This window comes from Streptococcus mitis bv. 2 str. SK95 (genome assembly GCF_000222705.1).
Taxonomy (GTDB): Bacteria; Bacillota; Bacilli; order Lactobacillales; family Streptococcaceae; genus Streptococcus; species Streptococcus mitis_AY.
This window is the reverse complement of sequence record NZ_AFUB01000039.1, coordinates 1-56,926: the sequence shown is the minus strand read 5'-3', so window position 1 is coordinate 56,926 and position 56,926 is coordinate 1. Positions and strand designations below refer to the sequence as shown.

At 42.8% G+C, this 56,926-nt stretch carries 57 protein-coding genes, 1 tRNA gene and 1 pseudogene (1 of these 59 cut by a window edge); 50 read left to right on the top strand and 9 right to left on the bottom strand.

Annotation, left to right across the window (positions count from 1 at the left end; all coding sequences use genetic code 11):
* From HMPREF9965_RS07955 to folK, 6 genes are all read left to right on the top strand, one after another.
* Positions 1 to 514, top strand: partial view of an NCS2 family permease gene (locus tag HMPREF9965_RS07955; protein ID WP_000359246.1) — the end only. It extends 905 nt beyond the left edge of the window; only the last 514 of its 1,419 coding nucleotides appear in the window; its start codon lies beyond the left edge, outside the window; its stop codon occupies positions 512 to 514.
* Positions 515 to 568: 54 nt separating this feature from the next.
* On the top strand, positions 569 to 1,276 hold the full coding sequence (locus HMPREF9965_RS07950; protein WP_000730339.1) for a CPBP family intramembrane glutamic endopeptidase: 708 nt from the start codon (positions 569 to 571) through the stop codon (positions 1,274 to 1,276).
* A gap of 103 nt (positions 1,277 to 1,379) precedes the next feature.
* Positions 1,380 to 2,324: a dihydropteroate synthase gene (gene folP / locus HMPREF9965_RS07945; protein ID WP_000066041.1), complete on the top strand. Its 945-nt coding sequence runs from the start codon at positions 1,380 to 1,382 to the stop codon at positions 2,322 to 2,324.
* 1 nt (position 2,325) lies between these two features.
* Positions 2,326 to 3,627, top strand: coding sequence for a bifunctional folylpolyglutamate synthase/dihydrofolate synthase (locus HMPREF9965_RS07940; protein WP_004243648.1), 1,302 nt, complete (start codon positions 2,326 to 2,328; stop codon positions 3,625 to 3,627).
* Between the two features lie 3 nt (positions 3,628 to 3,630).
* Entirely contained in the window at positions 3,631 to 4,185 is a 555-nt protein-coding gene (gene folE, locus HMPREF9965_RS07935) for a GTP cyclohydrolase I FolE (RefSeq protein ID WP_000380916.1), read from the top strand.
* 42 nt (positions 4,186 to 4,227) lie between these two features.
* Positions 4,228 to 5,040: a 2-amino-4-hydroxy-6-hydroxymethyldihydropteridine diphosphokinase gene (gene folK, locus HMPREF9965_RS07930; protein WP_000372550.1), complete on the top strand. Its 813-nt coding sequence runs from the start codon at positions 4,228 to 4,230 to the stop codon at positions 5,038 to 5,040.
* A gap of 46 nt (positions 5,041 to 5,086) precedes the next feature.
* Here the strand turns inward: folK and HMPREF9965_RS07925 are convergent, their stop codons facing one another.
* Entirely contained in the window at positions 5,087 to 5,404 is a 318-nt protein-coding gene (locus HMPREF9965_RS07925) for a DUF960 domain-containing protein (protein WP_025170845.1), read from the bottom strand.
* A 209-nt stretch (positions 5,405 to 5,613) separates the two neighbouring features.
* Between HMPREF9965_RS07925 and ccpA the strand changes: the two genes are divergently transcribed.
* Entirely contained in the window at positions 5,614 to 6,624 is a 1,011-nt protein-coding gene (ccpA, locus tag HMPREF9965_RS07920) for a catabolite control protein A (RefSeq protein WP_001090631.1), read from the top strand.
* 40 nt (positions 6,625 to 6,664) lie between these two features.
* Here ccpA and HMPREF9965_RS07915 read toward each other — a convergent pair whose 3' ends face one another.
* Entirely contained in the window at positions 6,665 to 7,627 is a 963-nt protein-coding gene (locus HMPREF9965_RS07915) for an asparaginase (protein WP_001124795.1), read from the bottom strand.
* 65 nt (positions 7,628 to 7,692) lie between these two features.
* Here HMPREF9965_RS07915 and HMPREF9965_RS07910 point away from each other — a divergent pair, with 65 nt between their 5' ends.
* Positions 7,693 to 9,078 (top strand): Cof-type HAD-IIB family hydrolase, encoded by a 1,386-nt coding sequence (locus HMPREF9965_RS07910; protein WP_000453129.1) that lies wholly within the window; start codon positions 7,693 to 7,695, stop codon positions 9,076 to 9,078.
* Positions 9,079 to 9,113: 35 nt separating this feature from the next.
* Here HMPREF9965_RS07910 and HMPREF9965_RS07905 read toward each other — a convergent pair whose 3' ends face one another.
* Entirely contained in the window at positions 9,114 to 9,566 is a 453-nt protein-coding gene (locus HMPREF9965_RS07905) for a universal stress protein (RefSeq protein WP_000079159.1), read from the bottom strand.
* Between the two features lie 177 nt (positions 9,567 to 9,743).
* Between HMPREF9965_RS07905 and HMPREF9965_RS0102465 the strand changes: the two genes are divergently transcribed.
* The 4 genes from HMPREF9965_RS0102465 to HMPREF9965_RS07890 all read left to right on the top strand — a co-directional run bounded on the left by HMPREF9965_RS0102465 (position 9,744) and on the right by HMPREF9965_RS07890 (position 13,774).
* A complete protein-coding gene (locus HMPREF9965_RS0102465; RefSeq protein ID WP_029745856.1) occupies positions 9,744 to 10,034 on the top strand; it encodes a hypothetical protein in 291 nt (96 codons plus the stop codon).
* A gap of 142 nt (positions 10,035 to 10,176) precedes the next feature.
* Positions 10,177 to 11,391, top strand: a complete 1,215-nt coding sequence (locus HMPREF9965_RS07900; RefSeq protein WP_000666481.1) for a pyridoxal phosphate-dependent aminotransferase — start codon at positions 10,177 to 10,179, stop codon at positions 11,389 to 11,391.
* A 144-nt stretch (positions 11,392 to 11,535) separates the two neighbouring features.
* Positions 11,536 to 11,670: a 50S ribosomal protein L34 gene (rpmH, locus tag HMPREF9965_RS07895; protein WP_000831905.1), complete on the top strand. Its 135-nt coding sequence runs from the start codon at positions 11,536 to 11,538 to the stop codon at positions 11,668 to 11,670.
* Positions 11,671 to 11,812: 142 nt separating this feature from the next.
* Positions 11,813 to 13,774: a peptide ABC transporter substrate-binding protein gene (locus HMPREF9965_RS07890; protein WP_000748551.1), complete on the top strand. Its 1,962-nt coding sequence runs from the start codon at positions 11,813 to 11,815 to the stop codon at positions 13,772 to 13,774.
* Between the two features lie 91 nt (positions 13,775 to 13,865).
* On the opposite strand, the gene HMPREF9965_RS07885 is transcribed toward HMPREF9965_RS07890, so the two are convergent.
* Positions 13,866 to 15,710, bottom strand: coding sequence for an APC family permease (locus tag HMPREF9965_RS07885; protein WP_000488828.1), 1,845 nt, complete (start codon positions 15,708 to 15,710; stop codon positions 13,866 to 13,868).
* Positions 15,711 to 15,861: 151 nt separating this feature from the next.
* Here HMPREF9965_RS07885 and HMPREF9965_RS07880 point away from each other — a divergent pair, with 151 nt between their 5' ends.
* The 13 genes from HMPREF9965_RS07880 (at position 15,862) to pflA (ending at position 27,019) form a co-directional block, all read left to right on the top strand.
* Complete coding sequence (locus HMPREF9965_RS07880) at positions 15,862 to 16,635, top strand: TatD family hydrolase (RefSeq protein WP_000575629.1); 774 nt, start codon at positions 15,862 to 15,864, stop codon at positions 16,633 to 16,635.
* A complete protein-coding gene (gene rnmV / locus HMPREF9965_RS07875) occupies positions 16,635 to 17,198 on the top strand; it encodes a ribonuclease M5 (RefSeq protein WP_000659987.1) in 564 nt (187 codons plus the stop codon). Before HMPREF9965_RS07880 ends, rnmV begins: the two co-directional genes overlap by 1 nt.
* Before the next feature lie 11 nt (positions 17,199 to 17,209).
* Positions 17,210 to 18,064 (top strand): SDR family NAD(P)-dependent oxidoreductase, encoded by an 855-nt coding sequence (locus tag HMPREF9965_RS07870; protein ID WP_000755756.1) that lies wholly within the window; start codon positions 17,210 to 17,212, stop codon positions 18,062 to 18,064.
* Between the two features lie 217 nt (positions 18,065 to 18,281).
* Positions 18,282 to 18,617, top strand: a complete 336-nt coding sequence (locus HMPREF9965_RS07865; RefSeq protein WP_000702741.1) for a hypothetical protein — start codon at positions 18,282 to 18,284, stop codon at positions 18,615 to 18,617.
* Positions 18,614 to 19,486: a 16S rRNA (adenine(1518)-N(6)/adenine(1519)-N(6))-dimethyltransferase RsmA gene (rsmA, locus tag HMPREF9965_RS07860; RefSeq protein ID WP_001216837.1), complete on the top strand. Its 873-nt coding sequence runs from the start codon at positions 18,614 to 18,616 to the stop codon at positions 19,484 to 19,486. The genes HMPREF9965_RS07865 and rsmA overlap by 4 nt, the downstream gene beginning before the upstream one ends.
* Before the next feature lies 1 nt (position 19,487).
* Positions 19,488 to 20,366 (top strand): ribosome small subunit-dependent GTPase A, encoded by an 879-nt coding sequence (gene rsgA / locus HMPREF9965_RS07855; RefSeq protein WP_001161960.1) that lies wholly within the window; start codon positions 19,488 to 19,490, stop codon positions 20,364 to 20,366.
* 10 nt (positions 20,367 to 20,376) lie between these two features.
* On the top strand, positions 20,377 to 21,033 hold the full coding sequence (gene rpe / locus HMPREF9965_RS07850; RefSeq protein ID WP_000085005.1) for a ribulose-phosphate 3-epimerase: 657 nt from the start codon (positions 20,377 to 20,379) through the stop codon (positions 21,031 to 21,033).
* On the top strand, positions 20,996 to 21,658 hold the full coding sequence (locus HMPREF9965_RS07845) for a thiamine diphosphokinase (RefSeq protein ID WP_001001251.1): 663 nt from the start codon (positions 20,996 to 20,998) through the stop codon (positions 21,656 to 21,658). Before rpe ends, HMPREF9965_RS07845 begins: the two co-directional genes overlap by 38 nt.
* A 1-nt stretch (position 21,659) precedes the next feature.
* A complete protein-coding gene (gene rmuC / locus HMPREF9965_RS07840) occupies positions 21,660 to 22,916 on the top strand; it encodes a DNA recombination protein RmuC (RefSeq protein WP_000450912.1) in 1,257 nt (418 codons plus the stop codon).
* A complete protein-coding gene (locus HMPREF9965_RS07835; RefSeq protein WP_000703206.1) occupies positions 22,906 to 23,847 on the top strand; it encodes a 3'-5' exoribonuclease YhaM family protein in 942 nt (313 codons plus the stop codon). The genes rmuC and HMPREF9965_RS07835 overlap by 11 nt, the downstream gene beginning before the upstream one ends.
* Before the next feature lie 105 nt (positions 23,848 to 23,952).
* Positions 23,953 to 24,780: a pur operon repressor gene (purR, locus tag HMPREF9965_RS07830; protein ID WP_002874197.1), complete on the top strand. Its 828-nt coding sequence runs from the start codon at positions 23,953 to 23,955 to the stop codon at positions 24,778 to 24,780.
* A gap of 66 nt (positions 24,781 to 24,846) precedes the next feature.
* The gene (locus HMPREF9965_RS07825; protein WP_000856539.1) at positions 24,847 to 26,103 is read left to right on the top strand and encodes a diaminopimelate decarboxylase; all 1,257 of its coding nucleotides are present in this window, start codon (positions 24,847 to 24,849) and stop codon (positions 26,101 to 26,103) included.
* Between the two features lie 121 nt (positions 26,104 to 26,224).
* A complete protein-coding gene (pflA, locus tag HMPREF9965_RS07820) occupies positions 26,225 to 27,019 on the top strand; it encodes a pyruvate formate-lyase-activating protein (protein ID WP_001288283.1) in 795 nt (264 codons plus the stop codon).
* Between the two features lie 75 nt (positions 27,020 to 27,094).
* On the opposite strand, the gene yidC is transcribed toward pflA, so the two are convergent.
* Positions 27,095 to 28,015 (bottom strand): membrane protein insertase YidC, encoded by a 921-nt coding sequence (yidC, locus tag HMPREF9965_RS07815; RefSeq protein ID WP_025170843.1) that lies wholly within the window; start codon positions 28,013 to 28,015, stop codon positions 27,095 to 27,097.
* Between the two features lie 77 nt (positions 28,016 to 28,092).
* Positions 28,093 to 28,371, bottom strand: coding sequence for an acylphosphatase (locus HMPREF9965_RS07810; RefSeq protein ID WP_001174620.1), 279 nt, complete (start codon positions 28,369 to 28,371; stop codon positions 28,093 to 28,095).
* Positions 28,372 to 28,404: 33 nt separating this feature from the next.
* On the opposite strand from HMPREF9965_RS07810, the pseudogene HMPREF9965_RS07805 reads away from it, so the two are divergent.
* The 11 genes and pseudogenes from HMPREF9965_RS07805 to HMPREF9965_RS07755 all read left to right on the top strand — a co-directional run bounded on the left by HMPREF9965_RS07805 (position 28,405) and on the right by HMPREF9965_RS07755 (position 37,199).
* Positions 28,405 to 29,144: pseudogene (locus HMPREF9965_RS07805) on the top strand (TrmH family RNA methyltransferase).
* 54 nt (positions 29,145 to 29,198) lie between these two features.
* Positions 29,199 to 29,882, top strand: a complete 684-nt coding sequence (locus HMPREF9965_RS07800) for a Bax inhibitor-1/YccA family protein (protein WP_001076868.1) — start codon at positions 29,199 to 29,201, stop codon at positions 29,880 to 29,882.
* A 110-nt stretch (positions 29,883 to 29,992) separates the two neighbouring features.
* Positions 29,993 to 30,985: an aspartate--ammonia ligase gene (gene asnA / locus HMPREF9965_RS07795; protein WP_000748021.1), complete on the top strand. Its 993-nt coding sequence runs from the start codon at positions 29,993 to 29,995 to the stop codon at positions 30,983 to 30,985.
* Positions 30,986 to 31,049: 64 nt separating this feature from the next.
* Positions 31,050 to 31,589, top strand: a complete 540-nt coding sequence (rsmD, locus tag HMPREF9965_RS07790; RefSeq protein WP_000706968.1) for a 16S rRNA (guanine(966)-N(2))-methyltransferase RsmD — start codon at positions 31,050 to 31,052, stop codon at positions 31,587 to 31,589.
* Positions 31,579 to 32,067: a pantetheine-phosphate adenylyltransferase gene (coaD, locus tag HMPREF9965_RS07785; RefSeq protein ID WP_001280708.1), complete on the top strand. Its 489-nt coding sequence runs from the start codon at positions 31,579 to 31,581 to the stop codon at positions 32,065 to 32,067. The genes rsmD and coaD overlap by 11 nt, the downstream gene beginning before the upstream one ends.
* Positions 32,051 to 33,088, top strand: a complete 1,038-nt coding sequence (locus HMPREF9965_RS07780) for a SepM family pheromone-processing serine protease (RefSeq protein ID WP_000730767.1) — start codon at positions 32,051 to 32,053, stop codon at positions 33,086 to 33,088. The genes coaD and HMPREF9965_RS07780 overlap by 17 nt, the downstream gene beginning before the upstream one ends.
* Before the next feature lie 55 nt (positions 33,089 to 33,143).
* Entirely contained in the window at positions 33,144 to 33,374 is a 231-nt protein-coding gene (locus HMPREF9965_RS07775; protein ID WP_009444432.1) for a DUF1146 family protein, read from the top strand.
* Between the two features lie 23 nt (positions 33,375 to 33,397).
* Positions 33,398 to 34,681, top strand: coding sequence for a UDP-N-acetylglucosamine 1-carboxyvinyltransferase (murA, locus tag HMPREF9965_RS07770; RefSeq protein WP_000411897.1), 1,284 nt, complete (start codon positions 33,398 to 33,400; stop codon positions 34,679 to 34,681).
* Positions 34,668 to 34,862 (top strand): DNA-directed RNA polymerase subunit beta, encoded by a 195-nt coding sequence (locus tag HMPREF9965_RS07765; RefSeq protein ID WP_000739701.1) that lies wholly within the window; start codon positions 34,668 to 34,670, stop codon positions 34,860 to 34,862. Before murA ends, HMPREF9965_RS07765 begins: the two co-directional genes overlap by 14 nt.
* 40 nt (positions 34,863 to 34,902) lie before the next feature.
* Positions 34,903 to 35,727, top strand: coding sequence for a DNA/RNA non-specific endonuclease (locus tag HMPREF9965_RS07760; RefSeq protein ID WP_000359009.1), 825 nt, complete (start codon positions 34,903 to 34,905; stop codon positions 35,725 to 35,727).
* A gap of 140 nt (positions 35,728 to 35,867) precedes the next feature.
* Positions 35,868 to 37,199, top strand: coding sequence for a hemolysin family protein (locus HMPREF9965_RS07755; protein WP_000390005.1), 1,332 nt, complete (start codon positions 35,868 to 35,870; stop codon positions 37,197 to 37,199).
* A gap of 136 nt (positions 37,200 to 37,335) precedes the next feature.
* On the opposite strand, the gene HMPREF9965_RS07750 is transcribed toward HMPREF9965_RS07755, so the two are convergent.
* Positions 37,336 to 37,406, bottom strand: a tRNA-Cys gene (locus tag HMPREF9965_RS07750).
* Between the two features lie 304 nt (positions 37,407 to 37,710).
* Here HMPREF9965_RS07750 and HMPREF9965_RS07745 point away from each other — a divergent pair.
* The 5 genes from HMPREF9965_RS07745 to HMPREF9965_RS07725 all read left to right on the top strand — a co-directional run bounded on the left by HMPREF9965_RS07745 (position 37,711) and on the right by HMPREF9965_RS07725 (position 44,195).
* The gene (locus HMPREF9965_RS07745; RefSeq protein WP_000749716.1) at positions 37,711 to 39,690 is read left to right on the top strand and encodes a peptide ABC transporter substrate-binding protein; all 1,980 of its coding nucleotides are present in this window, start codon (positions 37,711 to 37,713) and stop codon (positions 39,688 to 39,690) included.
* Positions 39,691 to 39,756: 66 nt separating this feature from the next.
* Positions 39,757 to 41,253 (top strand): ABC transporter permease, encoded by a 1,497-nt coding sequence (locus HMPREF9965_RS07740; RefSeq protein WP_000759920.1) that lies wholly within the window; start codon positions 39,757 to 39,759, stop codon positions 41,251 to 41,253.
* Positions 41,253 to 42,179 (top strand): oligopeptide ABC transporter permease OppC, encoded by a 927-nt coding sequence (gene oppC, locus HMPREF9965_RS07735; protein WP_000103939.1) that lies wholly within the window; start codon positions 41,253 to 41,255, stop codon positions 42,177 to 42,179. The genes HMPREF9965_RS07740 and oppC overlap by 1 nt, the downstream gene beginning before the upstream one ends.
* 8 nt (positions 42,180 to 42,187) lie before the next feature.
* A complete protein-coding gene (locus HMPREF9965_RS07730) occupies positions 42,188 to 43,255 on the top strand; it encodes an ABC transporter ATP-binding protein (protein ID WP_000159695.1) in 1,068 nt (355 codons plus the stop codon).
* Between the two features lie 10 nt (positions 43,256 to 43,265).
* Entirely contained in the window at positions 43,266 to 44,195 is a 930-nt protein-coding gene (locus HMPREF9965_RS07725) for an ATP-binding cassette domain-containing protein (protein ID WP_001291315.1), read from the top strand.
* A gap of 87 nt (positions 44,196 to 44,282) precedes the next feature.
* Here the strand turns inward: HMPREF9965_RS07725 and HMPREF9965_RS07720 are convergent, their stop codons facing one another.
* Together HMPREF9965_RS07720 and trkA are read right to left on the bottom strand one after the other, a co-directional pair.
* Positions 44,283 to 45,722, bottom strand: a complete 1,440-nt coding sequence (locus tag HMPREF9965_RS07720; protein ID WP_001043434.1) for a TrkH family potassium uptake protein — start codon at positions 45,720 to 45,722, stop codon at positions 44,283 to 44,285.
* 3 nt (positions 45,723 to 45,725) lie between these two features.
* Positions 45,726 to 47,075: a Trk system potassium transporter TrkA gene (trkA, locus tag HMPREF9965_RS07715; protein ID WP_000706816.1), complete on the bottom strand. Its 1,350-nt coding sequence runs from the start codon at positions 47,073 to 47,075 to the stop codon at positions 45,726 to 45,728.
* A 399-nt stretch (positions 47,076 to 47,474) separates the two neighbouring features.
* Here trkA and HMPREF9965_RS07710 point away from each other — a divergent pair, with 399 nt between their 5' ends.
* From HMPREF9965_RS07710 to rpsI, 9 genes are all read left to right on the top strand, one after another.
* Positions 47,475 to 47,978 carry a tRNA (cytidine(34)-2'-O)-methyltransferase gene (locus HMPREF9965_RS07710; protein WP_000181363.1) on the top strand — a complete coding sequence of 168 codons (504 nt, stop codon included), beginning with the start codon at positions 47,475 to 47,477 and terminating at the stop codon, positions 47,976 to 47,978.
* A gap of 533 nt (positions 47,979 to 48,511) precedes the next feature.
* Positions 48,512 to 49,075 (top strand): ECF transporter S component, encoded by a 564-nt coding sequence (locus HMPREF9965_RS07705; protein ID WP_000185846.1) that lies wholly within the window; start codon positions 48,512 to 48,514, stop codon positions 49,073 to 49,075.
* Complete coding sequence (locus HMPREF9965_RS07700) at positions 49,065 to 49,715, top strand: phosphatase PAP2 family protein (protein WP_042898807.1); 651 nt, start codon at positions 49,065 to 49,067, stop codon at positions 49,713 to 49,715. The genes HMPREF9965_RS07705 and HMPREF9965_RS07700 overlap by 11 nt, the downstream gene beginning before the upstream one ends.
* A 271-nt stretch (positions 49,716 to 49,986) precedes the next feature.
* Positions 49,987 to 51,033 (top strand): phenylalanine--tRNA ligase subunit alpha, encoded by a 1,047-nt coding sequence (gene pheS / locus HMPREF9965_RS07695; RefSeq protein WP_000103733.1) that lies wholly within the window; start codon positions 49,987 to 49,989, stop codon positions 51,031 to 51,033.
* A 128-nt stretch (positions 51,034 to 51,161) separates the two neighbouring features.
* Entirely contained in the window at positions 51,162 to 53,567 is a 2,406-nt protein-coding gene (gene pheT, locus HMPREF9965_RS07690; RefSeq protein ID WP_000961556.1) for a phenylalanine--tRNA ligase subunit beta, read from the top strand.
* A gap of 252 nt (positions 53,568 to 53,819) precedes the next feature.
* Entirely contained in the window at positions 53,820 to 54,713 is an 894-nt protein-coding gene (locus tag HMPREF9965_RS07685; RefSeq protein WP_000895269.1) for an ABC transporter ATP-binding protein, read from the top strand.
* Positions 54,710 to 55,909, top strand: coding sequence for an ABC transporter permease (locus HMPREF9965_RS07680; protein WP_001245397.1), 1,200 nt, complete (start codon positions 54,710 to 54,712; stop codon positions 55,907 to 55,909). The genes HMPREF9965_RS07685 and HMPREF9965_RS07680 overlap by 4 nt, the downstream gene beginning before the upstream one ends.
* Positions 55,910 to 56,119: 210 nt before the next feature.
* Positions 56,120 to 56,566 carry a 50S ribosomal protein L13 gene (rplM, locus tag HMPREF9965_RS07675; RefSeq protein ID WP_001044624.1) on the top strand — a complete coding sequence of 149 codons (447 nt, stop codon included), beginning with the start codon at positions 56,120 to 56,122 and terminating at the stop codon, positions 56,564 to 56,566.
* 18 nt (positions 56,567 to 56,584) lie between these two features.
* A partial coding sequence (gene rpsI / locus HMPREF9965_RS0102460) for a 30S ribosomal protein S9 (RefSeq protein WP_000075971.1) occupies positions 56,585 to 56,926 on the top strand: 342 nt, incomplete at its 3' end.

The window sequence follows — 56,926 nt, the reverse complement described above, 5'->3', positions numbered from 1 at the left end:
AAAAGTTGGTATCGTTGCGACAAGTGGAGAAAACCACGAGTCCGCTAAATTGGACAAGGCTCTATATTCTGATTTGGTAGCAACTTCGGTAGGTGCCATTGCAGGTACTTCAAACGTTACGACCTATGTTGAGTCTGCGGCGGGTATCGGTGCTGGTGGACGTACTGGTTTGACAGCCCTAGTTGTTGCAATCTGTTTTGCTCTATCTAGCTTCTTTAGCCCGCTTCTAGCGATTGTTCCTACAGCTGCAACAGCACCAATTTTGATCATCGTCGGAATCATGATGCTTTCTAACTTGAAAAATATTCCTTGGGATGATATGGCCGAAGCAGTTCCCGCCTTCTTCACCTCTATCTTTATGGGATTCAGCTACTCTATCACACAAGGGATTGCTGTTGGTTTCTTGACATACACCTTGACAAAACTTGTCAAAGGTCAAGCCAAGGATGTGCACGTGATGATTTGGATTTTGGATGCCTTGTTTATCCTGAACTATATCAGCATGGCGCTATAAATGGTATAATATAAAAAGGGGGGTCTTCCCCTTTTTATTATAAGGAGGTATATCATGAAGAAAAAAAGTATCTGGCAAGAAATTCTGGATAGAGGAATATGGGTGTTGATTTTTTTAATAGGACTGGTGTTATCTCAACTTCCCTTAATTTTATCTGCCCTTTTATCCGCTAGACAATTCCCACTCCTACAGTCAGGACTCTTGGTGGCTTTGCTGTCGGTCGCTATTCTAACTGTTTTTATCTTTAGTGCGCGAAAAACAGAGATTGCGACCTTCAATCTTTCTTTTTTCAAGGCAAAAGATCTGGCCCGCTTGGTTTTGAGTTATTTGGTTATTTTCACAAGTAACTTATTCGGATCTGCCTTGCTCCGTCTGATGAATGAATCTACGACCAGCAATCAATCAACTATTAATAATCTGGTTCAGAATAGCTCGCTGATTTCCAGTTTTTTCTTACTGGTTCTGATTGCTCCTATTTGTGAGGAAATATTGTGTCGTGGAATTATCCCTAAAAAGATCTTCCGTGGGAAGGAGAAGTTGGGTTATCTTGTAGGTGCAGTCGTCTTTGCCTTGCTCCACACACCGACCAATCTGCCTTCTCTCCTTATCTATGGAGGAATGTCGACAGTTTTAACTTGGACAGCCTACAGAACAGAACGTTTAGAGATGTCGATCTTGCTTCATATGATTGTCAATGGTATTGCCTTTTGTTTGCTGGCTTTACTGGTTTTGATTAGTCGAAATGTAGGCTTGCCTTTCTAGACCATTTCCTTACTTGGAAAAGATGAATGCGGGCGTATCCATCTTTTTCTTTTTATGGTAAAATAGAGAAATAATGTGGTGAAAAATCTTGAGGAGTGACCGTATGTCCAATAAAGCTAGTCAGGCAAAAACAGCCATTTGCGGAATTATCAATGTAACCCCAGATTCCTTTTCGGATGGTGGGCAGTTTTTTGCTGTTGACCAGGCTCTTCAGCAAGCTCGTAAATTGATAGCTGAAGGAGCAAGTATGCTAGATATCGGTGGAGAATCGACTCGTCCTGGAAGTAGCTATGTTGAGATAGAAGAGGAAATCCAGCGTGTTGTTCCAGTCATCAAAGCTATCCGTGAGGAAAGTGATGTCCTCATTTCTATCGATACTTGGAAAAGTCAGGTGGCAGAGACTGCTTTGGCTGCTGGCGCCAATCTGGTCAACGATATCACTGGTCTCATGGGAGATGAGAAAATGGCGGATGTGGTTGCTAAGGCTGGTGCGCAAGTAGTCATCATGTTTAATCCAGTCATGGCTCGACCTCAACACCCTAGTTCGCTCATATTCCCGCATTTTGGATTTGGGGATCCTTTTACAAATGAAGACTTGGCGTACTTTGAACAACTACCAGTAGAAGATTTGATGACCGCGTTCTTTGACCGCGTTCTAGCAAGAGCGGAGAAAGCAGGGATTTCGAAAGGCAAGATCATGCTGGATCCAGGAATCGGCTTTGGTCTGACTAAGAAAGAAAATCTACTCCTTCTACGGGATTTGGATAAACTGCATCAGAAAGGCTATCCAATCTTTCTTGGGGTTTCGCGTAAGCGATTTGTCATCAATATCCTAGAAGAAAATGGTTTTGAAGTCAATCCTGAGACAGAACTTGGTTTCCGCAATCGGGACACGGCCTCTGCTCATGTAACCAGTATCGCTGCGAGACAGGGTGTGGAAGTGGTGCGCGTGCACGATGTAGCCAGTCATAAGATGGCAGTTGAAATTGCGTCAGCCATTCGTTTGGCAGATGATGCGGAAAATCTAGATTTAAAACAATATAAATAAGATGAAAGAAATTGAAAACAATCAGTGGATTGCCCACTATCGGACGGATCAACCGCATTTTGGCTTGGAGCGAATGGTAGAACTCCTAGCCCTGCGAGGTAATCCCCATCTCAAACTCAAGGTTATCCATATCGGAGGGACCAATGGCAAGGGTTCGACCATTGCTTTTTTGAAAAATATGCTGGAAAAGCTAGGTCTGAGAGTTGGTGTTTTCAGCTCGCCCTATCTCATTCATTATACAGACCAGATTAGCATCAATGGTGAATCCATTCCCGAAGTGAGACTAGAAGCCATGATGGCAGTTTATCGCTCTTTGCTTGAGGGGGAGAGGAGCGTTGCATTACAAGGAACGACTGAATTTGAGATTGTCACAGCTCTTGCCTATGATTACTTTGCCACTGAAAAAGTTGATGTGGCCATCATGGAAGTCGGTATGGGTGGCCTTCTGGATAGTACCAATGTTTGCCAGCCAATTTTAACAGGAATTACGACTATTGGACTGGATCATGTAGCCCTACTTGGTGACACCTTGGAAGCCATAGCAGAGCAGAAGGCTGGTATTATCAAGCAAGGCATTCCCTTGGTGACAGGTCGCATTACTCCAGCAGCCTTGACTGTTATCGACCGCATTGCGGAAGGGAAAAATGCGCCGAGACTTGCCTATGGGAGTGATTATCAAGTCAGTCATCAAGAAAGTGTGGTGACAGGAGAGGTCTTTGACTATACAAGTGCTGTCAGACAAGGTCGTTTCCAGACTGGTCTGATTGGTTTACATCAGATAGAGAATGCGGGGATGGCGCTTGCCCTCCTAGACACTTATTGCCAGGAGACTGGACGAGAGTTAGCAAGTAATGACTTGGTTGCTCAAGCTTTGAAAGAAACCAGTTGGCCAGGGCGTTTGGAGGTCGTGTCTAGTGACCCCTTGCTGCTTTTGGATGGGGCCCATAATCCCCATGCTATCAAGGCTTTATTAGCAACCTTGCAAGAACGCTTTGCGGATTATCATAAGGAAATCCTCTTTACCTGCATCAAAACCAAGGCCTTGGATGATATGCTGGACTTGCTAGGGGAAATGCCAGATACCGAGCTTACCCTGACACATTTTGACGATAGTCGGGCGACTGATGAAAACGTGCTGAAAGAGACAGCCAAGTCTAGAAATCTCAATTACCAAAGTTGGCCGGATTTTCTAGAGCAGAAATTGACAGATAAAAATGAAGAGAAACAAACAGTTAGGATTGTCACGGGTTCCTTGTATTTCTTGAACCAAGTGAGAGCCTACCTGATGGAGAGGAATAACTAGAGAATGGATACACAAAAGATTGAAGCGGCTGTAAAAATGATTATCGAGGCCGTTGGTGAGGACGCTAACCGCGAGGGCTTACAGGAAACACCTGCTCGTGTAGCCCGTATGTATCAAGAGATTTTTTCAGGTCTTGGCCAAACTGCTGAGGAACATTTATCAAAATCCTTTGAGATTATTGATGATAATATGGTAGTGGAAAAGGATATCTTTTTCCACACCATGTGTGAACACCACTTTCTACCATTTTATGGGAGAGCGCATATTGCCTATATTCCAGATGGTCGTGTGGCAGGCTTGTCTAAGCTAGCCCGTACGGTTGAAGTTTATTCTAAAAAACCACAGATTCAAGAACGGTTGAATATCGAAGTGGCCGATGCCTTGATGGACTATCTGGGGGCTAAGGGAGCCTTTGTTGTCATTGAGGCAGAGCATATGTGTATGAGCATGCGTGGTGTTCGAAAACCAGGCACGGCAACCTTGACGACAGTAGCTCGTGGTCTATTTGAAACAGATAAGGATCTCCGAGATCAGGCTTATCGTTTAATGGGACTATAAAAAGAATCCGCTATAAGCGGATTTTTCTAGAAAGGAGAAGTTATGGATCAACTGCGGATTAAAGATTTGGAAATATTTGCTTATCACGGACTCTTTCCAAGTGAAAAAGAGCTAGGGCAAAAGTTTGTCATTTCGGCGACCCTATCCTATGATATGACCAAGGCAGCGACAGACTTGGATTTGGCGGCTTCTATCCATTACGGCGAACTTTGTCAGCAGTGGACGACTTGGTTTCAGGAAACAACTGAGGACCTGATTGAAACGGTAGCCTATAAACTGGTAGAACATACCTTTGAGACCTATCCTCTTGTCCAAGAAATTGAGTTGGAACTCAAAAAACCTTGGGCTCCAGTGCATTTGCCACTAGATACCTGCTCGGTGACCATTCACCGTCGTAAGCAGCGGGCCTTTATCGCTCTAGGAAGTAATATGGGAGACAAGAAAGCGAACTTGGAGCATGCCATTGAGAAAATGCGAACTCGAGGTATCCGTATTCTCAAAGAGTCCAGTGTCTTAACGACGGAGCCTTGGGGTGGTGTGGAACAGGATAGCTTTGCCAATCAGGTGGTTGAAGTAGAAACCTGGCTACCCGCTCCAGTCTTGTTAAAAACCTTGTTAGCCATTGAGTCCGAGATGGGACGGGTTCGAGAGGTGCATTGGGGGCCTCGTTTGATTGATTTGGACCTACTCTTTGTAGAAGACCAAGTCATTTATACAGACGACCTCATCTTGCCTCATCCTTATATAGCAGAACGCCTCTTTGTCCTTGAGCCGTTAGTGGAAATAGCTCCCCATTTTATTCATCCAATCTTAAAACAACCGATACGCTACTTGTATCAAGAATTGAACAAATAGAAAAAACTCTAGTTCCTCAGCAGTTTGCGCCGAGAAGCTAGAGTTTTTAAAATAGGTCATTTTCTTCAGGAAGGAGAATGGTTTCTTTCCCGTCCATGTCTAAAACAAGGACTTTAGGAGGGTAAAGAGGATCAAAAGGATGATTAAAATCAAAGTCGATACTAGTCGGCAGGTGCTGGCTAGAAAAATGGAAGGTGATGGTCCCCTCGTTGTTTAGTAGTTGAAATTCTAGTTCCTCTTCTAATTCAAATACGTTTTTCAAAAAATGATCGATAATAAACCATAAAGAATCGATAACATCATCAGGCAAGCTGGTCACAACACCAAAACTGGCCGAACGTCTCTGAGTATTTGTAAAAGCCATAAACATTCCCTCCCTCCTTTTATTTTTCCTTATCATACAGCAAAACATCCCAAAAATCAAGAAATCGTACTCGCTTTTTCAAAATGGGAATAGGTTGTGAAATTTTTTCAAAGTTTCTCTAAAAAATACTTGAAAGTGTTTACAATAAGTGATAAAATGGAGTAAGCAGATGTATGAAAGCGAAATTTTCAATATAGAAAGGAAACAGAATGAACACAGATGATACAGTAACGATTTATGATGTTGCCCGTGAAGCTGGGGTTTCAATGGCAACTGTTAGCCGTGTAGTGAATGGCAATAAGAACGTCAAAGAGAATACTCGTAAAAAAGTTCTAGAGGTGATTGATCGTCTTGACTACCGTCCAAATGCGGTAGCGCGTGGCTTGGCCAGCAAGAAAACCACGACAGTTGGTGTTGTGATTCCAAATATCACCAATGGCTATTTTTCAACCCTAGCCAAGGGGATTGATGATATTGCAGAGATGTATAAGTACAATATCGTCCTAGCCAACAGTGATGAAGACGATGAAAAAGAAGTTTCAGTAGTTAATACTCTCTTTTCAAAACAGGTTGACGGGATCATTTTTATGGGCTATCACTTGACTGAAAAGATTCGTTCAGAATTTTCTCGTTCTCGGACACCAGTTGTCCTTGCAGGAACGGTGGATATAGAACACCAGTTGCCAAGTGTTAATATTGACTACAAACAAGCAACGATTGATGCAGTAACTCATTTGCTTCAGGAAAATGAAAAGATTGCCTTTATCAGTGGACCACTTGTTGATGATATCAACGGCAAAATTCGATTGATTGGTTACAAGGAAGCATTGAAAAAGGCAGGAATCCCTTATAGCGAGGGCTTGGTATTTGAATCTAAATACAGCTATAATGATGGCTATGCCCTGGCGGAGCGCTTGGTTTCTTCACAGGCTACAGCTGCAGTTGTGACAGGTGATGAATTGGCTGCGGGTGTGTTAAATGGCTTGGCAGATCACGGTATTTCTGTACCGGAAGAGTTTGAAATCATTACGACAGATGATTCTCAAATTGCACGATTCACTCGTCCAAACTTAACGACAATTGCTCAACCTCTATACGACCTTGGTGCTATCAGTATGCGTATGTTGACCAAGATTATGCATAAGGAAGAGTTAGAAGAACGTGAAGTTCTTCTACCTCACGGCTTGACAGAACGTCGTTCGACACGAAAACGTAAATAGAAAAAATCAGGGAATCAAGAAGATTTCCTGATTTTCAATTTTAACCTTCCATGTAATTGCGAAGTTCTTGTCCTTTTAGTCCAGCATTAAGGGCAATTAATAATTTGAGGCGAGCTTTTTGAGCATTGAGTTCTTTGACAAAGAGAACACCAGAATTTTGTAATTGAACTCCTCCCCCTTGGTAGGCATAAACAGGTTCAGCAATTCCGTTAAAACAACGTGAGACCAAGGCGACTGGGATTCCTTTTTGGAGGAGACTTTCTAATTTTTGAGCTGTTTCTTTGGGTACATTACCTGCTCCAAAAGCTTGAATGACTAATCCATCTAGGTGATCTAGGTCAAGCATATCAATCAGCTCGTCTGTCATACCGGCATAGGCAGAGATGATGGGAACCAGACCTTGAATATGTTCGAGATCAAAACGGACACGAGGCTCAGCTGTTTTGAAGTAGAGGATTTCTTGCTTCATGATAAGACCGAGAGGCCCGTGAGTAGGAGTTTGAAAGGTACCGACGTTGGTGGTATGGGTTTTGGTAACATACTTGGCCGCGTGGATTTCATCATTCATGACGACCAGCACACCCTTTTCGGCTGCTTTGTCATCGCTGGCAACTCGTAAAGCACTCAGATAGTTGTATACACCGTCGCTACCGAGTTCGTTGGAACTACGCATAGCTCCAGTTAGAACGATGGGCATGTGTGGGATTTCCATGGTATCAAGGAAGTAGGCAGTTTCCTCTAGCGTATCTGTTCCATGTGTGATGACAACTCCATCGTAGTGGTCTGCTTCCTCTTTGATTTTATGATAGAGCGCAAGCATATGCTTGGGTTTGATATGGGGACTTGGCAGGTTAAAAAAGTCTAGGGCATGAACCTCAATCCCTTCAAGTGGATTGGATACATGGTTCATGGGATTGTCCTGACTAGTTACAACGGCACCAGTGGCGTCTGCTTGCATGGAAATAGTCCCACCTGTATGTAAAACAAGGATTTTCTTAGGCATGAATTACTCACTCTTTCTGAAATGTGGTATAATCATTGTAACACAAAAGGGGAGAATGGGATAGGATGGAAGTCAAGGCTGTTTTTTTTGATATCGATGGAACGCTAGTCAACGATCGTAAGAGTGTTTTGAAATCCACTAAGGACGCGATTAGGATTGTGAAAGAGCAAGGGGTGCTTGTCGGAGTGGCGACAGGACGAGGACCGTTTTTTGTCAAGGAATTGATGGAAGATTTAGATCTGGATTTTGCAATAACTTATAACGGACAATATATCTTTAATAAAGAAAAAGTCTTATTTGCTAGCCCGATTGCTAAGTCAAGCCTGCGTCAATTGATTGCCTATGCTAAAAAAGAGCGAAAAGAAATCGCTCTTGGAACCGAGCATGCTGTTGTTGGTTCGAAAATTATGTCATTTGGTCTTGGGTCCTTTTCACAGCTGGTTAGCCGTTTCATTCCAACTGGCTTAACAAGAACCGTTAGCCGTTCCTTTAATCGAATGGTTAGTAAGGCAGTTCCTCAAAAGGAAGATGACCTACTTCGTTTGATCAATGAGCCAATCTATCAAGTGTTAATGCTGATGACTCCTGAAGAATCTGAGAAAGCTGCAAGTGATTTTGAAGATTTGAAATTGACTCGAAGCAATCCTTTTGCAGCAGATATCATCAACCAAGGAAATTCCAAACTAGAAGGCATTCGCCGAGTCGGGAAAGAATATGGTTTTGATCTCAACCAAGTCATGGCTTTCGGTGATTCAGACAATGACCTGGAAATGTTGGCAGGTGTTGGTATGTCTGTAGCTATGGGAAATGGCAGTAGCAGCGTCAAAGAAGTTGCCAAGCACATTACAGCAAGTAACCAGCAAGATGGTATCCACAAGGCGCTCGAGCACTTTGGTGTTTTGGCTTCAGAAAAAGTGTTTGTCAGTCGAGACTACCACTTTAATAAGGTCAAGACCTTCCACCACATGATGGATGAACGAACTCAAGAAGAGCCACAGGCATGGGATGCTGAAGGTGCAACCCACCGCGCAGATTTTAAAATTGAAGAATTAGTAGAGTTTGTTCGCGCGGCAAGTTCTTCGGAGGAAGAATTCCAGCAGTCACTTGCAAGCATGCATGCGGCACTTGATAAGGCGGCCGAAAAGGTGAGGCAAAAAACGCCTGCCCAAAAAGATCTAATCGGGCAGGTTGATGCCTTAATCGATACACTGTATTTTACTTACGGCAGTTTTGCCTTGATGGGAGTGGATCCAGAACGCATATTTGATATTGTGCATGAGGCAAACATGGGGAAGGTTTTTCCTGATGGAAAAGCTCATTTTGATCCAGTTACACATAAAATCTTAAAACCGGATGACTGGGACGAAAAATATGCTCCAGAACCTGCTATCAGAAAGGAACTGCAGCGTCAGCTCAAGGCTTATGAGCGACATAAAGAGAGAAATAAGTAAGAAAAAAGGGAGCCTAGCAGGCTCCTTTTGTGTTCCTATAATGTTTTTTCTTGTTCTCTCACGACGAGCAAATCAACTTTTGCGTGGCGGAGGATGTATTCAGATGAAGAGCCAACCAAGAGGCGTTCAAAGGCATTAAGACCTGTTGCACCGACGAGAATCAGGTCAACATTTTCTGCGTCTGGAATGGTACGGGCAAGGAGAGTTTTTGGATTTCCCATTTCGATGACGGTATGAATATCGGTCACGCCCGCATCTTTTGCACGTTTTTCGTACTCTTTCATCAAACTTTCAGCGTCAACTTGGAGTTCTTCGTAAACTTCAGCATCAAAGGTAGACACGCTTTGAAGAGCGCGTGTGTCAATAACATGGGCAATGGTGAGCTTGGAATCATTGCGTAGAGCAGTGTAAACACCTTTAACAAAAGCCAAGTCTGCCTCTTTAGAACCATCAATTGCAACCATAACATTTTGGTAACGTTGTGCCATAATGAAACCTCCTGAAATTTTCTTACTTTTATTGTAATCCTTTTCACTAAAGAAGTAAAGTAAAAATCATATTTTAAATAAATATTATTGGAGATTCGATTTGGGGGAGATATGTTAAAATAAAAGAAAACGGGATAGTAGGAAACACAGCGAGGGGATGAGAAAGTATGAAAGGATCTGTTCAAGCTTCTAAAAAAAATAAGTCTTCTTTATCATGGAATTATCCTTGCGTCACTTGTAGGAGAAGTAGTGATGCTTTGGCAGCTGGAAAGAGTCGTGCCTGTTCTCTATCCAGGTTTTGTTGGCTTTCTTCTCTTTCACTTAGTCTACCACATCATTTTATTTGTGATTGCAAAGAGAAGTGGTCGCTTGGACTATTTGGTCACGTGGGGGCTCTTTCTCATGTTTAATCTTTTGTATGATTCCTTTTTAGCATTAGTCTTTCTAGGTTTGTCTTTTGGTATGTGAGAAATGGTTCTTCCTTCTAGTTATTTAGACGGTAAGAACCTAATCGTTGTGAGTTTTTTCTTGGCTCCCTCATTTCAGGAAACTTGTCGCAATCCCTTTCTAGTGGTATAATGTTACTATCTCGATGAATTGAGGAAACAAGATGAAAGAATATAACAAGTCTAGTAAGCTAGAGCATGTTGCCTATGATATCCGTGGCCCTGTTTTGGAAGAAGCTATGCGGATGCGAGCAAACGGAGAAAAGATTTTACGTCTGAATACAGGGAATCCAGCAGAATTTGGCTTTACAGCACCAGATGAGGTCATTCATGACTTGATTATGAATGCGCGTGATAGCGAAGGGTATTCTGACTCTAAAGGGATTTTCTCAGCCCGTAAGGCCATCATGCAGTATTGCCAACTGAAGAACTTCCCCAATGTGGACATTGATGATATCTACCTTGGAAATGGTGTCAGTGAGCTGATTGTCATGTCTATGCAGGGGCTTTTGGATAATGGCGATGAGGTCTTGGTGCCTATGCCAGACTATCCTCTCTGGACAGCTGCTGTCAGCCTAGCTGGGGGAAATGCGGTTCACTATATCTGTGACGAAGCTGCAGAATGGTATCCTGATATTGACGATATCAAGTCAAAAATCACTTCCAATACCAAGGCTATCGTCCTTATCAATCCGAACAATCCAACAGGAGCCCTTTATCCTAAAGAACTCCTGTTGGAGATTATTGAAATCGCTCGTCAAAACGATTTGATCATCTTTGCGGACGAAATCTATGACCGCATGGTGATGGATGGGCATGTGCATACGCCTGTGGCGAGCTTGGCACCAGATGTCTTCTGTGTCAGCATGAATGGTCTGTCAAAATCCCACCGTATCGCTGGTTTTCGTGTGGGCTGGATGGTCTTGTCTGGTCCTAAGACACATGTTAAAGGCTATATCGAAGGTCTCAATATGCTGTCCAATATGCGCCTTTGTTCCAACGTTTTGGCCCAGCAAGTCGTCCAAACATCACTAGGAGGTCACCAGTCAGTGGACGAATTACTCCTTCCTGGTGGTCGCATCTATGAGCAAAGAAACTTTATCTATAATGCCATTCAAGATATTCCAGGTTTGTCTGCAGTCAAACCAAAGGCAGGTCTTTATATTTTCCCTAAAATCGATCGCAATATGTACCGCATCGATGACGATGAACAGTTTGTCCTTAATTTCTTGAAGCAGGAAAAGGTTCTCTTGGTTCATGGCCGCGGCTTTAACTGGCAAGAACCAGACCATTTCCGTATCGTTTACCTCCCTCGTGTGGACGAATTGGCGCAAATCCAAGAAAAGATGACTCGTTTCTTGAAACAATATCGTAGATAGGGCTTTCATAGGAAAAGCTAGAAAACATTTGCTTGGAGCTATTGACAAAAGTGGCAGAATCAGATAGAATAGTAAAGTATGTTTAGTAACTGATCACTTTATAGCCGGCTAAACGAATACAAAATCTATGAGGAGGTATTCATCGTGAAACGTACTTATCAACCAAGTAAACTTCGTCGTGCGCGCAAACACGGATTCCGTAACCGTATGTCAACTAAAAACGGTCGTCGCGTATTGGCAGCTCGTCGTCGTAAAGGACGCAAAGTTTTGGCTGCATAATCCAAACGAATTCAACAAAGAAGTCAGTAGGAACTCGAGTCTACTGGCTTTTCTTTTTTCTATAATATCAGTCTGTAAAGACTTTATATTTTTTCTTAAATAGTGTATAATATTTCATATACTATAAAAATGGAGAACAGTTATGAAGAAATCAAAAGCCCTCCTACTAGGGGCTGGAATTTTGAGTGCAAGCTTCTTGATGGTGGCTTGTAGTTCGGCACAATCAAATACAGATAAAACCTACTCATATGTATTTGCAAGCAATCCAGATACATTAGACTATATCACTTCAACACGTGGTTCGACCTCTAGCATTACGACAAACTTGATTGATGGTTTGTTGGAAAATGATAAGTACGGCAATCTCGTCCCTTCTATGGCAGAGTCATGGACTGTATCAAAAGATGGTTTGACCTATACCTATAAAATCCGCCAAGGGGCTAAGTGGTATACCTCTGAAGGAGAAGAATACGCTGAAGTGACAGCTCATGACTTTGTGACGGGTCTCAAGTATGCAGCGGATAAAAAGGCTGAGAACTTGTACTTGGTACGGGATTCGATCAAAGGTTTGGCAGATTATGTCGAAGGGAAGACATCTGACTTTGAGACGGTTGGAGTCAAGGCAGTGGACGACTATACTCTCCAATACACCTTGAACAAGCCAGAGTCTTATTGGAATTCAAAGACAACAGGGGGAATTTTGAGTCCTGTCAATGAAGCTTTTTTGAAATCTAAGGGAGATGACTTTGGAAGTGTTACCCCATCTAGTATCTTATCCAATGGGCCATACTTGTTCAAGTCTTTTACTTCAAAATCTTTAATTGAGTTTGAAAAGAACCCCAATTACTGGGATAAGGACAATGTGAAAATTGAGAAGGTAAAACTTTCCTTCTATGATGGTTCAGACCAAGATAGTTTGGCTCGAGGATTCTTAGAAGGTAACTACACAGACGGACGTATCTTCCCGACAAGCTCTGTCTTTGACCAGCTGAAAAAAGGGAATGAAGATAAGATTACCTATACTCCTCAGAATGCTGTGACTTTCTACTATCTCTTCAATGTCAACCGTCAAAGTTACAATCAAACCATGAAACAGACGGATAAAGAAAAGACGGATTCTCGTGCAGCTATGCAAAATAAAGACTTCCGTCAGGCGATTAACTTTGCCTTTGACCGTCATGCCTACGCTGCCCAGACAAATGGAGAAGATGGAGCTGACCGTATCCTTCGAAACACTGTCACACCAAGCAACTTTGTTCAAATCGGTGGAAAGAATTTTGGAGATGCTGTCAATGAAAAGATGGTCAACTATGGTTCAGAGTGGTCAAATATTAATCTGAATGACGCGCAACCTGCTTTCCTGAATGCTGATAAAGCCAAGGCAGAATTTGCCAAAGCCAAAGAAAGTTTGCAGGCAGAAGGTGTGACCTTCCCTATCCATTTAGACATGCCGGTAGACCAGACTGCCAAGTTGGATGTACAGCAAGCAAGTTCTTTCAAGCAGACGGTTGAGGAGACACTTGGATCAGATAATATTGTTATCGATGTGATTCAATTGTCTCCAGACGAGAAAGACAATGCAACCTTCTTTGCTGACACAGCTGAACAAAAGGACTATGACATCGATATTTCGGGCTGGAGTGGAGATTACTCTGATCCTAAGACATATCTTGACCTCTTGGATCCAGACTCTGGTTCTCAGTTAAAAAATCTTGGCCTGACTCCAGGGAAAGACAATGATGTCAAGGAAAAAATCGGTCTCTCTACCTACAAGAAGTTGTTGGACATAGCAGACAATGAGGTTGAAAATACTCAGACTCGCTATGAAAAATTTGCTGAAGTTCAAGCTTGGCTAACAGATAGTGCTCTCTTTCTGCCAGTTCAAAGTGGAGGAGCTAATCCAATCTTCCGTAAGACTGTACCGTTCACAGGAGCCTTCTCATTTGTCGGACATAAAGGGGATGCGGATAACTACAAATACCTTGAGTTGCAAAAAGATCCCGTGACTGCGAAACAGTATCAAGAGCTTTATGAAAAATGGCAAAAAGAAAAAACTGAGTCCAATAAAAAAGCTCAGGAAGATTTAGCTAACCACATTCAATAATATTCCTAGTCATGCTTTTTAGTTAAGCATAGTGGCTGGATTCAGAAAAAGGCCCCGCCAGACGCTTTTTGGTTCTGGTAGGGCCTTTTCTTTATTCTTTTAAGTGATAGGAGTAGCTAGCGACAACGACATCCTGGTGCCAACGAAGAGCGTATTTTAGTTTGAGGCTCATTTGATTGTGCAGGATATTTTGCCAAGGTTTATTAGGGATAAACTGAGGTACAAGGACAGTGACTGTATAGTTCTTTTTCTGGGCTTCCTCGGATATCCGTTTGACATACTTAACACTAGGGGTGATGATGTCGCGGTAACTGGTATTGATATTCTTCAGATTGATATTTGGGAAGTAGTCGGCAAATTCCTGAAGAATTTCTTGGTCTTTTTCAGCCGTTTCTTTAGTAGAAATGTGCATGGCTAACACTTCATCACCGATACTTTGAGCGTAGTTAATGGCTCCGACACTTACTCGAGTAACATTTCCTACTAGGACAAGGACAAGGTTGCCGTCATAAGTGCGCTTTTCAATTCCTTCGTAGAGTCGTAGCTGTTTTGCCACTTTTTGGTAATGGCTGTGAATGGATAAAAAGAGGAAAGTTAAAACTAGGATAATTGGGAAGAAAGGCCAGATATCACCCAGTCTGAAGAGAAGTAGAATGAGAACGATAGCATAACAAATGATGGCCCCAAGGATATTAGCAAAGGCAGGTTTTAAGAAATTTGCTCCTTTTTCCTTTTTCCAATGACGAATCATCCCAGTCTGAGAAAGGGCAAAGGGAACGAAGACACCGATAGTATAAAGAGGAATCAGGCGTTCAGTATTCCCGTTAAAAATGAGAAGAAGGATCATAGCTCCAAAAGCCAGAGTTAAGATGCCGTTGGAGTAGCCAAGGCGGTCTCCTTTTTCCATAAAGAGATGGGGCATGTATTTGTTTTTAGCCATATTGTAGGACAGCATAGGGAAGGCTGAAAAGCCAGTATTTGCAGCTACAGCTAGAATCAAGGCTGTGGAGAACTGGAAGAGATAGTAGCTAGCATGACCAAAGAATGAATTCCCAAGAATGCCCTTTGCCATTTGCGAGAGGATGGTTTCTCCGTGTTGAGGTGTGATGCCCATCCAGTAGTTTAGGAAGGTAATGCCCGCAAAAAGAAAACCTAAAATGAGCGACATGATGGTCAAGGTCTGAGCAGCATTCTTTTCCTTCGGAGTTTTGAAAAATGGTACCGCATTTGAAATAGCTTCAACCCCTGTCAGAGAGGCAGAGCCACTGGTAAAGGCTCTTAGTAGGAGAACGATGGAAAGGCTCGGAACAGTTTGTCCAATGGTTGAAGTCGCCTGATAGTTTAGGGAACCTGTAAACAGTTGAAAGAACCCATAAAGCAAGAGAAAGACGGTACTGAAGATAAAGAGGTAGACGGGAATCATCAGAGAGCTGGCCGATTCTTTCAAGCCTCTTAAATTCAAGAGCATGAGCAGGCAGACTAGGAAAATAGAGATATGAAGATTGTAGGGATGGAGGGCAGGTATGGCTGCAGTAATAGCATCAGCTCCAGAAGCAACGGATACGGCTACTGTCAGCATATAGTCAACAAGGAGGCTGCCTCCTGCAATCAAGCCTAGCTCGGGAGATAGATTTTCTCGAGTAACCATATAAGCTCCTCCACCTTGAGGATAGGCATGAATGATTTGACGATAGGAAATGGTCAAACTAGCGAGCAGTAAGAGGACAAAAATACCGATAGGGAGGCTCCACCAAATAGCGAGAGGAGAGAGACTGACTAAAACGAGAATGACTTGTTCAGGTCCATAGGCAATAGAAGACAGGGCATCACTGGATAACATTGCAAGTGCCTGCATTTTTCCAAGCAATCCCCCTTCGCCGTCTGTGAGAGACTTGAGTGGTCGACCGATAAAGGTATATTTTAATTTTCTAAACATTTTCTTTTCCTTTGATGAAAATTTCAATAAGTGTTATTATACTGCTTTGAAAAAGGGCAGTCAAGGGAGAATGGTCGGTATTAGAATATTTTTACAAGCCGAGGGATGCTATTTTTGGTATAATAGATGGAAGAAAATGAGGTTATAAGAGATGATTTTTGATACGCACACACATTTAAATGTAGAAGAATTTGCAGGACGTGAGGCAGAAGAAATCGCCTTGGCTGCTGAGATGGGTGTGACACAGATGAATATTGTTGGTTTTGATACACCGACCATTGAGCGAGCCCTAGAATTGACAGATGAGTATGAGCAACTCTACGCAACTATTGGCTGGCATCCGACGGAAGCAGGGACTTACACAGATGAGGTCGAAGCTTACTTGCTTGAAAAACTAAAACATCCTAAGGTCGTTGCCTTGGGGGAGATTGGTCTGGACTATCACTGGATGACAGCACCTAAGGAAGTGCAGGAGCAGGTTTTTCGTCGTCAGATTCAGTTGTCTAAGGACTTGAATTTGCCTTTTGTGGTCCATACCCGTGATGCGCTAGAAGATACTTATGAGATTATCAAGAGTGAGGGCGTTGGTCCTCGTGGTGGGATTATGCATTCATTTTCAGGTTCTTTGGAGTGGGCTGAGAAGTTTGTCGGGCTTGGTATGACCATTTCTTTCTCAGGAGTGGTAACTTTTAAGAAAGCAACGGATATCCAAGAGGCTGCTAGGGAGCTTCCTTTGGATAAAATCCTTGTTGAGACAGATGCCCCTTACCTAGCTCCTGTTCCTAAACGTGGCCGTGAAAACAAAACAGCCTACACACGCTATGTGGTGGACTTTATCGCCGACTTGCGTGGGATGACGACCGAGGAATTAGCAGCTATAACGACTGCAAATGCAGAGCGTATCTTTGGATTGGACAGCAAGTGATGAAAGAAAAAATTTCCCAAGTCATCGTGGTCGAAGGTCGCGATGATACGGCCAATCTCAAACGTTACTTTGACGTGGAAACCTATGAGACACGAGGTTCCGCAATAAATGACCAGGATATAGAGCGGATTCGTCGCCTGCATGAACTGCATGGAGTCATTGTATTTACAGACCCTGACTTTAATGGTGAACGCATTCGTCGCATGATTATGACGGCCATTCCAACAGTGCAGCATGCCTTTCTCAAGCGAGATGAAGCTGTTCCCAAATCCAAGTCCAAGGGACGTTCTCTGGGAATCGAACACGCCAGCTATGAAGATCTAAAAATAGCGCTGGCTCAAGTGACAGAGAAATTTGAAAACAAGAACGAGTTTGACATCAGTCGTGCTGATTTGATTCGCCTAGGTTTCTTGGCGGGAGCAGACAGTCGTAGGCGCCGAGAATATCTAGGCGAACAGCTTCGCATCGGCTATTCCAACGGCAAGCAACTCCTCAAGCGCTTAGAGTTATTTGGGATAACCTTGGCAGAAGTAGAAGAAGTGATGGCTAAGTATTCAGTCTAACGGAGTCAGGAATGAAAAAAGTAATTATTACGGGTGGTAATAGTGGTATTGGCTATCAGGCTGCAAAACAATTAGCTGAAAAGGACTGGTCAGTGACTCTATTTTGCCGACGGAAAGAAGCTGCTGAGCAAACCTGTGAGGAAATCTGCCAACAAACAGGAAATCCGCATGTAGATTATATTTTGGCTGATTTATCTGATTTGGAGAGTATCAAGAAAGCAGTGGAACAGTATATTCAAAAAGAAGACGCTTTAGACGTTCTGATTAACAATGCAGCTGATTTTGACTTATCGGTCAAAAAGCCCATCCTGACTAGGGAGGGATTAGAAAAGCAGTTTGCGACCAATGTGGTTGCTCCCTTTTTACTTTCCACCTTGTTAAAGGGTTTGTTGGAAAAGTCAAAAAGTGGTCGGATTATTAATATTTCTTCTCAAGGGCTGATGCTTTATCCTTTCATGAAGCTTGATTTTGAAAATTTAGCTGGTCAAAAACATTATAGTCCTGCCAAGACCTATTATCAGAATAAACTAGCCTTGTTGATGCTGTCGCTTTATATGCGGAAACATTGGAAAGGTATCAAGGTTCAGGCAATCCGTGTGACCAATGTCAAAGTTGATATGCGCCGCTATGATCACCTCAGCGCTTTTATGAAAAATTTGTATAAAATCAAGTCAAGATTTTCAATTAGCCCGGAAGAAATGGCCAAAGTCTACACAGCCTTATCTACAGAAGATAGATATGACGGTTTTTTGTATGACGAGAAATGCAGGGAAGTAAAAGCAAATAGATCTGCTTACGAAGAAGAGGAGCAAGAAAAACTCTATTCTTTGCTTGAGCACCTGACTTTTTCAAGAGATAATCCATAAAGGATGAGAAAAATAAATTTCATGGACTGCCTCAATAGTGGAAGGAAATTCAGATATCTAAATCTGTTTGGAGTGACCTTGGCAGAAGTGGAAGAGGTTATGAAATCTTATGATAATAGTTGAGCAGACCTCAAAATGCATGGGGAATGTGTTACAATAGAGGTACTTAGATTTATTTTGATAGCGTCCAAATAGAAATTTGCGAGGAAAGAGTGATATGAAAATACGGGTTGATAGGGATTCTGTTTGTATGGGGGATGATGTATTGCCTCATGAGGTAGAATTTGAAGTTCCAGAGGATATGATGGTAAAAGAATTTTTTGACTTTTTAGAAAAGGAACGTTATTTGCCGTCTGTTCAAGGAAATAATGTGGTCTGGGAACTTCGTAATCGAAATGGTGAACAAGGTGTTTATTTCACCAAAACACGAGAGATTATCCATCCGGATGCGGTATTAAAAGAGATGTTGGAAGGAATTACTGAGACTCCCTTATTTGTTTTGCTCTATCATAGTACCCCTGAAGTATATTATATTAGAAAAGAGAATAAATGAGAATTGCAGATTATAGCGTGACCAAGGCAGTGCTGGAGCGTCACGGTTTTACCTTTAAAAAGTCCTTCGGGCAAAATTTCCTGACGGATACCAATATCCTTCAAAAAATCGTGGATACGGCTGAAATTGATGATCAGGTCAATGTCATCGAAATTGGTCCAGGAATTGGTGCTTTGACGGAGTTTTTGGCTGAGCGTGCGGCAGAGGTCATGGCTTTTGAGATTGACCATCGTTTGGTGCCAATCCTAGCCGATACCTTGCGTGATTTTGATAATGTAACAGTAGTCAACGAGGACATTCTCAAGGTCGATTTGGCGCAACATATCCAGAATTTTAAAAATCCTGATCTGCCAATCAAGGTAGTAGCCAACTTACCTTACTATATCACGACACCTATTCTCATGCACTTGATCGAGAGTGGCATTCCTTTTAGTGAGTTTGTCGTCATGATGCAAAAAGAAGTGGCGGATCGCATCTCAGCACAGCCAAATACCAAGGCTTACGGTAGTTTGTCTATTGCTGTGCAGTATTATATGACAGCTAAGGTTGCCTTCATCGTGCCTCGTACGGTCTTTGTACCAGCACCAAACGTGGACTCAGCTATCTTGAAAATGGTGCGCCGTCCAGAGCCGGCTGTAGCAGTAGAAGATGAGAACTTCTTCTTTAAGGTTTCCAAGGCTAGTTTCACTCATCGTCGCAAGACCTTGTGGAATAACCTGACAGGTTATTTTGGCAAGACCGAAGAAGTCAAGGATAAACTGACCAAGGCTTTGGATCATGCAGGCTTGTCACCAAGTATACGTGGTGAAGCTCTCGGCTTGGCAGAATTTGCCAGTCTGGCAGATGCGCTTAAAGGACAAGGACTCTAAGATGCAGGGACAAATCATTAAAGCCTTGGCAGGATTCTACTATGTAGAGAGTGATGGCCAGATCTATCAAACACGCGCGCGTGGGAATTTTCGCAAAAAAGGCCATACACCCTATGTTGGGGACTGGGTAGATTTTTCTGCGGAGGAAAATTCAGAAGGTTACATTCTCACGATTCACGAACGAAAAAATAGTCTGGTTCGCCCACCTATTGTTAATATTGACCAAGCTGTGGTTATCATGTCGGCTAAGGAGCCTGATTTTAATAGCAATTTGCTGGATCGTTTCTTGGTTCTTTTGGAGCACAAGGGCATCCATCCCATCGTCTATATTTCTAAAATGGATTTGCTGGAAGATAGTGGAGAACTGGATTTTTACCAGCAGACTTACGGTGCCATTGGTTACGACTTTGTGACTAGTAAGGAAGAGCTTTTGCCACTATTGACAGGCAAGGTTACGGTCTTTATGGGGCAGACAGGTGTTGGTAAGTCAACTCTTCTCAATAAAATCGCACCAGATCTCAATCTCGAGACAGGAGAAATCTCAGACAGTCTTGGTCGCGGTCGTCATACAACTCGGGCTGTTAGTTTTTACAATCTCAATGGTGGAAAGATAGCTGACACACCCGGATTTTCATCGCTGGACTATGAAGTATCAACAGCAGAAGACCTCAATCAGGCTTTTCCAGAGATTGCCAGTGTCAGTCGAGACTGTAAATTCCGTACCTGTACTCATACCCATGAGCCAGCCTGTGCGGTTAAGCTGGCTGTCGAAGAAGGAATCATTGCAACCTTCCGTTTTGACAACTACCTGCAATTCCTCAGTGAGATTGAAAATCGCAGAGAAACCTATAAAAAAGTCAGTAAAAAAATCCCAAAATAAGGAGAAACCTATGTCTCAATACAAGATTGCTCCGTCAATTCTGGCAGCAGATTATGCCAACTTTGAACGAGAAATTAAACGCCTAGAAGCAACTGGGGCAGAATATGCTCATATCGATATCATGGATGGTCACTTTGTGCCACAAATCAGTTTTGGTGCAGGTGTGGTTGAAGCTCTTCGTCCTCATAGTAAGATGGTTTTTGATTGCCACTTGATGGTGGTGAATCCAGAATACCATTTGGAAGACTTTGCGCGTGCAGGAGCGGATATCATCAGCATCCATGTAGAGGCAACACCTCATATCCATGGCGCTCTTCAAAAGATTCGCTCTCTAGGTGTCAAGCCATCTGTTGTCATTAACCCTGGTACGCCGGTTGAAGCTATCAAACACGTCCTTCACCTAGTTGACCAAGTCTTGGTCATGACGGTTAACCCTGGCTTCGGTGGGCAAGCCTTTCTACCTGAAACCATGGACAAGGTTCGTGAGCTGGTTGCCCTTCGTGAGAAAAAAGGTTTGAGCTTTGAAATCGAAGTGGATGGTGGGATTGATAATCAGACCATTGCTCAAGCCAAAGAAGCTGGTGCGACCGTTTTTGTAGCAGGTTCCTATGTCTTTAAGGGAGATGTCAATGAACGAGTGCAAACTCTCAGAAAACAACTGGACTAGGGTTGCCGTTTTTGCAGGCGGAGATCGCGGTCATTATCGGACAAATTTTGACTGCTTTGTCGGTGTGGATCGAGGTTCGCTCTGGGTCTTGGAAGAAGACCTTCCTCTGACTCTAGCAGTTGGGGATTTTGATTCTGTCACTGCAGACGAACGTCAGTTGATTCAAAAACGTGCCCAGCGCTTTATCCAAGCCCAGCCAGAAAAGGATGATACAGATCTGGAACTGGCTCTCTTGACCATCTTTGAGCAAAATCCTCAGGCTCAGGTCACTATTTTCGGTGCCCTAGGTGGTCGCATTGACCACATGCTGGCCAATGTTTTTCTACCTAGCAATCCCAAGTTAGCACCCTATATGCGCCAGATAGAAATTGAAGATGGGCAAAACTTGCTTGCCTATTGCCCAGAAGGGACCAGTCAGCTAGAACCCCGTTCGGACTATGACTATCTAGCCTTTATGCCGGTTCGGGATAGCCAGTTGACCATTCTCGGTGCCAAGTATGAGCTGACTGAGGAGAATTTTTTCTTTAAAAAAGTGTACGCTTCTAACGAATATATAGATAGGGAAGTTTCGGTAACTTGCCCAGATGGCTATGTCGTCGTGCTGCACAGCAAGGACAGGAGGTAGGATGGAGACTGTATTATTACTATTATTAATTGCCAATCTAGCTGGACTCTTTCTCATTTGGCAAAGGCAGGATAAGCAGGAGAAACACCTAAGCAAGAGTTTGGAGGATCAGGCAGACAATCTTTCAGATCAACTGGATTATCGCTTTGAGCAAGCTAGACAAGCCAGTCAGCTAGATCAAAAAGATTTGGAAGTGGCTGTCAGTGACCGTTTGCAGGAAGTGCGAATGGAGTTGCATCAAGGATTGACTCAAGTCCGTCAAGAAATGACAGATAATCTCCTCCAAACCAGAGACAAGACCGACCAACGTCTCCAAGCCTTGCAGGAATCAAATGAGCAACGTCTAGAACAAATGCGCCAAACGGTCGAGGAAAAGTTGGAAAAGACCTTGCAGACACGCTTGCAGGCTTCCTTCGAGACAGTTTCCAAGCAACTAGAGTCTGTCAATCGTGGCCTTGGAGAAATGCAGACAGTTGCCCGCGATGTCGGTGCACTCAACAAGGTTCTCTCTGGAACCAAAACGCGAGGGATTCTGGGTGAATTGCAACTGGGGCAAATCATCGAAGATATCATGACGCCTGCCCAGTACGAACGAGAATTTGCAACGGTTGAAAACTCTAGCGAGCGAGTGGAGTACGCCATCAAGTTACCTGGCCAAGGTGATCAGGAATATGTCTATTTGCCGATTGACTCCAAGTTTCCACTGGCGGATTATTATCGCTTAGAAGAAGCCTATGAAGCAGGCGATAAGGACGAAATCGAACGCTGTCGCAAATCTCTCTTGGCAAGCGTTAAGCGTTTCGCCAAGGATATCAAGAGCAAGTACATAGCGCCACCTCGAACGACCAATTTTGGAGTTTTGTTTGTTCCGACAGAGGGACTCTACTCAGAGATTGTTCGCAATCCGATCTTCTTTGATGATTTGAGACGGGAAGAGCAGATTATTGTCGCAGGTCCAAGTACCCTATCAGCCCTGCTTAACTCTCTATCAGTTGGCTTCAAGACCCTCAATATCCAAAAGAGTGCTGACCATATCAGCAAGACTCTTGCCAGCGTTAAGACCGAGTTTGGCAAGTTCGGAGGCATTCTGGTCAAGGCACAAAAGCATCTCCAACATGCCTCTGGCAATATTGATGAATTATTAAACCGTCGTACTACAGCTATCGAGCGGACGCTCCGTCACATTGAGTTATCAGAAGGTGAGCCTGCGCTTGATCTACTCCATTTCCAAGAAGATGAGGAAGAATATGAAGATTAGTCACATGAAAAAAGATGAGCTGTTTGAAGGCTTTTACCTGATTAAGTCAGCTGACCTGAGACAGACGCGAGCTGGGAAAAACTACCTAGCCTTTACCTTCCAAGACGATAGTGGCGAGATTGAAGGGAAACTCTGGGATGCCCAACCTCATAACGTTGAGGCCTTCACCGCTGGGAAAGTGGTCCACATGCAAGGGCGCAGAGAAGTTTACAACAATACTCCTCAAGTCAATCAAATCACCCTTCGCTTACCTCAGCCTGGCGAACCCAACGATCCAGCTGATTTCAAGGTCAAATCTCCAGTTGATGTCAAGGAGATTCGTGACTACATGTCGCAAATGATTTTCAAGATTGAAAATCCTGTCTGGCAGCGTATCGTTCGCAGTCTCTACACCAAGTATGATAAGGAATTCTACTCCTATCCAGCTGCCAAGACTAACCACCATGCCTTTGAAACGGGTTTGGCCTATCATACAGCAACCATGGTGCGCTTGGCAGATGCCATTAGCGACATCTATCCTCAGCTCAACAAGAGCCTCCTCTATGCTGGGATTATGTTGCATGACTTGGCCAAGGTTTTAGAACTCAGTGGCCCCGATCAGACGGAGTACACAGTGCGAGGCAATCTCATCGGCCATATCGCCCTCATCGATAGCGAAATTACCAAGACAGTCATGGAACTCGGCATCGATGATACTAGAGAAGAAGTGGTGCTACTGCGCCATGTCATCCTCAGTCATCATGGCTTGCTGGAGTATGGAAGCCCAGTCCGTCCACGCATTATGGAGGCAGAGATTATTCATATGATTGACAATCTAGATGCCAGCATGATGATGATGTCAACAGCTCTAGCTTTGGTGGATAAAGGAGAGATGACCAATAAAATTTTCGCTATGGACAATCGTTCCTTCTATAAACCAGATTTAGATTAATAATTTAAGAAAAACGAGCATTTTTTACGCAATAATGTTCGTTTTTTTTATGTGAATGTGGTATAATGGATAAAATATCAAAATTAAATGGAATGGTAAATAAAAATGAAATTAAGAAGAAGTGATCGAATGGTTGTCATTTCCAACTATTTAATTAATAATCCATACAAACTAACAAGTCTTAACACCTTTGCAGAAAAGTACGAATCTGCTAAATCATCGATTTCAGAGGACATTGTGATTATCAAGCGTGCCTTTGAGGAAATCGAAATCGGCCATATTCAGACTGTGACTGGAGCAGGTGGTGGCGTTATCTTTACACCATCAATCTCGAGTCATGAAGCTAAAGAAATGATCGCAGACTTGCGTGACAAACTTTCAGAAAGCGACCGTATCTTGCCAGGCGGCTACATCTACCTTTCTGATTTGCTTAGTACGCCTGCCATTTTGAAAAATATTGGGCGTATCATTGCCAAGAGCTTTATGGACCAAAAAATCGATGCCGTTATGACAGTAGCAACTAAAGGTGTGCCACTCGCAAATGCAGTTGCCAATGTCCTCAATGTTCCATTTGTCATCGTGCGCCGTGACTTGAAAATTACCGAAGGTTCAACGGTCAGCGTCAACTATGTATCAGGTTCAAGTGGTGACCGCATTGAGAAAATGTTCCTTTCAAAACGCAGTCTCAAGGCAGGCAGTCGTGTCTTGATTGTGGATGACTTCTTGAAAGGTGGCGGAACGGTCAACGGGATGATTAGTCTCTTGCGTGAGTTCGACTCTGAACTAGCTGGTGTCGCAGTCTTTGCAGACAATGCCCAAGAAGAACGTGAAAAGCAGTTTGATTACAAGTCACTCTTGAAAGTAACCAATATTGATGTTAAGAACCAATCCATCGATGTTGAGATTGGAAATATCTTTGACGAAGACAAATAAGAGATAGAACTAAAGGTTGGAACGATTGTCCCAGCCTTTCTTTGCAAACAGAATAGAAGGATGCCTATGAAAACACCATTTATCAGCCGTGAAGATTTAGAAACAATTGTTGCAGAGTTCCCGACTCCCTTTCACTTGTATGACGAGAAGGGGATTCGTGAAAAAGCAAGAGCCGTCAACAAGGCCTTTTCCTGGAACAAGGGCTTTAAGGAATATTTTGCAATCAAGGCCACTCCAACCCCAGCCATCTTGAAAATCCTCCAAGAGGAAGGTTGTGGTGTGGACTGTTCTAGTTACGTGGAGCTCTTGATGAGCCACAAACTGAATTTCCCCGGTTCTGAAATCATGTTCTCTTCTAACAACACGCCAGACAAGGAATATGCCTATGCGCGTGAATTGGGTGCGACCATTAACTTGGATGCCTTTGAAGATATTGAACATTTAGAGCGTGCAGCAGGCATTCCAGAAATCATCTCTTGTCGTTACAATCCTGGTGGCGTTTTTGAGCTAGGAACAGATATCATGGACAATCCTGGAGAAGCCAAGTTTGGGATGACCAAGGACCAGCTTTTTGAAGCCTTTGCGATTTTGGAGGAAAAAGGAGCCAAGACCTTTGGAATTCACTCTTTCCTAGCATCCAATACTGTCACCCAGCTCTACTACCCAGAGTTGGCACGTCAGCTCTTTGAATTGGCTGTTGAAATCAAGGAAAAGTTGGGTATTTCGCTAGACTTTATTAACCTTTCTGGCGGAATCGGAGTCAACTATCGCCCAGACCAGGAGCCAAATGATATTGCTATGATTGGTGAGGGGGTGCGAAAGGTTTATGAAGAAGTCCTTACGCCGGCAGGTCTTGGGCAGGTCAAGATTTTCACTGAATTGGGCCGTTTTATGTTGGCACCTCACGGAGTTCTCGTCACAAAAGTCACTCATAAAAAGAAAACCTACCGTACCTATCTGGGTGTAGATGCCTCAGCCGTCAACCTCATGCGTCCTGCCATGTATGGAGCCTACCACCATATTACCAATCTGACCTATCCAGATGGGCCAGTTGAGGTCGTAGACGTGGTCGGTTCACTCTGTGAAAACAATGATAAATTTGCGGTTAATCGCGAACTACCTCATACAGAAATCGGTGATTTGCTGGTGATTCATGATACAGGTGCACATGGATTCTCCATGGGTTATCAGTACAATGCCAAACTGCGCTCGGCAGAAATCCTCTATACCGAAGAAGGCAAAGCCCGCCAAATCCGCCGTGCAGAGCGCCCTGAGGACTATTTTGCAACCTTGTATGGTTTTGATTTTGAATCGGATCATTAAAAGAAATTGAAAATGAAAGTGAAAAACAGATTGCTTTCTAAAAAATAGACAAAAAAACCTTGTTTTTCACCTTACTCGTGATATAATAAAACTATAAAACGGTTTCAAGGAAGGTGACGATATGTCTGAAGAAACAATTGACTATGGACAAGTGACAGGAATGGTGCATTCGACAGAGAGTTTTGGGGCGGTAGATGGCCCTGGGATTCGGTTTATTGTCTTTTTGCAAGGTTGTCACATGCGTTGCCAATACTGCCATAACCCTGATACATGGGCTATGGAGACCAATAAATCACGAAGACGGACAGTAGACGATGTCTTGTCAGAAGCCCTTCGCTACCGTGGATTCTGGGGAGACAAAGGAGGAATCACTGTCAGTGGTGGAGAAGCCCTCTTACAGATTGATTTCTTGATTGCCCTCTTTACCAAGGCCAAGGAAAAAGGAATCCACTGTACCTTGGATACCTGTGCCCTTCCGTTCCGTAATAAACCACGTTATCTCGAAAAGTTTAATAAACTCATGGCTGTGACAGATTTGGTTCTCTTGGATATCAAGGAGATTAACGATGAACAACACAGGATTGTTACCAGCCAAACTAATAAAAATATCTTGGCCTGTGCAAAATATCTATCAGATATTGGGAAGCCTGTGTGGATTCGCCATGTGTTGGTTCCAGGCTTGACAGATAGAGATGAGGACTTGATTGAACTTGGGAAGTTCGTAAAAACTCTTAAAAACGTTGACAAGTTTGAAATCCTACCTTATCACACTATGGGAGAATTCAAGTGGCGTGAACTTGGTATTCCTTATTCGCTTGAAGGGGTCAAACCTCCCACAGCAGACCGTGTTAAGAATGCCAAGGAATTGATGGATACAGAAAGTTACCAAGACTACATGAAACGTGTTCATGGATAAAAAAGAAGCCTGATGGAGACATCGGGCTTTTGTGATGCATAAAAAGCCTAGCCTTTCAGCTAAGCCTTTTGAATCTTATCTAGATCGTTGTTTGCCAGAGTTGCGGTTTTTCTTTTTCTTATTGGTCGTGATCGCTTGAGCCTGCTTAGGAGTCACATCTTTTCTTGCACCTGCAGAAAGGCTGACTTTCGGAGGGTTCTTTTCGTATTCTTCACGTACTTTTTGACGAAGTTTTGGACGAACGACATAGTTGACGATAAACTGTTGGAGAATCATCATGAAACCACCGACAACCCAGTATAGTGTCACACTGGCTGGTGAGAAGAGTGAGAAGATAACAATCATGAGTGGGCTCATATAGATCATTTTCTTGAGCTGTTCTCTTTGCATCTCGTCTTCTACTCCATGAAGCGAGAGGAGAGATTGGATGTAGTAAAGAATACCTGCAAAGGCTACGAGGAGCATGCTTGGTGAGCCAAGATCAATTCCCAAGAAGTTAGAACCAGCAACTCCTTCAGTGTGCTGGGCTGCAAAGTAGATAGCAGAGAAGAAAGGCATTTGGAGCAAGATAGGGAAACATCCGACGCCTCCTAGCATGCTGATACCATGTTCTTTTTGGGCGGCAAAGAGAGCTTGTTGAGCCTCAAGTTTTTCTTCTTGAGTTGTTGCTTCTTTGAGACGTGTTTGATGTGGTTCAAGCACGTGTTTGAGGGCGTTCATCTTTTCAGAGTGAAGCGTCGCTTTCCACGATTGGTAGATACCGAGTGGCAAGATAATCAAACGCACGATAATGGTGACGATGATAATCCCCATCCCAAAACCAAGTCCCATATCATTAGCAAAGTATTTGATGGCCTCTGCCATAGGCGCTCCGATGGTGTTCCAGATAAATCCAGTCGGTTCTCCAGTTGTTTTATCAACAGAAACACAGCCTGTCAAGATAAGTAGCATAGCAACTCCCATAGCAGAGAGGGCAAAACGTTTAATAGATTTCAATGTTTTCATTCCTTCTTTAAAAATTATACCTTTCTATTCTACTGTTTTTTTGTAAAATATACAATAGTTCTGGAGACCTAATTTGCGACTTTGAAGTCTGAATAGGATGAAAAGTTGCTCATCTGCACATCTAAATAGGTGACTTTTGAAAAAGGCGTTGGACCTTTACGGATTTCTTGGATAAATTTTGCCATAGTGGCAGAGGAGTCTGCCTGAGCGAGAATTTCCACTGTGCCATCGTCGTTATTCCAGACACGACCAGTGATGCCACCGATTTCAAGCGCTAGAGTATAAACGCCCCAGCGAAAACCAACACCCTGCACCCTGCCTTGGGCAATCATTCTAACCTTTTGCATACTAACCCCCTTTAATTGTGTTATAATGTTTCTATGACTATTATAACCTCAAAAGCCAATTCTGTGGTGAAAAATGCCAAGAAATTGCATCAAAAAAATATCGAAAGTCTGCCTATTTGATTGAAGGCTGGCACTTATTCGAAGAAGCTGTTCAAGCAGGAGTAACGATTGAGAAAATCTTTGCCCTAGAAAGTTACCGAGATCAGTTGGCTGCTTTTCCTCAAACTGTCTGGGTTTCAGAGGAGATTTTGCGGGACTTAGCAGATACGCAAACCCCTCAAGGCATTGTCGCTGTTATTCAAAAAGAAGAAGTGGGACAGCCTGATTTTAGTCAGGGTAAGTTTCTATTTTTAGAAGACGTTCAAGATCCTGGTAATGTGGGTACCATGATTCGGACTGCGGATGCTGCAGGTTTTACAGGGGTCATTGTTTCAGACAAGTCAGCAGATATATACAGTCTCAAAACCCTGCGTTCCATGCAAGGCAGTCATTTTCACTTGCCCATCTATCGGATGTCTCTTGCTTCCTTTGTAGAAGAGGCTAAGAAGACTGCTATGCCCATTCTCGCAACGACCTTATCCAAAGAATCCAAGGACTATCGTGAGCTTTCTCCCCTAGAAGACTTTGTTTTAGTCATGGGAAATGAAGGGCAGGGGATTAGTTCTATCATGGCTGAGAGTGCTGACCAGCTGGTTCATATTGGCATGAAGGGTCGAGCAGAGAGTCTCAATGTTGCCATTGCCGCAGGCATTTTGATGTTTTATTTCAGCTAATTTATAAAAACTTTGTTATAATCAAGACATATTTATAGAAAAAGGAGAATCAGAATGAATCAAACAATTATTCAAGAACGTTCAGGTCTCAATCAATTTTACGCTAAGGTTTATGCCTTTGTGGGGCTTGGGATTGGTCTATCAGCTCTGGTGTCAGCTTTGATGTTGACAGTCTTTCAGTCCCAATTGATCTACTTTTTAATGCATGGCCGTCTCTGGTTGATGATTGCAACTTTTGCAGAACTTGGTCTGGTCTTTGTTGCAAGTAGCATGGCTGCAAAAAATAGCCCAGCAGCTCTCCCAGTATTTTTAGTTTATTCTGTTTTAAATGGCTTTACGCTTAGTTTTGTCGTAGCCTTCTATACACCTGGGACCGTCTTATCAGCCTTTGTATCCAGTGCCCTTCTTTTCTTTGTCATGGCAGCAATCGGAATTTTCACCAAGAAGGATTTGAGTGGAATGGGTCGAGCTCTGATGGCTGCGCTTGTCGGGTTAATTATTGCTATGATCGTGAATATTTTCTTGGCTAGTGGCTTCTTTGATTACATGATTAGTATTGCCATGGTCTTGGTTTTCTCAGGTTTGATTGCTTGGGACAACCAAAAGATTCGCTATGTTTATGAGCAGTCACGAGGACAAGTAGCGACAGGTTGGGTCATTTCAATGGCGCTCAGCATCTATCTAGACTTTATCAATCTCTTCCTTAGCATTTTACGAATCTTTGGTCGAAACGATTAAAAATCTATAGAGTCAGTGTTCCAAAGAGCACTGACTTTTTCTTATTTACCCTTTTCTTTTCTTGGAAATAGGTGTATAATGCTTTTAATTAATTTTTTGAGGAGTAGCTTATGAAGAAAAGTTTTATCCAGCAACAAGAAGAAATTTCCTTTGTCAAAAACACTTTTACCCAGTATTTGAAAGATAAGTTAGAAGTTGTCGAAGTTCAAGGTCCTATCTTGAGTAGGGTCGGCGATGGGATGCAGGATAACCTTTCAGGTGTTGAAAATGCAGTAACTGTGAAGGTCTTGCAAATTCCAGATGAAACCTATGAGGTCGTTCATTCACTTGCTAAATGGAAACGCCATACCTTGGCTCGTTTTAGTTTCGGTGAGGGTGAGGGTCTGTTTGTTCACATGAAGGCCCTTCGTCCAGACGAAGATTCACTTGATGCTACCCACTCTGTTTATGTAGACCAGTGGGACTGGGAAAAAGTGATTCCAAACGGACAACGCAATATCGCTTATCTTAAAGAAACAGTTGAAAAGATTTACAAGGCTATTCGTCTGACAGAGCTAGCAGTAGAAGCTCGCTATGATATCGAATCAATCTTGCCAAAACAAATCACCTTTATCCATACAGAAGAGTTGGTAGAACGTTACCCGGACTTGACACCAAAAGAGCGTGAAAATGCAATCTGTAAAGAGTTTGGTGCAGTTTTCTTGATTGGTATTGGTGGGGAATTGCCTGATGGGAAACCTCATGATGGCCGTGCGCCTGACTACGATGATTGGACCACAGAGTCTGAGAATGGATACAAGGGACTGAATGGGGACATCTTAGTTTGGAATGAACCTCTTGGCTGTGCCTTTGAACTTTCCTCAATGGGGATTCGGGTAGATGAAGATACCCTTCGCCGCCAAGTTACCCTTACAGGAGATGAAGATAGACTTGAGCTGGAATGGCATAAAGCCTTGCTCAACGGGCTCTTTCCACTGACTATCGGTGGGGGGATTGGACAGTCTCGGATGGCCATGTTCCTTCTTCGTAAGAAACACATCGGAGAGGTTCAGACTAGTGTTTGGCCGCAAGAAGTCCGCGATACGTACGAAAATATCTTGTAGGGAATCGAACCGTAAGGTTCGGTTTTCTTTCTCTTTTTGCCCATAATTTGGTATAATAAACGGTATGAAAATCGTATCAGGAATCTACAGAGGGCGTCCCCTCAAGACGCTAGAAGGAAAGACGACTAGGCCGACATCAGATAAGGTGCGTGGAGCTATCTTTAACATGATGGGTCCCTATTTTGAGGGTGGTCGTGTCTTGGATCTTTATGCAGGCAGTGGCGGTCTGTCTATTGAAGCTGTGTCAAGAGGCATGTCCCATGCTGTTTTAGTAGAACGGGATCGAAAGGCGCAAGCTATCATCGCTGAAAACATCCAAATGACCAAGGAAGTTTCCAAATTTCAGCTCTTAAAGATGGAGGCTGAACGGGCCTTGGAGCAAGTGAAAGGTCCCTTTGACCTGATCTTTTTAGACCCTCCCTATGCCAAGGAACAAATCGTTGCAGATATCGAAAAAATGGCAGAAAGAAACCTTTTCTCCGAAGAGATCATGGTTGTCTGTGAAACCGATAAGTCTGTAGAACTCCCAGAAGAAATCGCCTGCTTAGGCATCTGGAAAGAAAAAATATATGGGATTAGTAAGGTGACGGTCTATGTCAGATAAAATTGGATTATTTACAGGTTCATTTGATCCGATGACAAATGGACATCTGGATATCATTGAACGTGCCAGCAAACTCTTTGATAAGCTCTATGTCGGGGTGTTCTACAATCCCCACAAACAAGGTTTTCTCCTTGTTGAAAATCGCAAACGGGCAGTCGAAAAAGCTGTGGCGCATTTAGATAATGTAGAGGTGCTGGCTTCTCATGACCAACTAGTCGTCGATGTTGCAAGAAGACTGGGAGCAAAAACTCTTGTCCGTGGCTTGCGGAATGCTATAGACTTGCAATACGAGGCTAGTTTTGACTACTACAATCATCAACTGGCTCCAGAGATCGAGACTGTCTACCTACATAGCCGCCCAGAGCATCTTTATATTAGCTCTTCAGCCGTGAGAGAACTTCTGAAGTTTGGTCAGGAGATTCAGCAATATGTCCCAAACAGTGTTGTGGAGGAATTAGAACATGAAGAAAAAAACTAGATGGCCCTTATATGTCATCCTAGCACTAGTATTGACTTTTTTAGCTTTTGTAGTACCCTTGCCTTACTACATAGAAGTTCCAGGTGGAGCGGAAGATATTCGTCAAGTTTTGAAAGTCAATGAAACAGAAGATACAGAAGCAGGAGCTTACCAGTTTGTGACAGTCGGTATTCGACATGCAACCCTGTCGCATCTGGTCTATGCTTGGCTGACTCCATTTACGGATATTAGAAGCGCTCAGGAGACAACGGGTGGCTCTACAGATGCAGAGTTTATGCGGATCAATCAGTTCTACATGCAAACATCCCAAAATATGGCCAAGTATCAAGGTTTGAAGACGGCAGGCAAGGATATCGAACTCAAGTACTTGGGAGTTTATGTCTTGACCGTGACGGACAATTCAACCTTCAAAGGCATTCTGAACATTGCGGATACCGTGACGGCTGTTAATGATAAGACGTTTGACAGTTCCAAAGACTTGATTGACTATGTCAACTCTCAAAAACTAGGAGATCCAGTCAAGGTAACCTACGAAGAAGACGGAAAAGTCAAGACAGCTGAAGGTAAAATTATCACTCTCGAAAACGGGAAAAACGGGATTGGGATTGGCTTGATTGACCGTACGGAAGTGACCAGTGACGTTCCCATTCGCTTCTCTACAGCTGGTATCGGTGGCCCCAGTGCAGGTCTCATGTTTAGTCTCGCTATCTACACCCAGATAGCAGATCCAGGGCTTCGTAATGGTCGCGTCGTTGCGGGAACGGGAACCATTGATCGCGATGGAAATGTTGGCGACATTGGTGGAATTGACAAAAAAGTAGTTGCAGCCTCTCGTCAGGGAGCCAACATCTTTTTTGCTCCTGACAATCCAGTCACCGAGGAAGCAAAAAAAGCAGATCACAATGCGAAAAGTAACTATGAAACAGCCCTAGAAGCTGCTAAAACGATCAAGACAGAGATGAAAATCGTTCCCGTTAAGACCTTGCAGGATGCGATTGATTACCTTAAAAACAATCCCTAATTCGTAGAAAAATTGAAAACTAGCGCGCAAGCAGAGAAGATGGTATAATAGTCAAATGGTTCAATTATTATTCACTCTAAGTAGTCATATGCTCTTTATCTATTTGAGTTTTTACCTTTTAAAGGATCTTGTGAGATGGGAAAAGGTTTTAAAAGTGACCGCTACTAACACAAAAAAAGTTCGTTTGTTGGTAGGCTTCTTTAGTATTGTGATGGGCTATATCTTGAGTTCATTCTTTATCAGTTTGTACCAACTGTGGCAAGAAGCACTTAGAGGACTATTATAAAATCAAAAGTAAAGGAAACAACTATGGAAAAAATTGTGGTTCAAGGCGGAGATAATCGTCTGGTCGGGAGTGTGGCCATCGAGGGAGCAAAGAATGCCGTCTTACCCTTGTTGGCAGCGACTATTCTAGCAAGCAAGGGTAAGACAGTCTTGCAGAACGTCCCTATCTTGTCAGATGTTTTCACCATGAATCAAGTGGTTCGTGGTCTGAACGCCAAGGTTGATTTTGATGAGGAAGCTCATGTTGTCGAAGTCGATGCGACGGGTGACATCACGGAGGAAGCTCCGTATAAGTATGTTAGCAAGATGCGTGCATCCATCGTGGTCTTGGGACCAATCCTTGCTCGTGTAGGCCATGCCAAGGTATCCATGCCAGGTGGATGCACTATTGGGAGTCGTCCGATTGATCTCCACCTCAAGGGTTTGGAAGCTATGGGGGCTAAGATCAGCCAGACAGCTGGTTACATTGAAGCCAAGGCGGAACGCCTGCACGGCGCTCATATCTACATGGACTTTCCTAGTGTCGGCGCAACACAAAATCTGATGATGGCAGCAACTCTAGCTGATGGTGTGACAGTGATTGAAAATGCTGCGCGTGAGCCAGAAATTGTTGATCTCGCTATCTTCCTTAATGAAATGGGAGCCAAGGTCAAGGGAGCTGGTACCGAAACAATCACAGTGACTGGTGTCGAGAACCTCCATGGTACGACTCATACTGTAGTACAGGACCGTATTGAAGCTGGAACCTTTATGGTAGCCGCAGCCATGACAGGTGGGGATGTTCTCGTTCGTGATGCAGTCTGGGAGCATAATCGTCCCTTGATTTCAAAACTACTTGAGATGGGTGTTGAAGTGACAGAGAAGTCAGAAGGTATTCGTGTTCGTTCTCAACTTGAAAATCTCAAGGCTGTTCATGTAAAAACCTTACCACATCCAGGATTCCCAACAGATATGCAGGCGCAATTCACAGCTCTGATGACAGTCGCAAAAGGGGAATCCACCATGGTGGAAACGGTGTTTGAGAATCGCTTCCAACACTTAGAGGAAATGCGCCGTATGGGCTTGCATTCAGAGATTATCCGTGACACAGCTCGTATTGTTGGGGGACAAGCTTTACAGGGGGCTGAAGTTCTTTCAACGGATCTTCGCGCTAGTGCTGCCTTGATTTTGGCAGGTCTGGTGGCGCAGGGAGAAACAGTTGTTGGTAAGTTAGTCCACCTTGATAGGGGTTACTACCGTTTCCATGAGAAATTGGCTCAGCTAGGAGCGAAGATTCAGCGAATCGAGGCGAATGATGAAGAAGAATAAAAACTTACGCTATGTACTCCGTCGTTTACTGTTGATTTTTATCGTCCTACTGCTTGGATTTCTGGCTTTAGGAATCGGCTTAATGGTTGGCTATGGTATCCTAGGAAAGGGACAGGATCCATGGGCGATTTTGTCTCCAGCAAAGTGGCAGGAATTGATTAGCAAATTTACAGGAAATTAGACTGGGAGACCAGTCTTTTTCTAAAGAAATAAGGAGAAAAATGGACAAAAAAACAAGACAAGCTCTGATAGGATTACTTCTATTCTTACTCTTGGCTACTGGAAGCTACTATATCAAGCAGATGCAGACAGCGCCAAACACCCCTAGAACCCAGGTTAGTCAGAAAAAACAAGCTTCAGAAGCTCCCAGTCAGGAGCTAGCTGAAAGTGTCTTAACTGATTCACTCAAAAACCAAATCAAGGGGGGGCTCGAGTGGAATGGAGCAGGTGCCTTTGTTGTCAATGGCAATAAAACTAATCTAGATGCCAAGGTTTCCAGCAAACCCTATGCGGATAATAAAACAAAGACAGTGGGAAAAGAAACAGTTCCAACTGTTGCCAATGCCATCTTATCTAAAGCGACTCGGCAATATAAGAATCGGGAAGAGACTGGAAATGGATCCACCTCTTGGACTCCACCAGGGTGGCATCAGGTCAAGAATCTAAAGGGGACCTATACACATGCAGTTGATAGAGGACACCTGCTGGGCTATGCCTTGATAGGTGGTTTGGATGGTTTTGATGCCTCTACCAGCAATTCCAAGAACATTGCAGTCCAGACAGCTTGGGCAAACCAAGCACAGGCTGAGGATTCGACAGGGCAGAACTACTATGAGAGTTTGGTTAGGAAAGCCTTGGACCAGAATAAGAGAGTCCGTTATCGGGTAACTCTCCACTATGCTACGAATGAGGATTTGGTTCCATCCGCTTCACAAATTGAAGCCAAGTCTTCGGATGGAGAATTGGAATTCAACGTCCTGATTCCAAATGTTCAAAAGGGCATCCAGCTTGATTACCGAACAGGTCAAGTCACAGTGACAAACTAGAAACAATCTACAAAAGAACAAAAATCGCTCCTTTGTTTATCATACGATAAGGGAGCGATCGTGCAAATTAGAAAATAATGTGATTCCCACGCAGATTTATGATATAATGGAACGCAAGATACTATTTTAGGAGAAAGACCATGGAAGACCCGAGCAGTCAGGATTTGTTACTGCAATTTGTACTTTTAGTTGTATTGACCTTTTTAAATGCCTTTTTCTCAGCTACAGAAATGGCTATGGTGTCACTAAATCGTGCCCGAGTAGAGCAAAAAGCAGAAGAAGGAGATAAACGTTATATCCGTTTGCTAAAGGTACTTGAAAATCCTAATCACTTTTTATCAACGATTCAAGTCGGTATCACCTTGATCACGATCTTGTCAGGGGCAAAATTGGCAGATACACTTGGACAAGTAATTGCCTCTTGGATGGGGAACGGAGAAACAGCTTACGCTATTGCAAGTTTCCTCTCTTTGGCATTCTTGACCTACATTTCCATTGTTTTTGGTGAGCTCTATCCTAAGCGGATTGCCCTCAATTTGAAAGATGCTTTGGCGATTCGAACAGCACCAATTATTATTGGTTTGGGAAAAATTGTCAGTCCCTTTGTCTGGCTGTTATCTGCTTCAACTAATTTGTTGAGTCGTGTGACGCCAATGACCTTTGATGATGCTGATGAAAAGATGACACGTGATGAAATAGAGTACATGCTCACCAATAGTGAAGAAACACTGGATGCAGATGAGATTGAAATGCTACAGGGAATTTTTTCTCTAGATGAACTAATGGCTCGTGAGCTGATGGTGCCCCGAACCGACGCCTTCATGGTGGATATTCAGGATGACAGCAAGGCGATTATCGAAAGTATTTTGAAGCAAAATTTCTCACGTATCCCTGTTTATGATGGGGATAAGGACAATGTGATCGGTTTGATCCATACCAAGCGTTTGCTAAACGCTGCCTATGCGGATGGTTTTGAAAATATTGTCTGGAAGCGAATCCTCCAAACGCCACTATTTGTGCCTGAGACCATCTTTGTGGATGACCTCCTTAAAGAGCTTCGAAATACCCAAAATCAAATGGCTATCTTACTAGACGAATACGGTGGTATGGCTGGTTTGGTAACTCTGGAAGACCTCCTAGAGGAAATCGTCGGCGAAATTGATGATGAAACGGACAGGGCAGAAATCGAAGTCCATCAAATCGGTGAAGATACCTATATTGCACAGGGAACCATGAATCTTAACGACTTCAACGACTACTTTGGCGTTGAACTAGAAAGCGATGATGTGGATACTATCGCCGGTTATTATTTGACGGGTGTTGGTACGATTCCAACAACTGAGAAAATTAGTTATGAATTGGTCAGCCAAAACAAGCAGATTGTCCTGACCAATGATAAGGTGAAAAATGGGCGCGTTACTAAGGTAAAAGTTCAAATCACAGAACTAGAACCTGAAGAAGAAACAGAATAAAGCAGTGACTTGAGTCACTGCTTTTTGTAAATCTAGATGGTAGGTAGGTACACTTATCACCATTTATTAGGAATAACAAAAAAGCCCGATTTACGGGCTTTTCATTCGGTTAATTCCTGTTATTTCAGGTACTGAAAGGCGGTAGACGGATTTGAACCGACGATCAAGCTTTTGCAGAGCCGTGCCTTACCACTTGGCTATACCGCCTCAACGTTTAATATTATACCTTGAAAATGATTCTACGTCAATAGTTTCTTAATCGAAAATCCAATTTAGAAGATTGCCCTTTCTGATTGGATGGAAAAATGGGGAGAGAAAATCTGAAAATCAGGCTTTATAGAGCCTTAACTTCCCTTTTGATTCTATAGATAGCAAACAAAGAATAGAAAAATTTGATAAATGAAAGTTTTTTGTGGTTACACGCCTAAATATTCTGAAAATTCGTTTACTTTTTGAGAAATCTATGGTATAATTGGCAATAAGCCTAAATTTTTTAAGAGGAGTTACATACATGAAAAAAAGTAGAGTATTTGTTACAGCAGGGATTGCTTTGCTGGCAACTGGCGTTCTCGCTGCTTGTGGTTCTTCAAAATCATCTGATTCAACAGCTCCAAAATCCTATGGTTATGTTTATTCAGCTGACCCAGAAACATTGGATTACCTCATTTCAGGGAAACAAAGTACCAAAATTGCCACTTCAAATGGTATCGATGGTCTCTTTACAAATGATAAATATGGGAATTTGACTCCTGCAGTTGCAGAAGACTGGTCAGTCTCAAAAGATGGGTTGACTTATACCTACAAGATTCGTAAAGGTGTCAAATGGATGACATCAGATGGCGAAGAGTATGCTGAAGTGAAAGCGAAAGACTTCGTAAATGGCTTGAAACACGCAGCTGATAACAAGTCTGAAGCACTTTATCTAGCAGAAGATTCAGTTAAAGGTCTAGCTGACTATAAAGCTGGAAACAATAAAGACTTTTCTTCAGTAGGTGTGAAAGCAGTTGATGATTATACTCTTGAGTATACTTTGAACCAGCCAGAACCATACTGGAACTCTAAGATGGCCTACGCAATCTTCTGGCCATTGAACGAAGAATTTGAAAAATCAAAAGGATCTGACTTTGCTAAAGCGACTGACCCTACATCCTTGCTTTACAATGGACCATTCTTGCTGAAAGGTTTGACTGCTAAGTCTTCTATCGAATTCGCTAAGAATGAGCAGTACTGGGATAAAGACAATGTTCATCTCGACAAAGTAACACTTGCTTACTATGATGGTTCAGACCAAGAGTCAATTGAACGTAACTTTACAAGTGGAGCCTATAGCTATGCTCGTCTTTACCCAACAAGTTCAAACTACTCTAAAGTAGAAGAAACCTACAAGGAAAATATCTTCTACACTCCATCAGGACCTGGTATTGGTGGTTTGGGTGTGAATATTGACCGCCAAGGTTACAAATACACTTCTAAGACAACTGATGAAGAGAAGACTTCTACTAAGAAAGCCCTTCTTAACAAGGACTTCCGTCAAGCCTTGAACTTTGCCTTTGACCGTACGTCTTACTCAGCTCAAGTAAATGGTAAAGAAGGTGCTCCTCTTGCAGTTCGTAACCTCTTTGTAAAACCTGCCTTTGTCTCTGCAGGTGAAAAAACTTTCGGTGACTTGGTAACTGAAAAGATGGCTGCTTACGGTGATGAGTGGAAGAATGTAAACTTTGCGGATGGTCAAGATGGACTCTTCAACGCCGATAAAGCCAAAGCTGAATTTGCCAAAGCCAAAACAGCATTGGAAGCAGAAGGTGTAAAATTCCCTATCCATTTGGATGTTCCAGTAGACCAAACAGCTAAAAACTATATCGCACGTATTCAATCCTTCAAACAATCCGTTGAAACAGTGCTTGGAGAAGGCAATGTAGTCATCGATATCCAACAAGTTTCTAAAGATGAGTTTAATAATATTACCTACTATGCGGCGAATGCAGCAGCAGAAGACTGGGATCTCTCAGGTGCCGTTGGATGGAACCCTGACTATGAAGATCCATCAACTTACCTTGATATCTTGAAAACAACGAATACTGAACAAACAAAAACATACATGGGTTACGAAGGTGCAGATAATGCTGCAGCAGCTCAAGTTGGTTTGAAAGAATACGATAAGCTAGTTGATGAAGCTGCTAAAGAAACAAGCGACTTGAATGTTCGTTATGAAAAATATGCAGCAGCTCAAGCTTGGTTGACAGATAGCTCACTCATCTTGCCAGCTATGTCATCAACTGGTGCTGCACCATTCATTTCTCGTGTTGTACCATTCACAGCATCATACAGCCAATCTGGAGATAAGGGCTCAGATGTATACTTCAAGTATATTCAGTTACAAGACAAGGTTGTAACAAAAGTTGACTATGAACAAGCTCGTGAAAAATGGCTCAAAGAGAAAAAAGAATCAAACGAAAAAGTTCAAAAAGAATTGGCTAATCACGTTAAATAAATAACTCTCAAGAGAACTTTCTCTCCATGAGGAGAAGGTTCTTTTGGGATTTTAAAAGGAAACGATATGAAGAAATATATTTTTATGCGTGTATTGCGTTCATTGGTGTCTATCTTCTTGGTGACAACCTTGACCTACACGATTATCTATACGATGGTTCCTCGAAAACTGATTTTCAAGCAGGATACCAACTATAACAAAATTGCAACGACTCCGGATAAACGGGATAATTATGAAAATACTGTTTATGAGCGGATGGGCTATATCGAGTACTACGATACCAAGGAGTTGCAAGAAAAAGCGAGCACAATGGACTCATCTGTAACAGTTGATGCCAATGATACTAATAAGGCAATCTACGAAAAATACATCAACCAACTAGGGAATGGTTGGACACTCGGTGTATTCTCAGAAAGTGGTCAATTCTATGCTACGCGTGAAATTCCGATTTTTGAACGTGTTTTCAAATTCTACTCGAACTTGCTCGACATTGATCATACAAACAAGATTCAAGACCCTGAAAATCCAAACTTGGAACGCTATCTTCGTTTTGAAAATGACCCTGCTATCGGTTGGTCATTGGTTGGTTCAGGTACAAAGCATAAATACCTTTTGTATTTCAACAATCAATTCCCATTTGTACACCAAAACTTTGTGAACATTAACTTGGGCGACTCTTACCCAACTTATGCAAACACACCAGTGCTTCAAGTTATCACACAGGGTCAGGGACAAACCAAGACATCAGAAGTTCAATTCCCTACGGGTAAAAAGACTTCCTCTGTAGATATTTACTCTCGTACCTACAAGTCACCAAGTCAAGCAGATGCGCGTGAGGTAGCTAACTATGGTAAAGACGATCCATATACAGCTACAGAAAGCAATTATCAATATCCATCAATGATTGCAAGCTCGGCTGTTGCTGGTTTGATCGGTTTGATTATTTCTTATGCTATCGCAATTCCTCTTGGATCTGCTATGGCTCGCCACAAGAATACTTGGATTGATAGTTTCTCTACAGGGACTTTGACTTTCTTGCTTGCTCTTCCAACGATTGCCTTAGTGTATATTGTTCGTTTGATTGGTTCATCAATTGGCTTCCCGGATTCATTCCCTATCTTGGGTGCTGGAGATTGGCGATCCTATGTTTTGCCAGCAGTTATTCTTGGCTTGCTTGGTGCCCCTGGTCTTGCTATTTGGATTCGTCGTTATATGATTGACTTGCAATCTCAAGATTTCGTTCGATTTGCTCGTGCAAAAGGACTGTCTGAAAAAGAAATTTCAAACAAACACATCTTTAAAAATGCCATGGTTCCTTTGGTTTCAGGGATTCCGGGTTCGATCCTTGGTGTTATTGGCGGAGCAACTCTGACAGAAACAGTTTTCGCCTTCCCAGGTATGGGTAAAATGTTAATTGACTCTGTAAAAGCATCAAATAATAACATGGTGGTTGGTCTTGTCTTCATTTTCACATGTTTGTCAATCTTCTCATACTTTATTGGTGATATTTGGATGACAATTATTGACCCACGTATTAAATTGACAGAGAAAGGAGGCAAATAATGTCAACAATCGGAAAAGAAAAATTTCAGTTCGTAAAACGTGACGATTTTGCCTCTGAAACAATTGATGCTCCTGCCTATTCTTACTGGGGTTCTGTATTTAGACAGTTTCTAAAGAAAAAATCAACAGTCCTTATGTTAGGAATTTTGGTAGCCATTATCTTGATGAGCTTTATTTATCCAATGTTCTCAGATTTTGACTTCAACGATGTAAGTAAGGTCAATGACTTTAGCGCTCGTTTTATCAAGCCCAATGCCGAACATTGGTTTGGTACAGATAGTAATGGTAAATCCTTGTTTGATGGGGTTTGGTTTGGTGCGCGTAACTCTATCCTCATCTCTGTAATTGCCACTTTTATCAACCTTGTAATTGGGGTTATTGTTGGTGGAATTTGGGGAATTTCAAAATCTGTTGACCGTGTCATGATGGAAGTCTACAACGTTATCAATAATATTCCTTCACTTTTGATTGTTATTGTTTTGACTTACTCAATCGGAGCAGGTTTCTGGAATTTGATTTTTGCCATGAGTGTCACAACTTGGATTGGGATTGCTTATATGATTCGTATCCAAATCATGCGTTACCGTGACTTGGAATACAACCTTGCTTCTCAAACACTTGGAACACCAACTTTTAAAATCATTGTTAAAAATATCATGCCACAATTGGTATCTGTTATCGTTACAACAATGACTCAAATGCTTCCAGCCTTTATTTCTTATGAAGCCTTCCTATCCTTCTTTGGACTGGGATTGCCTGTAACAGTGCCAAGTTTGGGACGTTTGATCTCAGATTACTCACAAAACGTTACGACCAACGCTTACTTGTTCTGGATTCCATTGACAACCTTGATCTTGGTATCCCTATCTCTTTTCGTTGTTGGTCAAAACCTAGCGGATGCTAGTGATCCACGTACACATAGATAGGAGTAGACATGACAAAAGAAAATAATGTAATTTTGACTGCTCGTGATATTGTCGTGGAATTTGACGTTCGTGACAAAGTTCTGACAGCTATCCGAGGAGTTTCTCTGGACCTGATTGAAGGGGAAGTTCTTGCCTTGGTAGGAGAGTCAGGTTCTGGTAAATCTGTATTAACAAAAACCTTTACAGGGATGTTAGAAGATAATGGACGTATTGCCAAAGGAAGTATCGATTATCGAGGACAAGACTTGACCGCCTTGACTTCTAACAAAGAATGGGAGAAGATTCGTGGTGCTAAAATTGCGACCATCTTCCAAGATCCTATGACAAGTTTGGACCCAATCAATACAATCGGTAGCCAAATCACAGAAGTTATCGTTAAACACCAAGGAAAAACAGCTAAGGAAGCCAAAGAGATGGCAATCGACTATATGAACAAGGTCGGGATTCCAGACGCTGAAAAACGTTTTGACGAGTATCCTTTCCAATATTCTGGAGGAATGCGCCAACGTATCGTTATTGCGATTGCCCTTGCTTGTCGCCCAGATATTTTGATCTGTGACGAGCCAACAACGGCTCTTGATGTAACCATTCAAGCGCAAATCATTGATTTGCTTAAAACCTTGCAAAATGAGTACCATTTTACCATTATCTTTATTACCCATGACCTTGGTGTGGTAGCAAGTATTGCGGATAAGGTAGCAGTTATGTATGCTGGGGAAATTGTAGAATACGGTACTGTTGAGGAAGTCTTCTACGATCCACGTCATCCATACACTTGGAGTCTCTTGTCTAGCTTGCCTCAGCTTGCTGATGATAAAGGGGAATTGTACTCTATCCCAGGAACACCACCGTCTCTTTATACTGAGTTGAAAGGTGATGCCTTTGCCCTTCGTTCAGATTATGCGATGCAAATTGACTTTGAACAGAAAGCACCTCAGTTTTCAGTCACTGATACTCACTGGGCTAAGACTTGGTTGCTTCATGAGAATGCTCCTAAAGTTGAAAAACCCGGGGTCATTGCAGATTTGCATGACAAAATTCGTGATAAAATGGGCTTTGCTCATCTAGAAGACTAGGAGGAAGGAAATGTCTGAAAAATTAGTAGAAATTAAAGATTTAGAAATTTCCTTCGGTGAAGGAAGTAAGAAGTTTGTGGCGGTTAAAAACGCCAACTTCTTTATCAACAAGGGAGAAACTTTCTCTCTTGTTGGTGAGTCTGGTAGTGGGAAAACAACGATTGGTCGTGCCATTATTGGTTTAAATAACACTAGTAAAGGTGAGATTATCTTTGATGGCCAGAAAATCAATGGGAAAAAATCTCATAAGGAATCAGCAGACTTGATTCGCCGTATCCAGATGATTTTCCAAGACCCTGCAGCCAGCTTGAATGAGCGTGCGACAGTTGACTATATCATCTCGGAAGGTCTTTACAACTACCACTTGTTTAAAGATGAAGAAGATCGAAAAGAAAAAGTTCAAAAGATGATCCATGAAGTTGGACTTTTGAAAGAACACTTGACCCGTTACCCGCACGAGTTTTCTGGTGGGCAACGTCAGCGTATCGGGATTGCCCGTGCCCTTGTGATGGAGCCTGATTTCGTTATTGCGGATGAGCCAATCTCTGCCTTGGACGTATCTGTACGTGCGCAAGTTTTGAACTTGCTCAAGAAGTTCCAAAAAGAGTTGGGCTTGACTTATCTCTTTATCGCGCATGACTTGTCAGTTGTTCGCTTTATCTCAGATCGTATCGCGGTTATCTATAAGGGAGTTATCGTCGAAGTGGCGGAGACAGAGGAGTTGTTTAACAATCCTGTCCACCCATACACTCAAGCACTTCTATCTGCTGTACCGATTCCAGATCCAATCTTGGAACGCAAGAAGGTCTTGAAAGTTTACGATCCTGACCAACATGACTATGAGACAGATAAGCCATCTATGGTAGAAATTCGTCCAGGTCACTATGTTTGGGCTAACCAAGCGGAAGTTGCTCGATACAAAGAAGCTCTAAAAAAATAAACAGATTAGGAGAGGACCGAAAGGTCTTCTCATTTTTAATAGAAAAATTCCCCTTCTACTTACTTGTAAAAGGGGATTGTATTGTAATTAACGTTTAGACCAGGTACGTTTCATAAAGAGTAGCAAAATTGGGTAAATCTCTAAGCGACCCGCAATCATTGCAAATGAAAGCAGGATTTTAGAGATGGGACTAAAGATGGCAAAACTAGAGGTTGTACCTAGGATAGGTCCGATATTGTTAAAACAGCTGAAGACAGCACTGGTCACGACTAGAAAATCATTGCTATCAAGACTGACGATAAAGATGAGAGAGAGTATAATCATCACGTAGATGGCAAAATATTTAAGAATCTTGTGCTGGGTATCCTTATCAATCACGGTTTTATTGACATGCAGAGTCAAGACACGGTGAGGGGATAAAATAGATAAAATCTGATTTTTGGCAATTTTTGTGAGGATGAGTCCACGGATAATTTTGAGACCACCAGCAGTTGAACCAGCTGAGCCACCGATTCCCATGAGGAAGAGGAGGATAAACTGGGAGAAGAGAGGCCAGTTGGTGATATCTCCGTAACCAAATCCAGTTGTCGTGATGATATTGGACACTTGGAAGAGAGCCATCTCAAAACTCTTAGACACACCTTGGTAAAGGTGGAGGGTATTGAGAGTAATCAAACCTGTAGACACGAGGACAATAATGACATAAGCCCGCAGTTCCTCATCTCCAAAGAAGGCCTTAACCCGACGGAGCATGAGAAAGTAATAGAGGTTAAAATTGACCCCGAAAAGCAGAACTCCGATACTAACTAGATAGGTGATGAGTGAGCTACCATAGTGGGCAATTCCGTCGTTATAGACGGTGAATCCTCCTGTACCAGCTGTTCCCATAGCGATGACAAAACTATCATAGAGAGGCATACCTGCTAGGTAGTAGATAATCACAAAGAGAGAGAAGAGAGCTAGATAAAGCAGATAGAGAATCTGGGCAGTGTTTTTTAGCTTGGATACGACCTTGCCAAAGACAGGTCCAGGGACCTCAGCCTTCATCACCTCCAAGTGGCTATTCTTGGCATTGTCCATAATGGCAAGTGCGAAAACAAGCACCCCCATTCCTCCAATCAAGTGGGTGAAACTTCGCCAGAAGAGGAGGGAACGACTGAGAACGGAAACATCTGTTAGGATAGTAGCACCAGTCGTTGTAAAACCAGAACTGATTTCAAAGAAGGCATCGATGATGCTGGGGATTTGTCCTGAAAAGACAAAGGGTAAGCCACCAAAGAAAGACCAGAGAATCCAACAGAGGGCAACGATTAAGACCCCTTCCTTGGCATAAATTCGTTGATTTTTTGGTTTTCGTAAGACTCCCAGCCCACCGAGAAGGACTAAAATTCCAATCGTAGAAAAGAGAGCGATAAATACTTGACTGGATTCTTGATAATAGGTTGCTACGCTAACGGGCACTAGGAGGAGAACCGCCTCAATCAAGAGAAGTTTTGAGAGGAGGTAACGAATCATACTTTTATTCATTTTTTACCTCTCAATCAAATCATAAATCTTGGTGATGTTTGGCAGCAGGGTGATTATCAGTAACTGGTCTCCTACCTCAAGCATATCCTCTCCAGTCGGGAAGATTGTTTTTCCTTTTCGGATAATGGCTGCGATGAGAACCTCTTTCTTCAATTTTAACTGTGAAAGGGGTTTGGCAGTCATTTTATTAGCTTCCTTGATATGGAATTGTAGGGTTTCAATTTGACCATTTGCAAGATGGTGCATAGCTTGAAGGTCTGAGTATTGGGCGTTTACCCGACCACGGATAAAGTGCATAATGGTATCCACTGCGATGATTTTGGGTGTGATGATGCTTGAAAAATCAGGCGCATGGATAATTTCTAGGAGGCTGGTCCGGTTGACCTTGGTGATGTTTTTCTGGACACCAACACGGTCAAGAAACATAGAGGTGATGATGTTTTCCTCATCAACCCCAGTTAAGGTTGCGACTGCATCATAGCTAGGAGCACTTTCTTCTAGTAATATGTCTTTTGCAGTTCCATCTCCCTGAACAATATAGAGATTAGGGAATTTTTCACTAAAGAAACGAGCTCTTTCAGGATTAATTTCGATAACCTTGATATCAATGCGACTGTCTTTTAAAATGCCAAGTAGATAATAAGCAATTTTTCCAGCTCCAACGATAAGCAAACTTTTCACTGCACGCGATTTGAAATAGTTGTGGAAAAGCATCATATCTACACGATTTCCCGTAACAAAAATCCGATCCTTGTCCTGGATGGTAACATCACCACTTGGAATCATGAGTTGATGGTCTCTTTCCATAGCACAGACAATGATATTGCCAAATTTTTTACGGAAGTCTGAGATTGGCATTTGACAAAGACCGCTAGAATCTTTGATAACAAACTCCATCAGGCTGACCCGACCTCCAGCAAAACGCTCAACTGAGAGGGCGTTAGGGAAATCGATGATATTTGAGATGGCACGGGCTGCTAGGAGTTCTGGATTAACGATAAGTGAAAATCCAAGAATATTTTTCTCTTTAAAATAGGCATTAGAGTATTCAGGATTTCGCACTCGAACGATGGTTTCTTTAGCGCCCATTTTTTTGGCAAGTACCGCTGAAATCATATTCACTTCATCGTATTCAGTTAGAGCGATAAAGATATCACACTCTTGGACGCCGGCTTGCTCCAAGATGGCAAAGTCAGCACCATTTCCAAGGAGGCCCATGATATCAAAGCGACTGACAATATGGTTAAGTACAGCTTCATTTTGCTCGATGAGGACAACGTCATGGTTTTCCGCTACTAGTGAACGACAGAGGGCAAAACCGACTTTCCCTCCACCAACAAGGACAATTTTCATATAAAAAACCTACTTTTTCATGATGTAACTATCATACCCTTTTTTAGCAAAAAATGCACTTGCCAAGCCAATTTTTGAAGGAAGAAAGGTCTTTTCCAAGTTTTTGAAGATAAACTTGCTTAACTTCTATGACAATGTCTCTGATTTGAAGTGATTTTACTCTCTTGATAAGGCTATTTTGAAAGTGAATGTCTGAGTATGAAAATATAATAAAAAAAGTAAAAAATCAAGTCGTTTCTATTGACATTGATTCTGAAAGTGTTATACTAAGAAAGTAGTTTCGCTGATTTACTTCAAACCTGTTGTGAGGTAAGTTAACGATGCCTTAACCACGCTGTTTGCTGAGCTTGACTCCGGGCAGTGTGGCTATTTTTTTGCAATGATAAAAGGAAGCCCGTCATGACAAATCACATTGTATTATTTGAACCCCAGATTCCACAAAATACAGGTAACATTGCGCGTACTTGCGCTGCGACCAATTCTCCCCTCCACATCATCAAACCGATGGGCTTTCCTATTGATGACCGCAAAATGAAGCGGGCAGGTTTGGATTATTGGGATAAGTTAGAGATTCATTTTTACGACAGTTTAGAAGATTTCATGTCTCAGATGAAGGGAAAACTCTATCTGATTTCGAAATTTGCTGAGAAGGTATACTCTGAGGCAGATTTATCGACTGACGAAGACCATTATTTTCTATTCGGACGTGAAGACAAGGGCTTACCTGAGGACTTTATGAGAGAACATCCTGAGAAGGCTCTCCGTATTCCTATGAATGATGAACATGTCCGCAGTCTCAATGTTTCCAATACGGTCTGCATGATCGTCTACGAAGCGCTTCGTCAGCAGAATTTCGCAGGTTTGGAACTCGTTCACACCTATGAAGCAGATAAATTGAAATAATCAAAATGCTTGCACTTGCAAGCGTTTTTTGTTAAGATTAAAGGGTCTTCAGGGCTGGGTGTGATTCCCGACCGGCGGTGACTTTAATACTCTTCGAAAATCCAATTCAAACTACGTCAGCTTCGCCTTGCCGTACCCAAGTACAGCCCGTGGCTAGCTTCCTAGTTTGTTCTTTGATTTTCATTGAGTATCATTAGGAAAAACTTTTTCCTTTAAAACTTTGTTGACAAGCTTTGCCTAACTGGAAGTTATGCCTACAGCTTGTCGCCTAGTTTAAAAGAAAAATCTCTATTTCCTTTCCCTTAAAGAAGTCCGCGAGCGCAAGCTGATGTGGTGCGATTCCACAACCGACAGTATAGTCTGGATGGGAGAAGACGAAAGAATAGCTTTGTCTGTTCTGATGAGTTTATAGATAAATTGCAACCGCTTGCTCAATAGAGTGAGGGGGAACTTTTGGGATATAAAAAGTGAGAATAGATAGAGGGATCCTTTCCAACTTCTTCTGATTTTATAGAAAATTGGAGGAACCTGTTATGACAAACACACGTCGACTTTCGACCATTGCGATTTTATCAGCCATTTCATTTGTGCTGATGTACTTTGACTTTCCGCTATTGCCAGCGGCGACCTTCCTCAAGATCGAGTTTAGTATCTTGCCAGTCCTTGTGGGCTTGGTGGTGATGGATTTGCCTGCTGCTCTAGGGATTCTCTTGCTTCGATCACTCTTGAAGTTGCTTCTGAATAGCCAGGGAGTGAATACCTACATTGGCTTGCCAATGAATATCGTAGCCTTGGGAGTTTTTGTTATCGCTTTTGGTTTAATTTGGAAAAAGGAACGTAGCACCCTTCGTTTCCTACTAGCATCTCTAGTGGGAACTATAGGATTGACTGCTGCGATGTTGGTTCTCAACTATGTCTATGCTGTTCCTTTGTACGCGCGGTTTGCTAACTTTGATATTGGAAAAATTTTGGGACTTTCCAACTACCTAATGACCATGGTATTACCTTTTAACTTGATTGAAGGTGTAATCTTTGCCGTTTCATTCTGGTTGTTATACGTCCTCTTGAAATCAACCTTAAAACATTATGAGAGATAAACAAACATTTTTAATGAAGGGCAGTTTTGCCCTTTTACTTTTCGTCCTTCTTGGATATATGGTTAAGTTCTATCCTGAAACGCTGGTCGGTTTTGATCAACCGATTCAGACTGCCCTTCGTGGGGACTTGCCAGATTATTTGACAGTTCTGTTCCGTGCCCTTACGCATTTGATTGATATCCCAGTGATTATCACCTGGGTTGCCATCGCTGCCTTTATCTTTTATCGTAAGCAGTGGAAGATAGAAAGCTACTTCATGGCGGGCAATCTAGCCTTAGCCGGTCTTTTAATCGTGACCTTTAAAAACATCTACCAGCGCCCACGACCAGCTATCTTACACTTGGTAGAGGAGAAGGGATTTTCCTTCCCAAGTGGTCATTCTCTGGCTGTAACTTTGATGGTAGGCACTCTGATTGTCATTCTCAGTCAACGGATTAAAGATCCGGTTTGGAGAAAAATCGTGCAAATCGTCCTTGGCTTCTACCTAGTCAGTGTGCTTCTATCTAGGGTCTATCTGGGAGTTCACTACCCATCAGATGTTCTTGCCAGTTTCTGTGTGGGCTTGGGAGTCCTGTTTATCGAGTTTCCCTTTTATGACAAGCTCCGCTTCCAATGGCGATTTAAAGGCAAGCAGAAGTGAGATAGGTCTTGCAAGAATGGTAAAAATCTGATAAACTATATAGTAATTGAATAGGAATCCGCAAGACTAGTAACTCAAGGGAAGTATATCAGGGAGGAGAGCCGTGACTGCAAGCTCTCTATATGAAAGCTGAGTGAATTCACTTGCGCATGGATTTAGAAATGAAGGTCTGACTTGTCAGATGAAACGGATGGTACCGCGTGTCAACGCTCCGAGTGGAGTTTTTGACATGTGGTTTTCTTTTTATCTACGAGCGACTGATGGAGGAATTATGTCAACTATTGAAGAACAAATAAAAGCGCTTCGCGAAGAAACGCTGGCAAGCCTGAAGCAGATTACTGCTGAAAATGAAAAAGAGATGCAAGATTTGCGTGTCTCTGTCCTTGGGAAAAAGGGTTCGCTTACGGAGATTCTTAAAGGGATGAAAGATGTCTCTGCTGAGATGCGTCCAATTATCGGGAAACACGTCAATGAAGCTCGTGATGTCTTGACAGCAGCCTTTGAAGAAACAGCTAAGCTTTTGGAAGAAAAGAAAGTCGCGGCTCAACTGGCTAGCGAGAGCATCGATGTGACACTTCCAGGTCGTCCAGTTGCGACTGGTCACCGTCACGTTTTGACACAAACCAGTGAAGAAATCGAAGATATCTTCATCGGTATGGGTTACCAAGTCGTGGATGGTTTTGAAGTGGAGCAAGACTACTACAACTTTGAGCGCATGAACCTTCCGAAAGACCACCCAGCCCGTGATATGCAGGACACGTTCTACATCACAGAAGAAATCTTGCTCCGTACTCACACGTCTCCAGTTCAGGCGCGTGCTATGGATGCTCATGATTTTTCAAAAGGTCCTTTGAAAATGATATCACCAGGGCGTGTGTTCCGTCGTGATACGGACGATGCGACCCACAGTCACCAATTCCATCAAATCGAAGGCTTGGTTGTTGGGAAAAATATCTCTATGGCAGACCTTCAAGGAACGCTTCAGTTAATCGTTCAAAAAATGTTTGGTGAAGAGCGTCAAATTCGTTTGCGTCCATCTTATTTCCCATTCACAGAGCCATCTGTTGAGGTGGATGTTTCCTGCTTCAAGTGTGGTGGAGAAGGCTGTAACGTATGTAAGAAAACAGGTTGGATTGAGATTATGGGGGCCGGTATGGTTCACCCACGTGTCCTTGAAATGAGTGGAATCGATGCGACTGTTTACTCTGGATTTGCCTTTGGTCTTGGACAAGAGCGTGTAGCTATGCTCCGCTACGGGATTAACGATATCCGTGGATTCTACCAAGGAGATGTCCGCTTCTCAGAACAGTTTAAATAAAATTGAAACCTGAAACACAGTCCTATGCAGTCGCTCACATTTCATATAGCTAAAAAAGAAACGACTGACTCGAAGAAAAAGAAAGGAATTGAAAAGGTCTTACTTGGTGGGATCTTACAATCAGAATTATGTTAGTATCTTATAAATGGTTAAAAGAGTTGGTGGACATTGATGTGCCATCACAAGAGTTGGCTGAAAAAATGTCAACTACAGGGATTGAGGTAGAGGGTGTCGAATCACCGGCTACCGGTCTCTCAAAAATTATCGTCGGTGAGGTCTTGTCATGCGAAGATGTACCAGAGACTCATCTTCATGTTTGTCAGGTTAATGTTGGTGAAGAAGAGGCCCGCCAAATCGTCTGTGGCGCTCCAAATGTGCGTGCAGGCATCAAGGTCATGGTGGCTCTTCCAGGAGCCCGTATCGCGGATAATTACAAGATTAAAAAAGGAAAAATCCGTGGCTTGGAGTCACTTGGGATGATCTGTTCACTTGGTGAATTGGGGATTTCTGACTCAGTTGTTCCGAAAGAATTCGCAGATGGTATCCAAATCTTACCAGAAACTGCTGTTCCAGGTGAGGAAGTCTTTTCTTACCTAGACTTGGATGATGAAATCATCGAACTTTCCATCACGCCTAACCGTGCGGATGCCCTTTCTATGCGTGGGGTAGCTCATGAAGTGGCAGCTATCTATGACAAGGCAGTCAATTTTAAAGAATTTACTCTAACAGAAACAAATGAATCTGCGGCAGATGCCCTTTCTGTAGGTATTGAGACAGACAAGGCACCCTACTATGCAGCTCGTATCTTGGACAATGTGACTATCGCACCAAGTCCACAATGGTTGCAAAACCTTCTTATGAACGAAGGTATCCGTCCAATCAACAACGTAGTGGACGTAACCAACTATATCTTGCTTTACTTTGGTCAACCTATGCATGCCTTTGACTTGGATACCTTTGAAGGGACTGACATCCGTGTGCGTGAAGCGCGTGCTGGTGAAAAATTGGTGACCTTGGACGGTGAAGAACGTGATTTGGAAACAAATGACCTCGTGATTACTGTTGCTGACAAACCAGTAGCCCTTGCAGGTGTCATGGGTGGTCAAGCAACAGAAATCTCTGAAAAATCTAGTCGTGTAGTTCTTGAAGCAGCTGTTTTCAATGGCAAATCTATCCGTAAGACCAGCGGTCGCCTCAACCTTCGTTCAGAGTCTTCTTCTCGTTTTGAAAAAGGCATTAATGTGGCAACCGTTAATGAAGCCCTTGATGCGGCGGCAAGTATGATTGCGGAACTTGCAGGTGCGACGGTGCGTAAGGGTATCGTTTCAGCAGGTGAGCTTGATACTTCTGATGTAGAAGTTTCTTCAACCCTTGCAGACGTCAACCGTGTCCTTGGAACTGATCTTACTTATGCCGATGTCGAGGATGTCTTCCGCCATCTTGGATTTGGTCTTTCTGGAAATGCTGAAGCCTTTACAGTCAGCGTCCCACGTCGTCGTTGGGATATCACCATCGAAGCTGACCTCTTTGAAGAAATCGCTCGTATCTATGGTTACGATCGTTTGCCAACTAGTCTTCCAAAAGACGATGGTACAGCTGGTGAATTGACTGCGACACAAAAACTTCGCCGTCAAGTTCGTACGATTGCTGAAGGGGCAGGTTTGACAGAAATCATTACCTACGCTCTAACAACTCCTGAAAAAGCAGTTGAGTTCACAGCTCAACCAAGTAACCTTACAGAACTCATGTGGCCAATGACTGTGGACCGTTCAGTTCTCCGTCAAAATATGATTTCAGGTATCCTTGATACGGTGGCTTATAATGTGGCTCGTAAGAATAAAAACTTGGCCCTTTACGAGATTGGAAAAGTCTTTGAACAAATAGGTAATCCAAAAGAAGAACTTCCAAATGAAATCAACAGCTTTGCCTTTGCCTTGACAGGCTTGGTGGCTGAAAAAGATTTCCAAACAGCAGCAGTTCCAGTTGATTTCTTCTATGCTAAGGGAATCCTAGAAGCATTATTTACTCGCTTGGGGCTAGAAGTGACCTATACAGCAACAGCTGAGATTGCTAGTCTTCACCCAGGTCGTACAGCTGTGATTTCACTTGGTGACCAAGTTCTTGGTTTCCTTGGGCAAGTCCATCCAGTCACTGCTAAGGCTTATGATATTCCAGAAACGTATGTAGCGGAGCTCAACCTTTCAGTCATTGAAGCTGCCCTTCAACCAGCTGCTCCATTTGTGGAAATCACCAAATTCCCAGCAGTCAGCCGTGACGTGGCCCTACTCCTCAAGGCAGAAGTTACTCACCAAGAAGTTGTAGACGCAATTCAAGCTGCAGGCGTGAAACGTTTGACAGATATCAAACTCTTTGACGTCTTCTCAGGCGAAAAACTGGGAGTTGGCATGAAGTCAATGGCCTATAGCTTGACCTTCCAAAATCCAGAAGACAGCCTAACAGACGAAGAAGTCGCACGCTACATGGAAAAGATCCAAGCATCACTCAAAGAAAAAGTGAATGCAGAAGTACGTTAACTCATCAATCCATCCTTCGGGGTGGATTTTTTGCTTTTCAAAATGACAATTCAGGATCAAAAATGGACAATTGAGGAGTAAAAGCTCTTGTATGCACTTTAATGGGCTATAATTGTTCTATCACTTGGGTACTCAAAATCCTTAGAGAGTTTAGTTTTTAAGGAAGGATGAACCAGATAAAAATGTACATAAATCCTTGTAAAGGCTATCAAAAAGGAGTATAATAAGTGCAACATATTTCGGAGGTGGAAAATGCTAGAAGTAAGAAATCTAGAGAAAAGTTTCGGTTCCAAGCAAGTCTTGTTTGGTGTCGATTTTCAGGCAAGTCCAGGACGAATTTTGGGACTGGTCGGGAAAAATGGTGCTGGGAAAACAACGATTTTCCACAGTATGTTGAAATTTTTGGACTATCAAGGAGAAATCAGTCTGGATGGGCAGGAGATTCGTCAGGAAACCTACGCTCGGATTGGCTATCTGCCTGAGGAACGCAGTCTTATGCCCAAGCTGACAGTCCTTGAGCAAGTTCGCTACTTGGCGACTCTAAAGGGCATGGATGCTAAGGAGGTCAAGGAAAAACTCCCTCAATGGATGAAAAAACTGGAAGTGAAGGGCAAATTGACTGACAAGATCAAGAGCCTCTCCAAAGGAAATCAGCAGAAAATTCAGCTCATTATCACTCTGATCCATGAGCCTGACTTGATTATCTTGGATGAACCTTTTAGTGGTTTGGATCCAGTCAATACCGAGTTGCTCAAGCAGGTCATCTTGAAAGAGAAAGAGCGCGGTGCAATCATTATCTTTTCTGACCATGTTATGACCAACGTCGAGGAACTTTGCGATGATATTCTGATGATTCGTGATGGGCGTGTGGTCTTACATGGACCAGTCCAAGAGGTTCGCAATCAATACGGGAAAACACGTCTCTTTGTTTCAAGTGAACGAAGCAAGGAAGAACTGGAAAATCTTCCTCATGTCAAACAGGTAAGCTTGACCAAGCAAGGCAGTTGGAAATTGATCCTCGATGATGAGAGTGCTGGAAGGGAACTCTTCCCAATCCTGACTCAAGGTCAATATATTGCGACCTTTGACCAACAAGCTCCAACAATCGATGAAATCTTTAAACTAGAATCAGGGGTGGAAGTATGAGAAATATGTGGGTTGTAATGAAGGAAACCTATCTTCGGCATGTCAAATCGTGGAGTTTCTTCTTTATGGTGATTTCGCCGTTCCTATTTTTAGCCTTATCTGTAGGAATTGGCTATCTCCAAGGGTCTTCTATGGCCAAGAATAGCAAGGTGGCAGTGGTGACAACGGTGCCATCTGTGACAGAAGGACTCAAGGGTACCAATGGGATTAACTTTGACTATACAGATGAGGCCAGTGCTCAGCAGGCTGTCAAGGATGAGAAAATCAAGGGTTACCTAACCGTCGACCAAGAGGACAGCGTCATCAAGGCCGTCTATCATGGTGAAACCTCTCTTGAAAGTGGCATCAAGCTAGCTGTAACCAATAAGCTAAATGAACTGCAATACCAACTCAATCGTTCGGCAGCCAATTTGTCTCAAGAACAGGAAAAACGCTTGAGTCAAACTGTTGACTTTACTGAGAAGACTGATGAATCCAAGGAAAATAAAAAAATTATTCAAACCATTGCGGCCGCAGGGCTCGGTTTCTTCCTTTACATGATTTTGATTACTTATGCTAGCGTCACTGCTCAGGAAGTAGCTAGCGAGAAAGGAACCAAAATCATGGAGGTGGTCTTCTCTAGTATCCGAGCTAGTCATTATTTCTACGCTCGCATGCTGGCTCTGCTTCTTGTGATTTTGACCCATATTGGGATTTACGTCGTGGGTGGGCTGGCTGCCATTCTGCTCTTTAAAGATATCCCTATCTTGGCACAATCTGGAATTTTAAATCATCTAGGAGAGGCCTTCTCGCTCAATACCTTATTGTTTGTCTTGGTTAGCCTCTTTATGTACGTTGTTTTGGCAGCCTTCCTAGGATCCATGGTTTCTCGCCCTGAGGATTCAGGAAAGGCCTTGTCGCCATTGATGATCTTGATTATAGCAGGATTTGTCGGTGTGACTTCTCTAGGTGCTGCTGGGGACAATTTAGTTCTGAAAATTGGTTCCTATATTCCTTTCATCTCGACCTTCTTTATGCCATTTAGAGCTATAAATGGGTATGCAAGTGGTCTAGAAGCTTGGATTTCTCTTGCTATAACGGTTGCTTTTGCAGTCACTGCAACTGCCTTTATCGGACGCATGTATGCTAGTCTAGTCCTTCAAACGGATGATTTGGGAATCTGGAAAACCTTTAAACGTGCCTTAGCTTACAAATAGGAGAGCCCCGCAAAAGCGAGGTTTTTCTAGATGTTAAACAGCGAAATCAGTAAAAATATTTTTCATATCTATTGACTTTTAGTAGTAAAATTTGGTATGATAGTAGACGGTATTGTTTACCCCATTTGTAAGGCCCCGGAACCTTTCAAATACCCCGCGGACCGGAACATCCGCCCCGTAAACAAAAACGATATTCATATAGGAGAAATCATGAACAAAACTACATTCATGGCTAAACCAGGCCAAGTAGAACGCAAATGGTACGTTGTTGACGCAACTGATGTACCTCTTGGACGCCTTTCAGCAGTTGTTGCTAGCGTACTTCGCGGAAAAAACAAACCAACATTCACACCACACACTGATACAGGTGACTTCGTAATCGTTATCAATGCTGAAAAAGTTAAATTGACTGGTAAAAAAGCAACTGATAAGATCTACTACACTCACTCAAACCACCCAGGTGGATTGAAACAAATCTCTGCTGGTGAACTTCGTTCTAAAAATGCAGTACGTTTGATCGAAAAATCAGTTAAAGGTATGCTTCCACACAATACTCTTGGCCGTGCTCAAGGTATGAAATTGAAAGTATTCGTTGGAGCTGAGCACACTCACGCTGCACAACAACCAGAAGTTCTTGATATTTCAGGACTTATCTAAGGAAAGGAACAATAAAGTATGTCACAAGCACAATATGCAGGTACTGGACGTCGTAAAAACGCTGTTGCACGCGTTCGCCTTGTTCCAGGAACTGGTAAAATCACTGTTAACAAAAAAGATGTTGAAGAGTACATCCCACACGCTGACCTTCGTCTTGTAATCAACCAACCATTTGCAGTTACTTCAACTGTAGGTTCATACGACGTTTTCGTTAACGTTGTAGGTGGTGGATACGCTGGTCAATCAGGAGCTATCCGTCATGGTATCGCTCGTGCCCTTCTTCAAGTAGACCCAGACTTCCGCGACTCATTGAAACGCGCAGGACTTCTTACACGTGACTCACGTAAAGTTGAACGTAAG

Excerpts from the sequence above, each read along its gene's own strand:
- rpe (WP_000085005.1), top strand. The coding sequence starts at position 20,377 with ATGTCTCAATACAAGATTGCTCCGTCAATTCTGGCAGCAGATTATGCC.
- pflA (WP_001288283.1), top strand. The coding sequence starts at position 26,225 with ATGTCTGAAGAAACAATTGACTATGGACAAGTGACAGGAATGGTGCAT.
- HMPREF9965_RS07755 (WP_000390005.1), top strand. The coding sequence starts at position 35,868 with ATGGAAGACCCGAGCAGTCAGGATTTGTTACTGCAATTTGTACTTTTA.
- HMPREF9965_RS07865 (WP_000702741.1), top strand. The coding sequence starts at position 18,282 with ATGAAAATACGGGTTGATAGGGATTCTGTTTGTATGGGGGATGATGTA.
- HMPREF9965_RS07825 (WP_000856539.1), top strand. The coding sequence starts at position 24,847 with ATGAAAACACCATTTATCAGCCGTGAAGATTTAGAAACAATTGTTGCA.
- rsmA (WP_001216837.1), top strand. The coding sequence starts at position 18,614 with ATGAGAATTGCAGATTATAGCGTGACCAAGGCAGTGCTGGAGCGTCAC.
- HMPREF9965_RS07725 (WP_001291315.1), top strand. The coding sequence starts at position 43,266 with ATGTCTGAAAAATTAGTAGAAATTAAAGATTTAGAAATTTCCTTCGGT.
- HMPREF9965_RS07775 (WP_009444432.1), top strand. The coding sequence starts at position 33,144 with ATGGTTCAATTATTATTCACTCTAAGTAGTCATATGCTCTTTATCTAT.
- HMPREF9965_RS07765 (WP_000739701.1), top strand. The coding sequence starts at position 34,668 with ATGAAGAAGAATAAAAACTTACGCTATGTACTCCGTCGTTTACTGTTG.
- HMPREF9965_RS07705 (WP_000185846.1), top strand. The coding sequence starts at position 48,512 with ATGACAAACACACGTCGACTTTCGACCATTGCGATTTTATCAGCCATT.
- coaD (WP_001280708.1), top strand. The coding sequence starts at position 31,579 with ATGTCAGATAAAATTGGATTATTTACAGGTTCATTTGATCCGATGACA.
- folP (WP_000066041.1), top strand. The coding sequence starts at position 1,380 with ATGTCCAATAAAGCTAGTCAGGCAAAAACAGCCATTTGCGGAATTATC.
- HMPREF9965_RS07685 (WP_000895269.1), top strand. The coding sequence starts at position 53,820 with ATGCTAGAAGTAAGAAATCTAGAGAAAAGTTTCGGTTCCAAGCAAGTC.
- HMPREF9965_RS07700 (WP_042898807.1), top strand. The coding sequence starts at position 49,065 with ATGAGAGATAAACAAACATTTTTAATGAAGGGCAGTTTTGCCCTTTTA.
- pheS (WP_000103733.1), top strand. The coding sequence starts at position 49,987 with ATGTCAACTATTGAAGAACAAATAAAAGCGCTTCGCGAAGAAACGCTG.
- HMPREF9965_RS07745 (WP_000749716.1), top strand. The coding sequence starts at position 37,711 with ATGAAAAAAAGTAGAGTATTTGTTACAGCAGGGATTGCTTTGCTGGCA.
- rnmV (WP_000659987.1), top strand. The coding sequence starts at position 16,635 with ATGAAAGAAAAAATTTCCCAAGTCATCGTGGTCGAAGGTCGCGATGAT.
- HMPREF9965_RS07890 (WP_000748551.1), top strand. The coding sequence starts at position 11,813 with ATGAAGAAATCAAAAGCCCTCCTACTAGGGGCTGGAATTTTGAGTGCA.
- rsmD (WP_000706968.1), top strand. The coding sequence starts at position 31,050 with ATGAAAATCGTATCAGGAATCTACAGAGGGCGTCCCCTCAAGACGCTA.
- HMPREF9965_RS07760 (WP_000359009.1), top strand. The coding sequence starts at position 34,903 with ATGGACAAAAAAACAAGACAAGCTCTGATAGGATTACTTCTATTCTTA.
- HMPREF9965_RS07740 (WP_000759920.1), top strand. The coding sequence starts at position 39,757 with ATGAAGAAATATATTTTTATGCGTGTATTGCGTTCATTGGTGTCTATC.
- rmuC (WP_000450912.1), top strand. The coding sequence starts at position 21,660 with ATGGAGACTGTATTATTACTATTATTAATTGCCAATCTAGCTGGACTC.
- folK (WP_000372550.1), top strand. The coding sequence starts at position 4,228 with ATGGATCAACTGCGGATTAAAGATTTGGAAATATTTGCTTATCACGGA.
- HMPREF9965_RS07720 (WP_001043434.1), bottom strand. The coding sequence starts at position 45,722 with ATGAATAAAAGTATGATTCGTTACCTCCTCTCAAAACTTCTCTTGATT.
- folE (WP_000380916.1), top strand. The coding sequence starts at position 3,631 with ATGGATACACAAAAGATTGAAGCGGCTGTAAAAATGATTATCGAGGCC.
- trkA (WP_000706816.1), bottom strand. The coding sequence starts at position 47,075 with ATGAAAATTGTCCTTGTTGGTGGAGGGAAAGTCGGTTTTGCCCTCTGT.
- HMPREF9965_RS07940 (WP_004243648.1), top strand. The coding sequence starts at position 2,326 with ATGAAAGAAATTGAAAACAATCAGTGGATTGCCCACTATCGGACGGAT.
- HMPREF9965_RS07950 (WP_000730339.1), top strand. The coding sequence starts at position 569 with ATGAAGAAAAAAAGTATCTGGCAAGAAATTCTGGATAGAGGAATATGG.
- rsgA (WP_001161960.1), top strand. The coding sequence starts at position 19,488 with ATGCAGGGACAAATCATTAAAGCCTTGGCAGGATTCTACTATGTAGAG.
- HMPREF9965_RS07900 (WP_000666481.1), top strand. The coding sequence starts at position 10,177 with ATGAAAGAATATAACAAGTCTAGTAAGCTAGAGCATGTTGCCTATGAT.
- murA (WP_000411897.1), top strand. The coding sequence starts at position 33,398 with ATGGAAAAAATTGTGGTTCAAGGCGGAGATAATCGTCTGGTCGGGAGT.
- HMPREF9965_RS07925 (WP_025170845.1), bottom strand. The coding sequence starts at position 5,404 with ATGGCTTTTACAAATACTCAGAGACGTTCGGCCAGTTTTGGTGTTGTG.
- rplM (WP_001044624.1), top strand. The coding sequence starts at position 56,120 with ATGAACAAAACTACATTCATGGCTAAACCAGGCCAAGTAGAACGCAAA.
- HMPREF9965_RS07845 (WP_001001251.1), top strand. The coding sequence starts at position 20,996 with ATGAACGAGTGCAAACTCTCAGAAAACAACTGGACTAGGGTTGCCGTT.
- HMPREF9965_RS07880 (WP_000575629.1), top strand. The coding sequence starts at position 15,862 with ATGATTTTTGATACGCACACACATTTAAATGTAGAAGAATTTGCAGGA.
- HMPREF9965_RS07915 (WP_001124795.1), bottom strand. The coding sequence starts at position 7,627 with ATGCCTAAGAAAATCCTTGTTTTACATACAGGTGGGACTATTTCCATG.
- purR (WP_002874197.1), top strand. The coding sequence starts at position 23,953 with ATGAAATTAAGAAGAAGTGATCGAATGGTTGTCATTTCCAACTATTTA.
- pheT (WP_000961556.1), top strand. The coding sequence starts at position 51,162 with ATGTTAGTATCTTATAAATGGTTAAAAGAGTTGGTGGACATTGATGTG.
- HMPREF9965_RS07730 (WP_000159695.1), top strand. The coding sequence starts at position 42,188 with ATGACAAAAGAAAATAATGTAATTTTGACTGCTCGTGATATTGTCGTG.
- HMPREF9965_RS07835 (WP_000703206.1), top strand. The coding sequence starts at position 22,906 with ATGAAGATTAGTCACATGAAAAAAGATGAGCTGTTTGAAGGCTTTTAC.
- HMPREF9965_RS07885 (WP_000488828.1), bottom strand. The coding sequence starts at position 15,710 with ATGTTTAGAAAATTAAAATATACCTTTATCGGTCGACCACTCAAGTCT.
- HMPREF9965_RS07800 (WP_001076868.1), top strand. The coding sequence starts at position 29,199 with ATGAATCAAACAATTATTCAAGAACGTTCAGGTCTCAATCAATTTTAC.
- HMPREF9965_RS07680 (WP_001245397.1), top strand. The coding sequence starts at position 54,710 with ATGAGAAATATGTGGGTTGTAATGAAGGAAACCTATCTTCGGCATGTC.
- HMPREF9965_RS07810 (WP_001174620.1), bottom strand. The coding sequence starts at position 28,371 with ATGCAAAAGGTTAGAATGATTGCCCAAGGCAGGGTGCAGGGTGTTGGT.
- HMPREF9965_RS07905 (WP_000079159.1), bottom strand. The coding sequence starts at position 9,566 with ATGGCACAACGTTACCAAAATGTTATGGTTGCAATTGATGGTTCTAAA.
- ccpA (WP_001090631.1), top strand. The coding sequence starts at position 5,614 with ATGAACACAGATGATACAGTAACGATTTATGATGTTGCCCGTGAAGCT.
- HMPREF9965_RS07910 (WP_000453129.1), top strand. The coding sequence starts at position 7,693 with ATGGAAGTCAAGGCTGTTTTTTTTGATATCGATGGAACGCTAGTCAAC.
- HMPREF9965_RS07710 (WP_000181363.1), top strand. The coding sequence starts at position 47,475 with ATGACAAATCACATTGTATTATTTGAACCCCAGATTCCACAAAATACA.
- HMPREF9965_RS07780 (WP_000730767.1), top strand. The coding sequence starts at position 32,051 with ATGAAGAAAAAAACTAGATGGCCCTTATATGTCATCCTAGCACTAGTA.
- HMPREF9965_RS07870 (WP_000755756.1), top strand. The coding sequence starts at position 17,210 with ATGAAAAAAGTAATTATTACGGGTGGTAATAGTGGTATTGGCTATCAG.
- asnA (WP_000748021.1), top strand. The coding sequence starts at position 29,993 with ATGAAGAAAAGTTTTATCCAGCAACAAGAAGAAATTTCCTTTGTCAAA.
- oppC (WP_000103939.1), top strand. The coding sequence starts at position 41,253 with ATGTCAACAATCGGAAAAGAAAAATTTCAGTTCGTAAAACGTGACGAT.